Origin of the sequence: Scrofimicrobium canadense (assembly GCF_009696615.1) — a bacterium.
GTDB lineage: Bacteria > Actinomycetota > Actinomycetes > Actinomycetales > Actinomycetaceae > Scrofimicrobium > Scrofimicrobium canadense.
Genome location: NZ_VULO01000007.1, coordinates 1 through 57,671 on the forward strand (window position 1 = coordinate 1; position 57,671 = coordinate 57,671).

At 52.0% G+C, this 57,671-nt stretch carries 49 protein-coding genes and 1 pseudogene (1 of these 50 running past the window's edge); 38 read left to right on the forward strand and 12 right to left on the reverse strand.

The genetic code is table 11. From position 1 onward, the window contains the following. Positions 1–113 precede the first annotated feature (113 nt). Positions 114–302, forward strand: a pseudogene (locus FYJ24_RS06310) (transposase); the annotation flags it as partial. A 252-nt stretch (positions 303–554) separates the two neighbouring features. Here FYJ24_RS06310 and FYJ24_RS06315 read toward each other — a convergent pair. After that, on the reverse strand, positions 555–1,289 hold the full coding sequence (locus tag FYJ24_RS06315; RefSeq protein WP_154544694.1) for an ABC transporter permease: 735 nt from the start codon (positions 1,287–1,289) through the stop codon (positions 555–557). Further along, positions 1,286–2,200: an ABC transporter ATP-binding protein gene (locus FYJ24_RS06320; protein ID WP_154544696.1), complete on the reverse strand. Its 915-nt coding sequence runs from the start codon at positions 2,198–2,200 to the stop codon at positions 1,286–1,288. The genes FYJ24_RS06315 and FYJ24_RS06320 overlap by 4 nt, the downstream gene beginning before the upstream one ends. A 64-nt stretch (positions 2,201–2,264) precedes the next feature. On the opposite strand from FYJ24_RS06320, the gene FYJ24_RS06325 reads away from it, so the two are divergent. From FYJ24_RS06325 to FYJ24_RS06355, 7 genes are all read left to right on the forward strand, one after another. Next, positions 2,265–2,993, forward strand: a complete 729-nt coding sequence (locus FYJ24_RS06325) for a TetR/AcrR family transcriptional regulator (protein ID WP_206192553.1) — start codon at positions 2,265–2,267, stop codon at positions 2,991–2,993. A 111-nt stretch (positions 2,994–3,104) separates the two neighbouring features. After that, the gene (locus tag FYJ24_RS06330) at positions 3,105–5,336 is read left to right on the forward strand and encodes a transglycosylase domain-containing protein (RefSeq protein WP_154544698.1); all 2,232 of its coding nucleotides are present in this window, start codon (positions 3,105–3,107) and stop codon (positions 5,334–5,336) included. Positions 5,337–5,479: 143 nt separating this feature from the next. Next, positions 5,480–6,031, forward strand: coding sequence for a 2-oxoacid:acceptor oxidoreductase family protein (locus FYJ24_RS06335; protein ID WP_154544700.1), 552 nt, complete (start codon positions 5,480–5,482; stop codon positions 6,029–6,031). Continuing rightward, on the forward strand, positions 6,024–7,289 hold the full coding sequence (gene porA / locus FYJ24_RS06340) for a pyruvate ferredoxin oxidoreductase (RefSeq protein WP_154544702.1): 1,266 nt from the start codon (positions 6,024–6,026) through the stop codon (positions 7,287–7,289). Before FYJ24_RS06335 ends, porA begins: the two co-directional genes overlap by 8 nt. Positions 7,290–7,294: 5 nt before the next feature. Further along, positions 7,295–8,515, forward strand: a complete 1,221-nt coding sequence (locus FYJ24_RS06345; protein ID WP_154544704.1) for a thiamine pyrophosphate-dependent enzyme — start codon at positions 7,295–7,297, stop codon at positions 8,513–8,515. Continuing rightward, positions 8,512–10,152 (forward strand): NAD(P)-binding protein, encoded by a 1,641-nt coding sequence (locus FYJ24_RS06350; RefSeq protein WP_154544706.1) that lies wholly within the window; start codon positions 8,512–8,514, stop codon positions 10,150–10,152. Before FYJ24_RS06345 ends, FYJ24_RS06350 begins: the two co-directional genes overlap by 4 nt. A gap of 125 nt (positions 10,153–10,277) precedes the next feature. Then, complete coding sequence (locus FYJ24_RS06355) at positions 10,278–11,435, forward strand: MFS transporter (protein ID WP_154544708.1); 1,158 nt, start codon at positions 10,278–10,280, stop codon at positions 11,433–11,435. Here FYJ24_RS06355 and FYJ24_RS06360 read toward each other — a convergent pair. Beyond that, entirely contained in the window at positions 11,432–11,641 is a 210-nt protein-coding gene (locus FYJ24_RS06360; protein ID WP_154544710.1) for a hypothetical protein, read from the reverse strand. The two genes, FYJ24_RS06355 and FYJ24_RS06360, sit on opposite strands and share 4 nt — an antisense overlap. 1 nt (position 11,642) lies before the next feature. Continuing rightward, a complete protein-coding gene (locus FYJ24_RS06365; RefSeq protein ID WP_154544712.1) occupies positions 11,643–11,801 on the reverse strand; it encodes a hypothetical protein in 159 nt (52 codons plus the stop codon). Between the two features lie 36 nt (positions 11,802–11,837). Between FYJ24_RS06365 and FYJ24_RS06370 the strand changes: the two genes are divergently transcribed. The 13 genes from FYJ24_RS06370 to FYJ24_RS06430 all read left to right on the forward strand — a co-directional run bounded on the left by FYJ24_RS06370 (position 11,838) and on the right by FYJ24_RS06430 (position 27,989). Beyond that, a complete protein-coding gene (locus FYJ24_RS06370) occupies positions 11,838–12,494 on the forward strand; it encodes an HAD-IA family hydrolase (protein WP_154544713.1) in 657 nt (218 codons plus the stop codon). Positions 12,495–12,622: 128 nt separating this feature from the next. Beyond that, positions 12,623–14,017 (forward strand): magnesium transporter, encoded by a 1,395-nt coding sequence (gene mgtE / locus FYJ24_RS06375; protein WP_154544715.1) that lies wholly within the window; start codon positions 12,623–12,625, stop codon positions 14,015–14,017. A gap of 107 nt (positions 14,018–14,124) precedes the next feature. Next, positions 14,125–15,153 carry a LacI family DNA-binding transcriptional regulator gene (locus tag FYJ24_RS06380; RefSeq protein ID WP_206192554.1) on the forward strand — a complete coding sequence of 343 codons (1,029 nt, stop codon included), beginning with the start codon at positions 14,125–14,127 and terminating at the stop codon, positions 15,151–15,153. A 98-nt stretch (positions 15,154–15,251) separates the two neighbouring features. Beyond that, positions 15,252–16,784 (forward strand): sugar ABC transporter ATP-binding protein, encoded by a 1,533-nt coding sequence (locus FYJ24_RS06385; protein WP_154544717.1) that lies wholly within the window; start codon positions 15,252–15,254, stop codon positions 16,782–16,784. Continuing rightward, on the forward strand, positions 16,781–17,818 hold the full coding sequence (locus tag FYJ24_RS06390) for an ABC transporter permease (protein WP_154544719.1): 1,038 nt from the start codon (positions 16,781–16,783) through the stop codon (positions 17,816–17,818). The genes FYJ24_RS06385 and FYJ24_RS06390 overlap by 4 nt, the downstream gene beginning before the upstream one ends. Next, positions 17,815–18,861, forward strand: a complete 1,047-nt coding sequence (locus FYJ24_RS06395; RefSeq protein WP_206192555.1) for an ABC transporter permease — start codon at positions 17,815–17,817, stop codon at positions 18,859–18,861. Before FYJ24_RS06390 ends, FYJ24_RS06395 begins: the two co-directional genes overlap by 4 nt. Positions 18,862–18,929: 68 nt before the next feature. Continuing rightward, positions 18,930–20,006: a rhamnose ABC transporter substrate-binding protein gene (gene rhaS, locus FYJ24_RS06400; protein WP_154544721.1), complete on the forward strand. Its 1,077-nt coding sequence runs from the start codon at positions 18,930–18,932 to the stop codon at positions 20,004–20,006. A gap of 89 nt (positions 20,007–20,095) precedes the next feature. Then, a complete protein-coding gene (rhaI, locus tag FYJ24_RS06405) occupies positions 20,096–21,262 on the forward strand; it encodes an L-rhamnose isomerase (protein WP_154544723.1) in 1,167 nt (388 codons plus the stop codon). Continuing rightward, positions 21,262–21,594 (forward strand): L-rhamnose mutarotase, encoded by a 333-nt coding sequence (locus FYJ24_RS06410; RefSeq protein WP_154544725.1) that lies wholly within the window; start codon positions 21,262–21,264, stop codon positions 21,592–21,594. The genes rhaI and FYJ24_RS06410 overlap by 1 nt, the downstream gene beginning before the upstream one ends. 178 nt (positions 21,595–21,772) lie before the next feature. Then, positions 21,773–23,269, forward strand: coding sequence for a rhamnulokinase (locus tag FYJ24_RS06415; RefSeq protein ID WP_154544727.1), 1,497 nt, complete (start codon positions 21,773–21,775; stop codon positions 23,267–23,269). Next, complete coding sequence (locus tag FYJ24_RS06420; protein ID WP_154544729.1) at positions 23,266–24,423, forward strand: hypothetical protein; 1,158 nt, start codon at positions 23,266–23,268, stop codon at positions 24,421–24,423. The genes FYJ24_RS06415 and FYJ24_RS06420 overlap by 4 nt, the downstream gene beginning before the upstream one ends. Continuing rightward, positions 24,423–26,351 (forward strand): SDR family NAD(P)-dependent oxidoreductase, encoded by a 1,929-nt coding sequence (locus tag FYJ24_RS06425; RefSeq protein WP_154544731.1) that lies wholly within the window; start codon positions 24,423–24,425, stop codon positions 26,349–26,351. Before FYJ24_RS06420 ends, FYJ24_RS06425 begins: the two co-directional genes overlap by 1 nt. Before the next feature lie 15 nt (positions 26,352–26,366). Continuing rightward, positions 26,367–27,989, forward strand: coding sequence for an alcohol dehydrogenase catalytic domain-containing protein (locus FYJ24_RS06430; protein ID WP_154544733.1), 1,623 nt, complete (start codon positions 26,367–26,369; stop codon positions 27,987–27,989). Positions 27,990–28,050: 61 nt separating this feature from the next. Here the strand turns inward: FYJ24_RS06430 and FYJ24_RS06435 are convergent, their stop codons facing one another. Further along, complete coding sequence (locus FYJ24_RS06435; RefSeq protein WP_206192556.1) at positions 28,051–28,437, reverse strand: type II toxin-antitoxin system VapC family toxin; 387 nt, start codon at positions 28,435–28,437, stop codon at positions 28,051–28,053. A gap of 284 nt (positions 28,438–28,721) precedes the next feature. On the opposite strand from FYJ24_RS06435, the gene FYJ24_RS06440 reads away from it, so the two are divergent. The 4 genes from FYJ24_RS06440 to FYJ24_RS06455 are packed head-to-tail and all read left to right on the forward strand — an operon-like array spanning position 28,722 to position 34,717. Next, a complete protein-coding gene (locus tag FYJ24_RS06440; RefSeq protein ID WP_318656568.1) occupies positions 28,722–29,477 on the forward strand; it encodes a DeoR/GlpR family DNA-binding transcription regulator in 756 nt (251 codons plus the stop codon). 18 nt (positions 29,478–29,495) lie between these two features. Next, a complete protein-coding gene (locus FYJ24_RS06445) occupies positions 29,496–30,875 on the forward strand; it encodes a dihydrolipoamide acetyltransferase family protein (RefSeq protein WP_154544735.1) in 1,380 nt (459 codons plus the stop codon). 2 nt (positions 30,876–30,877) lie between these two features. After that, the gene (gene lpdA / locus FYJ24_RS06450) at positions 30,878–32,248 is read left to right on the forward strand and encodes a dihydrolipoyl dehydrogenase (protein ID WP_206192557.1); all 1,371 of its coding nucleotides are present in this window, start codon (positions 30,878–30,880) and stop codon (positions 32,246–32,248) included. Positions 32,249–32,263: 15 nt separating this feature from the next. Continuing rightward, entirely contained in the window at positions 32,264–34,717 is a 2,454-nt protein-coding gene (locus tag FYJ24_RS06455) for an alpha-ketoacid dehydrogenase subunit alpha/beta (RefSeq protein ID WP_154544738.1), read from the forward strand. Positions 34,718–35,008: 291 nt separating this feature from the next. On the opposite strand, the gene FYJ24_RS06460 is transcribed toward FYJ24_RS06455, so the two are convergent. The 4 genes from FYJ24_RS06460 to FYJ24_RS06475 form a co-directional block, all read right to left on the reverse strand. Continuing rightward, a complete protein-coding gene (locus FYJ24_RS06460; protein ID WP_206192558.1) occupies positions 35,009–35,839 on the reverse strand; it encodes a carbohydrate deacetylase in 831 nt (276 codons plus the stop codon). A 5-nt stretch (positions 35,840–35,844) separates the two neighbouring features. After that, on the reverse strand, positions 35,845–37,248 hold the full coding sequence (locus tag FYJ24_RS06465) for an MFS transporter (RefSeq protein WP_154544742.1): 1,404 nt from the start codon (positions 37,246–37,248) through the stop codon (positions 35,845–35,847). Positions 37,249–37,428: 180 nt separating this feature from the next. After that, positions 37,429–38,049 carry a DUF47 domain-containing protein gene (locus FYJ24_RS06470; RefSeq protein ID WP_206192559.1) on the reverse strand — a complete coding sequence of 207 codons (621 nt, stop codon included), beginning with the start codon at positions 38,047–38,049 and terminating at the stop codon, positions 37,429–37,431. A 5-nt stretch (positions 38,050–38,054) separates the two neighbouring features. Beyond that, entirely contained in the window at positions 38,055–38,996 is a 942-nt protein-coding gene (locus tag FYJ24_RS06475; protein WP_154544745.1) for an inorganic phosphate transporter, read from the reverse strand. 320 nt (positions 38,997–39,316) lie between these two features. Between FYJ24_RS06475 and FYJ24_RS06480 the strand changes: the two genes are divergently transcribed. The 9 genes from FYJ24_RS06480 (at position 39,317) to FYJ24_RS06520 (ending at position 50,969) form a co-directional block, all read left to right on the forward strand. Then, positions 39,317–40,531: an ROK family transcriptional regulator gene (locus FYJ24_RS06480; RefSeq protein ID WP_154544747.1), complete on the forward strand. Its 1,215-nt coding sequence runs from the start codon at positions 39,317–39,319 to the stop codon at positions 40,529–40,531. 173 nt (positions 40,532–40,704) lie between these two features. Beyond that, on the forward strand, positions 40,705–41,610 hold the full coding sequence (locus tag FYJ24_RS06485; protein ID WP_154544749.1) for a sugar phosphate isomerase/epimerase family protein: 906 nt from the start codon (positions 40,705–40,707) through the stop codon (positions 41,608–41,610). Further along, positions 41,607–42,764 carry a Gfo/Idh/MocA family protein gene (locus FYJ24_RS06490; RefSeq protein WP_154544751.1) on the forward strand — a complete coding sequence of 386 codons (1,158 nt, stop codon included), beginning with the start codon at positions 41,607–41,609 and terminating at the stop codon, positions 42,762–42,764. Before FYJ24_RS06485 ends, FYJ24_RS06490 begins: the two co-directional genes overlap by 4 nt. Continuing rightward, a complete protein-coding gene (locus FYJ24_RS06495) occupies positions 42,761–44,158 on the forward strand; it encodes an extracellular solute-binding protein (RefSeq protein WP_154544753.1) in 1,398 nt (465 codons plus the stop codon). Before FYJ24_RS06490 ends, FYJ24_RS06495 begins: the two co-directional genes overlap by 4 nt. A gap of 19 nt (positions 44,159–44,177) precedes the next feature. Next, entirely contained in the window at positions 44,178–45,110 is a 933-nt protein-coding gene (locus tag FYJ24_RS06500) for a carbohydrate ABC transporter permease (protein ID WP_154544755.1), read from the forward strand. Next, positions 45,107–45,964, forward strand: a complete 858-nt coding sequence (locus FYJ24_RS06505; RefSeq protein WP_206192560.1) for a carbohydrate ABC transporter permease — start codon at positions 45,107–45,109, stop codon at positions 45,962–45,964. Before FYJ24_RS06500 ends, FYJ24_RS06505 begins: the two co-directional genes overlap by 4 nt. After that, positions 45,964–47,034: an ABC transporter ATP-binding protein gene (locus FYJ24_RS06510; RefSeq protein ID WP_154544757.1), complete on the forward strand. Its 1,071-nt coding sequence runs from the start codon at positions 45,964–45,966 to the stop codon at positions 47,032–47,034. Before FYJ24_RS06505 ends, FYJ24_RS06510 begins: the two co-directional genes overlap by 1 nt. 8 nt (positions 47,035–47,042) lie before the next feature. Further along, positions 47,043–48,296, forward strand: a complete 1,254-nt coding sequence (locus tag FYJ24_RS06515; RefSeq protein ID WP_206192561.1) for a CehA/McbA family metallohydrolase — start codon at positions 47,043–47,045, stop codon at positions 48,294–48,296. Between the two features lie 24 nt (positions 48,297–48,320). Continuing rightward, positions 48,321–50,969 carry a glycoside hydrolase family 38 N-terminal domain-containing protein gene (locus FYJ24_RS06520; RefSeq protein ID WP_154544761.1) on the forward strand — a complete coding sequence of 883 codons (2,649 nt, stop codon included), beginning with the start codon at positions 48,321–48,323 and terminating at the stop codon, positions 50,967–50,969. A gap of 191 nt (positions 50,970–51,160) precedes the next feature. Here FYJ24_RS06520 and nrdF read toward each other — a convergent pair whose 3' ends face one another. The 3 genes from nrdF to FYJ24_RS06535 form a co-directional block, all read right to left on the reverse strand. Continuing rightward, positions 51,161–52,120 carry a class 1b ribonucleoside-diphosphate reductase subunit beta gene (nrdF, locus tag FYJ24_RS06525; RefSeq protein WP_318656569.1) on the reverse strand — a complete coding sequence of 320 codons (960 nt, stop codon included), beginning with the start codon at positions 52,118–52,120 and terminating at the stop codon, positions 51,161–51,163. An 89-nt stretch (positions 52,121–52,209) separates the two neighbouring features. After that, positions 52,210–53,496, reverse strand: a complete 1,287-nt coding sequence (locus tag FYJ24_RS06530; RefSeq protein ID WP_318656570.1) for an alpha/beta fold hydrolase — start codon at positions 53,494–53,496, stop codon at positions 52,210–52,212. 37 nt (positions 53,497–53,533) lie between these two features. Continuing rightward, positions 53,534–53,815, reverse strand: coding sequence for a hypothetical protein (locus tag FYJ24_RS06535; protein ID WP_154544764.1), 282 nt, complete (start codon positions 53,813–53,815; stop codon positions 53,534–53,536). A 788-nt stretch (positions 53,816–54,603) separates the two neighbouring features. Between FYJ24_RS06535 and FYJ24_RS06540 the strand changes: the two genes are divergently transcribed. The 4 genes in view from FYJ24_RS06540 to FYJ24_RS06555 are tightly spaced (each overlapping or abutting the next) and all read left to right on the forward strand, a layout consistent with a single transcriptional unit that may run on beyond the window. Further along, the gene (locus tag FYJ24_RS06540) at positions 54,604–55,956 is read left to right on the forward strand and encodes a PQQ-binding-like beta-propeller repeat protein (protein ID WP_154544766.1); all 1,353 of its coding nucleotides are present in this window, start codon (positions 54,604–54,606) and stop codon (positions 55,954–55,956) included. Further along, positions 55,953–56,831, forward strand: coding sequence for a metal ABC transporter substrate-binding protein (locus FYJ24_RS06545; protein WP_154544768.1), 879 nt, complete (start codon positions 55,953–55,955; stop codon positions 56,829–56,831). The genes FYJ24_RS06540 and FYJ24_RS06545 overlap by 4 nt, the downstream gene beginning before the upstream one ends. Next, positions 56,828–57,499, forward strand: coding sequence for a DUF1684 domain-containing protein (locus FYJ24_RS13395; RefSeq protein WP_154544770.1), 672 nt, complete (start codon positions 56,828–56,830; stop codon positions 57,497–57,499). The genes FYJ24_RS06545 and FYJ24_RS13395 overlap by 4 nt, the downstream gene beginning before the upstream one ends. Continuing rightward, positions 57,496–57,671, forward strand: the start of a protein-coding gene (locus FYJ24_RS06555; RefSeq protein ID WP_318656571.1) for a low molecular weight protein-tyrosine-phosphatase. Its footprint extends 289 nt past the window's final position; the window shows 176 of its 465 coding nt (coding positions 1–176); its start codon is at positions 57,496–57,498; its stop codon lies beyond the right edge, outside the window. The genes FYJ24_RS13395 and FYJ24_RS06555 overlap by 4 nt, the downstream gene beginning before the upstream one ends.

Here is a 57,671-nt window from a genome sequence, read left to right on the forward strand (position 1 = left end):
ACGAGGAGCTAAAGGCAGCCAGCTAACAAAAGCATCTCGTGCCCATCCGGTGGCACCCGGCCCTGGGCAGTATCTAGCACGCCCAAAAACACGCCACCAAAAAACAGAGGTTGACAGCGGGAGTCTGCATCATCCACCTGATCCGCAACACCTTCAAGTTCGCGTCGCGGAAGTACTGGGACCAGATCGCCCGCGACCTGCGGCCCGTCTACACAGCTCCGACCGAGGCCGCCGCGAGGGCGAGGTTCGAGGAGTTCGCGGAGAAATGGTGCACGATGTATCCGGCGATCCGGCAGCTGTGGGTTGAACGGACATAGCGACACCTGACGCCGACATGGATGCAACCAATGCAATTGCCATGACTGCGACAGGTGTGCGATTCACTGCTATGCCCATCTCCAAAACTGAGTATTTGTGCGAAAGTTCTTCTGCGCACACGAGTGCAGTCCTTGAAGACCTAGACGGTGTGCCATAGGCAAGCATAGTGAGAGTCACTCACATTGTCTCTAGGAGATGTGCTACATATCGCGAAAAGGTGCCGATCGAGAGGAGGCCTATTTGCGTTTCGTTAGCACTATAGCCGCTGAGCATACGGAGATTAGACACCATACGGTCAAGACGATCAGTGATCGCGTGGGGGTCTCAAATGTCCGTGAAGCAAGGCCACCTCGGACAACCTGAGCCATGGGTTCGAAGGGCAGCCATTCGTGTGCAGACTGAAGCCAACCCGGCATCCGCTCCGCTGGGAAAGAAACAGGCGAAAAGAGTAAAATCACGAAAACTAGCAACTGGCTGATGAGCATTGCCACCATAGGGGGCAGAAGCGTGGCCAGTCCATATCCAACGCTAGCGGCCGTGAGAGATACTGCCAATAGTCCCAATACCAACCATGGTGCTGGAGAGAGGGTCAGATCGTACTTCCAGACACCCACCAAGACAGCCAAGATCAATCCGGGCAACGCAATCAAAGTCCACATCACAAGGTCAGCTATGAGGAAGACAATCCGTGGCACAGGCAAGGTATGCAGCCAGTCAAGGCTCCCTTCTCGTTTTCCTTCAGCTACCATTTGAGGCGTCATCACTAAACCTACTGTGACAAGTGTGATTGTAGGCGCGCCCGTAGACAGGAAAAGCGCTGCTTCTGGTGTCAATTCCCCCGTGAGGAATCCAAAACCGACAATTGTTCCTACAGCCAACAGTCCCTGAACAATGATAAGTAGTGGGAGGTGATCGATTCCACGACGTAGCTGCCATTGAATCATCAAACCAGTTTGTCGTAGTGCTGTCATGCGTGCGCCTCTTTTCTGTCGACTAGCGCAATGTAGATGTCTTCTAAAGATGTGGGGGTGAGTGAGAAACGTTCGCAGTGGGTTGAGGCCCACTCTGTAATGAAAGCAACCTCGTCGATATCTATATACCCGGTAGTTTCACGAGCGTCTTGAGAGACAACGTGGATACTGTCCGGTATCTTCGAGGTGCAATTGTCTAGCTTCAAGGTGAGTCTGTTACGAGTGGGTGCTGCTAACGAAGCTGGTGTTCCCTCAGCGATGACGCGGCCCTCGTCAAGAATAATGAGATTGTCAACGATATGTTCAGCCTCCATGACGTTGTGGGTGACTAGGAGGACCGCTGTACCCGATTCTTTGAGGACCCGAATTTGCTGCCACAGTAGACGGCGTCGAACAGGATCTACGTCATTTGTAGGCTCGTCCAAAATAACAAGTTTTCCCGGTGCAACTGCTGCCATAGCAAAAGCCGTTAGCCGTGCAACTCCACCGGAGATTTTTTGGGCTGGTTTATTTGACCATTCGTCTAGGTCGAGGGCATTAAGTAGACGTCCTGCCCGCTCAGCAGCGTGGTTCTTAGATAATCCACGTATTCTCCCTACAAGCTCGATGGCTTTACGGGGGGTAAGCCCAGTAATGGGTACGTTCGACTGTGCCTGCACTGAGACTAGACGCCGCGCTGCCGCGGGGTGGGAGACAGCGTCCACTCCTGCGACCGTGATAGTACCCGAATCAGGTTTGAGTATTCCAACAATTTGATTGACAAGGGTTGTCTTACCCGCACCATTATGTCCCAAAACACCAAGAATCTCCCCGGCTCCGACACCGAAACTGACGTCATCAGTTGCATGTGTACCGCGTTTACCACGATAGGTCTTATTGAGGCCACTCACCTCGAGTACTGTATCGAACATACTGATAAGTATGCCCGATACTGTTCAGTATGCAAACTTCGATTTTCCGCGGTATAGTCAAACCATGGCGACCGACTCATCAGGCGTAGCAGCTGCACTCAAAGCTCTTATGGCAGCCACTGCTGATCTATCGAAAGCTGTGACTAAAGATGTGGGTGCCGATGTTGCAGAGCAAGTTGCTTCAGCTTTGCAATCAGCTACCGATTCTATGCAGGCGGCTTCTCGTAAAGCGGGGCGAAATCCTAAAGCAGACACGAGGGCAGAAATCTTGGAAGCAGCGGCCGCGCTCTTTACTGAAAAGGGCTTTGATGCTGCGTCCCTTGATGAAATTGCAAAAAAGGCTGGGAGAACTAAAGGAGCTATTTACGCGCATTTTGAGTCAAAAGACGATCTGATGATGGCTCTTATTCGTGAGATGACTGATCCCAATACCTGTGATCAACAGACGCTTGATGTAGTTGAAGCTTATCGCGATGGAACACTGGCTGAGTATATGGATGAGGCGGTGTGCGAGGCAGATCCTGGTGTCCTTTTGTCTATGGAGATCCTTGCCTATGCATTGAGACGACCTGAGCGCCGCGAGGAGGTAGCGCAGGTCTTTATTCGGCATCGAGACGCACTCAAAGCAGTAATCGCCAAAGAAATCCCCGGTGCCCACCAGGAAGCAGTATTGGCGTTTGCAACCATTGTTAATATGGGTAGTTTATATGCGGGCTTAAGCCCTGAACTTGCCGACGGTGCAGCGATAGCGGAACTTCTAGGCAACGCGGTTGGAGGGAAGACTCACCATTAAAATGCGCGCCGCATAACGTGAGATTGCCATAAACGTGACCAGTTCCCCATGGAACGATAAGAATTCTCCACTACGCTAGGGCCGTACTGTGTAATAGACGTTAGGACGTTTGTGGCTGATACAAACAAGCCGGAATGGAAGTCGGTGGCTGGGGCAAAACCACCAACACGCCGATCTTTGCGTGAAACAGACGCGTCTTCTACAGCAAATGCAGGAGGCTCCTCCAAGTCGGGCGGTAAGAAAGGGAAGAAAAGGACTAGTTGGCCAAAGCGCATTGCTTTGTGGCTGTTTGTTCTATTCCTGACTCTTATCGTGGCGGGGTGCGCGGCTTTCCTGATTCTCTATGCGCGGACCAAAGTGCCGGCACCTGACGAATTCGCGTTAGCGCAGGCATCAACTGTCTATTACAACGACGGGCAAACTGAGTTGGGGACATTTGCCGAGGTGGACCGTACGATTATCGATACGTCGACACTTCCAGCCTATGTGGGCAATGCCATTGTGGCATCGGAAGATCGCACTTTCTACTCGAACTCTGGCATTGACATCAAGGGCATTCTTAGAGCTCTGGTCAATAACGCCACAGGTGGTGCTCGACAAGGGGCATCCACCATTTCTCAGGGGTACGTGGAAAACTACTATTTAGGCGCGGACAAGGAAAAGTCGTATTTCCGCAAACTAGACGAAGCGATTATTGCTCTCAAGCTCAACCGCTCTCAACCCAAAGAAGAAATCTTGGGCAACTACATGAACACCATTTTCTTCGGGCGAGGTGCCTATGGGATTCAAGCGGCAGCTGAGGCCTATTTCAACAAGTCTGCCAAAGATCTGACTCTCTCCGAAGCGGCGTTGCTTGCGGGTATTTTGCCAGCTCCTTCGGCCTGGGATCCAGCCGTCGATGCCGATATGGCTGAGGAGCGTTGGCAACGAGTACTCAACCTCATGGTGGAAGATGGGTGGATTAGCCAGTCTGATGCTGATGCCGCCGTATTCCCTGAGACAATTGAGCCTGGTTCGACGACTCCTGACACCACTGGTGCTAATCCGTACCTCATGCAGCAAGTGCGGGACGAGCTGGTGAGTAAGGGAGCTCTGGACGGCGAAGAAATCGATGCCGGTGGTCTCACAATCATCACGACTCTCGATAAGAGTATGCAAGACGCAGCAATGAATGCTGTAAAGGTCATGCCAGAAGATAAGCCTGCAAATGTTCGTGTTGCCATGTCTGCTATCGACAATGCCACGGGAGAAATTCGTGCCGAATATCCTGGTGCAGATTACGAAAATAACCAGACCAATGCCGTGACGCAGGATATTGTCCAGGCTGGTTCCACATTCAAGCCCTTTGGCTTGTTAGCGTACATGGAACAAGACGGTTCAATCTATGACACATTCAATGGAAATTCTCCGATGGACGTTGATGGTACCGAAGTTGCAAATAATGATGATGCCAGTTTCGGCTATATCAACTTGATTGATGCAACTATGTACTCGGTGAATACGGTTTTTGTTGAACTAAACCAAGAAGTCACTCCCGACAAAACCCTAGACGCTCTGATCAGGGCTGGTATCCCAGAAGATACGCAAGGTCTAGAGAACAACATTCTTAATGTCCTTGGATCAGCAGCCCCCCACAACATTGATCTGGCAACCGCGTATGCAACATTCGCAAATGGTGGTGAAAGAGTATCTCCCCACATCATCCGCGAAGTAAAAAATGCGGCAGGCGAAAGTATCTACACGGCGGATACGTCCAGAACCCGGGAGTTTAGTGCGGAAGTTGTCTCGGGAGCGATGCCCGGCCTGCAGGCAGTGACGTCCGAAGAAGGGACTGGCTCCAAGGTCTCTAGCTTGGGTCGGGATATGGGTGGAAAAACCGGAACGTCGGATGAACAAAAGTCTGCCCAGTTTGTGGGCTTCATTCCTCAGATCACCACGGCAGTGAGTATGTATGCGGTGGGTGAGGATGGCAGCTCTCTTCCTCTTCCCAATATTGGGGGATTGGATCAGTTCCATGGGGGTGATTGGCCGACCGACGTGTGGTTAGCATTTATGGAGCAGGCCACCGTCAATATGGAAAACCAGTCCTTTACTTGGCTGGTTCAGCCAAAACAGCCAACGAAGCCAGCGCCAGCTCCAGACACCAGTGAACAGGAAGAACTGGCCCGGCAGCAGAAAGAACTAGAAGAACAGCAGAGATTAGAACAAGAACGGCTTCAGCGAGAAGAAGAAGCTCGACGGCAGCAGGAGGAAGCAGACAGAAAGAGAGATGAAGAGGAAAACAATAAACCTCCTGTCACCGAACCTCCAATGTCTGGAAGTCTTGACAGTACCAATGATTAGGGACTTACGTCACGAGTTCGTAGTGATATAGTTTTTCTTCATCAAGAACCTTCGCTCAATGGTCGTCGCATTCATACTGATCATACCCCCTAAAGGACTTTAGTCCCCATAGGTCTTTAGGTACATGCTTCTACCGTGGTCTCATGGTAGAAATTCGAATCCATGGTCGAGGAGGACAAGGAGTCGTAACTGCCTCCGACTTGTTAGCGATGGCTGCTTTCAAGGAGGGACATTACGCCCAGGCATTCCCATCTTTCGGCTCAGAGCGCACCGGTGCCCCAGTAGTCAGCTACTGCCGGGTATCCGACGAACCTATTCGCAGTCGCGAACCCGTATTAGATCCAGATATTGTTATCGTCCAAGACCCGACACTGCTGCCGGTAATGGACGTATTTTCGGGGCTGAAACCCGGCGGAGTCGTCTTAATCAACTCTGGAAAAGACCCCTCCGAGCTAGGGGAGCTTCCCGATGCAACAGTATTGACGGTTCCTGCTTCAGAAATCGCACGTGCTCACGTAGGACGACCGCTTCCTAATGCTGCCTTGCTGGGGGCACTGGCTGCGGTCACGGGCCAGTGGAAACTGGAGTCTGTCGAAGAAGCCATCAAACACAAATGGCATGGGCGAGTCGGCAACGGAAACGCTGCAGCTGCGGCCGAAGCATACGAACGGGTGAAAGTGAGAGAACATGCGTGAACAAATTGAAGGTTCCCAAGCAGTCGCACACGCAGTAGCCGCATGTAAACCACAGGTTGTTGCGGCATATCCCATTAGCCCGCAGACCCACATCGTTGAAGAAATGTCTGCGCTAGTAAAGCGTGGCAAACTGCCTGACTGTGAATATCTCAATATGGAGTCAGAATTCGGTGCCATGTCGGCATGCATCGGGTCGTCAGCTGCTGGAGCGCGGACCTATACGGCTACCGCCTCGCAAGGATTACTCTTTATGGCTGAGGCTGTCTATAACGCGTCAGGCTTAGGTCTCCCCATTGTTATGACTGTGGCAAACCGAGCAATCGGCGCCCCAATCAACATTTGGAACGACCAGACTGACACCATGAGTCAACGTGACTCTGGATGGTTGCAGCTCTATGCAGAAGATAACCAGGAAGCAGCCGACCTGCACGTGCAGGCTTTCAGAATTGCAGAAGAGCTTTCGTTGCCCGTCATGGTGTGCATGGACGGCTTCATTCTCACTCATGCCGTGGAAGTAGTGGATGTTCCTGAAGAAGAACAGGTGAACCGTTTCCTTCCCCCCTATGAGCCGCGACAAATACTGGACCCAGACCATCCAGTATCGATTGGTGCAATGGTAGGCCCAGAAGCATTCATGGAAGTGCGCTATTTGGCGCACCATAAGCAAATGCAGGCACTGGACCTCATTCCTCAAGTACAAAAGGAATTTAAAGATGTCTTCGGACGCGATTCGGGCGGACTCATTCGTCCCTACCGGATAGAAGACGCGGACACGGTGGTGATCGCACTAGGCTCCGTTATGGGGACAATCAAGGATGTAATTGACGAGCGTCGAGCCGCTGGAGAAAAGATTGGTGCCCTAGGTATCATCAGTTTCCGTCCCTTCCCTGTCGAGGCGATAAGAGAAGCACTCAAGAACGTCAAACAGTTCATCACGATCGAAAAGGCATTCTCTGTTGGTATTGGAGGGATTGTCTCTAGCCATATCCGTTCCGCCACGCGCGGAATGCACCTACGTAATTGGGAGGTAATTGCCGGACTGGGAGGGCGTCCCATCACTAAGCGTTCATTGCATCGCCTGTTTGACCAAGCTGCGGCCGACGAACTGGAGTTCCTCACCTTCCTAGATCTTGATCGTGAGCTGGTTGATGCAGAGCTGGCTCGCGAAGAACAATCGCGACAATCGGGACCAGCCGCAGAAAACGTAGTCCGACACGCTAAAGAACGTCTTGATCACGCTTTGGCAGGAAAGGAATAGGACTCATGAGTGTTGACTTAGGAATACCTCCAGTGCGACCCACTGAAATTCCTGCACGCGAAAACGTCAAGTTCTATCAAGTGGGATCCTTCGCGGTGGGAAACCGCTTGGCTCAGATGGCAGATCGGTCCGTGCAGTCTGATCCGGACCGCTACAACTCTTTGACTTCAGGTCACCGGGCATGCCAAGGGTGCGGCGAAGCACTAGGAGCACGATATGCGTTAGACACTGCTATGGCCGCATCCGACGGTGACCTAGTCGCCGTCAATGCGACGGGGTGTTTGGAAGTGTTCTCAACGCCCTACCCCGAGTCTGCGTGGACAGTTCCATGGCTGCACTCGCTGTTTGGTAATGCGCCAGCGGTTGCGACAGGCGTTGCCGCAGCATTGCGGGCACGTGGCAAAGACACCAGGGTTGTGGCTCAGGGCGGCGATGGCGGAACCGTTGATATCGGCATGGGCTGCCTTTCTGGGATGTTCGAACGCAATGATGATGTTCTCTACATCTGTTACGACAATGAGGCCTATATGAACACCGGGGTGCAACGGTCAGGGGCAACGCCACCAGCAGCACGTACGGCCACCACACAGCCTGTAGGTCCCAAACCGGGCAACCAGTTCGGACAAGGCAAGGACATGGCTCGCATCGCGATGGCTCACGAAATACCTTACGTAGCAACAGCAACGGTAGCTGACCTGCGTGACTTGGAATACAAGGTATCGAAAGCCATGTCAATGCGGGGAGCCCGGTACATTCACGTGATGGTTCCATGCCCTCTGGGATGGGGGACCGCTTCGAATGAAACTATCAAATTGGCGCGACTTGCCACTCAATCAGGATTCTTCCCTGTGTTCGAGGCAGAAGCGGGTGAGGTTACATCGGTATCGAAGATTCGCAGGCCTGTTCCTGTAGAGGAATTCCTCAAGACGCAGCGCCGCTTCGCGCACCTCTTCAAGCCCGAAGTAGACGTGGAAACAATTGCTCGTATGCAGGCGATATGTGACCGCAACATTCGCCGTTACGGCCTGATTGATGAAGACCAGTTGGATGAGGATGTCCTAGAGCGTGTCTTAACTGCTCCGGACGATCCTGAAGGACGCTACGAGGCCCTACGGCAGGCAACCTCGGAAACTAAACGGGCTCACCTCGAAGGCGAGGCTCATGTTCCAGACGAGGCGTACTCAACAGTCATGCGTCCGGAACCGGAGATGGGAGAACAAAAATGACGATTACTGAACCGCGCCGGGATACGGAACCGTTTGCCATCACACTTGAGGTTGGTTCCTCGCTGACCAATGAAACTGGGTCATGGCGTACAGAACGCCCCATTTATGTTGATTTGCTTCCTCCCTGTAATAAGGCGTGTCCGGCCGGAGAAAATATCCAGCAGTGGTTGTACCGCGCTGAAGAAGGGGACTACGAGGGGGCGTGGCGGCAAATCATGGCGGACAACCCACTTCCCGCGGTCATGGGGCGGGTCTGCTACCACCCGTGTCAGACAGCCTGTAACCGAGGTCAAGTTGATGAGGCTGTGGGTATCAACTCTATCGAGCGCTTCCTCGGTGACAAAGCGATCGCTGAAGGATGGAAGGTCGAGGTGACAGCTCCTCCCTCGGGCAAACAAGTGTTGGTTATCGGTGCGGGACCTTCGGGGCTTTCAGCGGCCTACCATTTGCGGCGTATGGGACACAGAGTTGTGGTTCGTGATGCTGGTCCGATGGCTGGCGGAATGATGAGGTTTGGCATCCCGAAGTATCGGCTCCCTCGTGAAATTCTTGATGCTGAAATCAAACGCATTGAGGATATGGGCGTCATCTTTGAGATGAATCAAAAAGTCGAAAACATCAATGATGTTCGCGATGACTTTGACGCGGTTTTTGTTGCCGTGGGGGCTCACATCGGCAAAAGGGCACACATCCCTGCTGGTGAATCTGCGAAGATTATGGATGCAGTGTCAGTGTTGGCGGATGTGGAAACAGGCGATCAGCCACTTTTGGGCCGCCGAGTTGTGGTTTATGGCGGTGGTAATACGGCTATCGATGCGGCACGAACTGCTAAACGTATGGGTGCTGAAGAAGCTATCATCGTCTATCGCCGCACGCGCGATCGTATGCCAGCGCACGACTCAGAAGTTCAAGAAGCCGAGGAAGAAGGCATCATGATGCGGTGGCTTTCCACGGTTAAGCATGTCGATGGAGGCAGCATCCAGATTGAGAAAATGGAGCTGGATGAGTCGGGATTCCCGCAGCCAACTGGAGAGTTCGAAGAACTTGGAGCAGACTCACTGATTATGGCTCTAGGTCAGGAAGCCGATCTCAGCTTGATTGAAAATGCCGAGGGCATTGACATTGATGACGGTGTTGTCCAGGTTGATACACAAATGATGACTGGTATTCCAGGCGTCTTTGCCGGAGGTGACATGGTTCCTTCTGAACGAACCGTTACTGTGGCGGTGGGGCATGGCAAGAAGGCATCTCGCTATATTGATGCATATTTGCGAGGCGGGGAATACATCCCGGCTCCCAAGCATCCAGAAGCGGTGATATCACGCCTTAATACTTGGTACTACGCCGATGCACCCAGGCAAGTGCGGGAGCGCTTGGAGGGGCCGCGCAGGGCTTCCACCTTTGATGAAGTGGTCAAAGGGTTGGATGAGGAATCCGCGGTCTTTGAAGCCAGACGGTGTATGAGCTGTGGGAACTGCTTTGGCTGTGATAACTGCTTTGGGGTGTGCCCCGACAATGCCATTACCAAAATCAAACCCGGTGAATATGAGTTTAAATACGACTATTGCAAAGGCTGTGGAGTGTGTGCCGAGGAATGTCCATGCGGAGCCATTGATATGGTTCCCGAAGAAGTTTAACCTCCTCCGGCACATTACAGAGGTATAAATGTAAACCAAGGTCCATATATCTCACGGGGTAAGGGATTTTTCCCAGGGGTTTGGACTTATTGCTGAAGTAGGGGCATGGTCGATATTGTGAGACCATGCCCTTACTTGTATACGCAGTGCCTTTCTTGGCGTCAATTGTTTCTGGAGCACTTCTTTTTGCCTTTCCTCTCACTGTCACAGAGGCAACCCACGACACTTTTCTCTCTGGAATTGTCGTCTTAATTTCGGGAATTACTTACATCATTACGACTTTTGTCCTAATGATCACTAAACCGGCGGATCGGCTCTCTTTGATTCTGGTCTACGTTGGCCTTGGGTTGCTGGCCGCTGCAGGGCTCTTTCCCGTCCTATGGATGCCAAACTGGCAATGGGCATATATCTACACCGTGGGGCAGGGGGTGGGCTCTGCTCTGTTCCTGGTATGTTTCCAAATCGTGCTTCAAGCTGTCGCGGCTAGATATTCCATTGCCGTAGCATTTGGAAACTTCATTATGGCGTGGGCTCTGGGATACGCTGTGGGCCCATTTGTTTCAGGGCTCTTTGTGGGCGCCTCCCCATCGCTTCCTTTATGGTTCGCCACGGGCACTGCACTGGTAGCGATTGTATTGATGGTTATTGTTGAACGCATAGACTTATCTGCTCATCGGGCCGAACCCAATCCACTACCTGTGACGGCGGGAGATATTAGGTTTGGGTGGGCTCTGATATTTCTCGGAGGATTTTTTCTCACCACGTATCGAGGGATCTTTCCGGACTTTGGTAGCAGTGTAGGTTTCAGCGCTTCAACCACAGGAACGCTACTACTCATTTTATTTTTGTCTGTTTTTATTTCTGCATATGTGCTGAGGAAAATATACCCCGCTTTTCTCACAAAGCCATGGTTATTATTTCTAAATCTTCTGGCGTATATTGTTGCTTGTGCTCTCTTAGCAACGCAAACACTCACGGCGGCATATGTGGCTGTGGTGGTGCTTGGATTTGGAATTGCGATGGGCTATTTCTTTGCGGGTAGCTACGCCTTGTCAGATATTCCCAATAAAAGCCGCAATGTGAGCATCAATGAGACTGTAGTAGGAGTCGCCGCGATCGGAGGTCCTCTGGTGGGAAGTAGTGTCGCCTCCCAATACGGCTACTCGTGGTTTTTCTTAGCGTCTCTTGTTTTGAGTGCCGTTGTGTTTATTGCAGGATATATTTCCCGAGTGGTTTCTGGCCGAGGTAAAACAGCTGGCACCACGCCGGAAGTTAGCTCTTAACTATCGTCTGACGTCACGTTCTGGGGTTGAATAAAGGTGAAAGTTGATGCGTCCCCCACCACCTCTGGAAGAGCCGCGACTTCTGACACTTCTGCCAACTGCTCATTGTCCTTGTCTCCGATAGTGTCTGGCTCAGTGGGATTGACCATGATCGAGGCCATCAGTTCTTCAAGTGTCTGACTGGGTAGATTGCGGGAAATAGACATATCACTCCTCGAAGTCCTCATGCTGGGCCAGCAAAAGATCAACCCACGTAGGTACGTCTTCTTGAGAAACAAACCGGATTCTCTTGTCCTTATCGGAAAAAGTAGAGAATTCTGGGTGGTTTGCCGCTAGTGATAACCAGTCAACTTGCAATAGACGCACCTTCCTCGCGAACCCAAGCATACATAACATAGAGCCATGCAGATTCTTACCCGCGCACTTCTGTTCGATATGGATGGCACTGCCATCAACTCTAACCCTGTTGTCGAGGCCATGTGGCAGCGGTTTTGCGAACCTCGGGGCATTGACTTGAAGGAGCTTCTGAAATTTTCTCACGGACGCTTAGCCAAGGCGACTCTAGAGAAATATATGCCAGAGGCAACAGAGGAAGAGCTTCTTCACCAAGAACATGAGTTACTTCAGTGGGAGAAGACAGCGAACGAGGGGGTATCTCCTATTCCTGGAGTACCTGAGGTCTTGGCTCGTGTTGAGCAACTGGGGATCCCGTGGGCACTGGTCACTTCGGCAGTGGAGATTCTGGCGCGAACGCGGTTCCAGATCACAGGCCTACCGTGGCCCAAGGTGGCGGTAACAGCTGAAAGAGTAGAGCTAGGCAAGCCTGATCCTGCATGCTATTTGGCTGCCGCAAAAGAACTTAGAATCCCCGCGTCGCAATGCCTTGTTTTCGAGGATGCGGGTCCAGGCGTGGCTGCAGGGTTGGCCGCGGGCGCCCAAGTGGTTGTTGTAGGGCATGACTATTCAGAACCAACTCGTGGATTGCCTCGAATAGAGGACTTTCACCATGTGAGAGTGAATCCTGCCACTCGGCAGGGGTGGTTTGAAATAGACGTGTAGGCTGGAGCCGACCATAGTCATAGTGCAGAGGAGGTGGCCCTATCATGGGAAGTCATAGTACCAACCTAAATCCATGCCACCTCATGCGCCTGTGATTTAGCCGCGGGCGCCTAACAGCTAGGCCTGCTATGTTCCGGAAGACTTTTCACCCACGTTCCATCGAAGGACGTCCTTCAGTTCCTAAGACACTTGTGGAGGCGATCGATGTCTCTACTTCCAAAGCAATTAGTTTATGGCTTGCAGAAACCGGTCATGACCAGCGAGACTATGAGCTGCAGGCGCTGGAACCTGATCAAGCAGAAGCGCTGTCGTATCTCTTAACACCAGAGAGCGCGGAAGAACTGCTGGACACTGTCAGCCCGCATACCGCATGGCGGTTCTTGCAAAAACTTGATCAGGCAAGGGCCGCTGCCCTGTTGGACACCCTAGATTCTGACGATGCCGCGCGCATTATCGAACTGATGGATGAACAGGAAAAACAAGAGGTCCTTTTGGCTATGGAGCATGCGCAATCGGCTTCTGTGCGCGGCCTCTTGGCGTGGCCCGAGGATACTGCAGGTTCGCGTATGCGGCCAGACTTTCTTTATGTTCACCCCGACTCGACCGTGCAAAAGGCCGTTGAAGTTGCACGTGTCGACCCAGATGACTTGGAGCAAGGCGTATTTGTCACAGTCCTTGAAAAAGAGGGACAACGTCTAGTGGGGTGGCTTTCTCCTGCCGCTCTTGTGTTGGGCCGTCGGGACCAGCCGGTGAGCACACTTATGACTCCGGTGTCGAAAGTGAAGCAGTGGGCTTTGGGGCCGTTGGATGATCAAGAGCATGTGGCACGTAAACTGCGCGACCATGATTCTGGCGTTGTCCCGGTCATGGACGGAGATTTCCTCCTTGGTGTCCTCACCGACGACACCGTCAGTGACATCATGAACGAGGAAGCGACTGAAGATGCGGAACGTCAGGGAGGTTCCGCGCCGCTAGATATTCCTTATATGCAGGCGTCGCCGTGGTTGTTGTGGAAGAAACGTGCTCCATGGCTGTTAGTGCTCTTCGTTGCTGAAATGTACACCGGTACCGTAATGAAAGCCTTCGAAGATGAAATCGCTGCGTTGGCTTCTTTGGCATTCTTTATTCCGCTTCTTATTGGAACTGGCGGCAACGTAGGAACACAGATTACGACGACGCTTATCCGGACCATGGCCCAAGATGGCGTTCGCCTGCGGGACATAGGCCGAGTGCTGGGCAAAGAACTAGTAACAGGAATTCTCTTGGCCGGCACTCTAGCAATTGCTGGCGCTATTCGCGCTTGGACACTAGGCGTTATGTGGTACGTGATTCTGACCGTCACATTGTCACTGGCAGCAATCGTATTGTGGTCGACACTCATAGCTTCCGTCCTGCCTCTATTGTTGAAGAAAATAGGACTGGACCCAGCGGTTGTTTCAGGCCCGATGATTGCGACAATCGTCGACGGAACTGGATTGATGATTTACTTCCTCATCGCTAAAGCACTCATACCTATACTTTAAGGCCGCATTATTCTTGGTCCGGCCGGGGTTCATGCTTGCCTCATTGTCTGCGCCATGAGACGATTCAACCAACACTCAGGCATCGGGGCCAAAGATAGGTGGAGGATGTGAAGAAGAAACACGCTGCGGTGAGCATGAAAGATGTCGCCGCATTGGCCGGAGTATCTGTTGGAACTGTTTCCAACGTTCTCAATCAGCCTGACCGCGTATTAGAGTCAACGCGCCAACGCGTGGAAGACGCAATACGAAAGCTGGGATGGATTCGAAATGAGTCCGCCCGCCAACTTCGCGCGGGGAGGTCCGAGTCAGTAGGTATTGTGGTGATGGATGTTGCCAATCCCTACTTTGTTGATCTCTTATTAGCAGCCGAAGAGACGTTCTACGATCGTGGATACACGGTCAATCTGGGCAATTCCGATCAGCATCGTGAACGAGAAGCGCTACTGATGCGCCATTTCATGCGCAGTCGAGTTGATGGGGTTCTCCTAGCTCCTATTGGCAATTCAAGTGGGGTCACCGACGAACTTCTCAGAGCGGGAATTCCCGTAGTTTTGCTTGATCGTGTCAGTGGTACGGGGCTGTGCAGTGTGGGAATGGATGATATCGAAGGCGGTCGTTTGGCCGTGCACCACCTTCTTGAACAGGGACATAAGCGGATTGCTTTTGTAGGTGGGCCACTTGGCCTAGCTCAGGTTCGAGACCGCGCAAGGGGCGCCAGACTTGCGGTTGCTAATAGTGGAGCTCACTTGGATGTAGTCGAAGTCAAGACGCTTGATGTTGAAGAAGGTAGAAAGGCGGCCCAACACATAGCTCGCAGCGATCGCGGCATACGACCGACGGCAGTATTTGCGGCCAACGACTTGATTGCTATCGGGATGCTGCAAGGCTTTGTTGCAGAAGGACTGTCGGTGCCCGATGATGTTGCCATCATTGGCTACGACGACATTGATTTCGCTGCTGCAGCCGCAGTTCCTCTTTCTTCGATTAGGCAGCCCCGATATGAAATGGGTAGGTGTGCTGCTGAACTGCTACTGAAGGAAATAACTGCAGCTGAGTCGGGGGATGAACATCAACATGAGCCCGTGAGTTTTTCCCCAGAGCTTGTTGCTCGTATTTCGACTTTGAGGACCTCGTAATCAACTCGTAACTTTTTCCTATTGACAGGCGTGTGCGTTAACACGTAATCTCTCCATCACAGATAAAAACGTTTCAATCTGCGGCAAGGGAGGCGCGGATGAGCGACAAAGCTCATACACCTACACTGGAGCTGAAAAATGTCTCCAAAAGATTTGGCCCTGTTGTGGCACTTCGAAGAGGTCAAATCACATTGATGCCGGGCTCTATCCATGCGTTAGTTGGCGAAAATGGCGCTGGAAAATCGACGCTGGTAAAAATTATTGCTGGACTGTACGAACGCGATTCTGGCACTTTTACTTTGGAAGGTAAGCCAGTCAACTTCAAGTCAACGGCGGAAGCTAAGGCCGCGGGCATCGCAGTTATCTATCAGGAACCCACGCTATTTCCAGACCTTTCGGTTACAGAAAATGTGTTCATGGGGCGTCAACCTACAGGTGCGATAGGGCGTATAGACAAAGCAAAAATGCGTTCAGAGGTTATCGGACTCATGGAGAGGCTGGGAGTCGACATTGACCCCGATCGTCCAGCAGAAGGACTTTCTATTGCCGATCAACAGATTATTGAAATTGCCAAGGCTGTTTCGTTAGACGCCAAAGCGCTAATTATGGATGAACCGACTGCCGCTCTTTCGGGTGTTGAAGTTGAAAGGCTATTCCAAATAGCGAGGGGTTTGCGTGATGAAGGTAGAGCACTCATGTTCATTTCGCACCGCTTTGACGAGGTGTTCTCCCTTTGCGATACCGTGACTGTGATGCGCGACGGCGCGTATATTGCTACCGAAGAAACTGCGACCACCTCGGAATCTGAAATCATTCGACAGATGGTGGGCCGCGATGTCTCTGACCTGTTCCCGAAAGAAACCGCTGACATAGGTGAGGTCGTTCTCGAAGTCGAAGGTCTAACGTCAACAGGTAACTTTTCTGACATCTCGTTTTCGGTCCGCTCAGGAGAGATCGTTGCGCTAGCGGGACTTGTAGGAGCAGGACGTTCAGAAGTAGCGCGGGCAATCTTTGGTGTAGATGGCTATGAACAAGGCAAAGTCAAAGTAGGTGGCAAGAATCTTCCCAAGGGGAATCCGCGCTCCGCAATGGATGCAGGACTGGCCTTAGTTCCTGAAGATAGACGGAAACAAGGGTTAGTCATGGACGCGTCAGTCGCTCGCAACGCTGCAGATGCGATACGTTCCAAACTCACCAAAGCAGGCTTAATAACAGCTAAAGCAGAGAACAAGTCGGCGCAAATATGGGCACGTAACCTCGAGGTCAAAACTGCTTCGCTCGATGCAGTGGCCGGTACTCTTTCAGGAGGAAATCAACAAAAAGTTGTCTTGGCAAAGTGGTTGGCAGCAGAACCTCAGATTCTCATCATTGACGAACCGACACGGGGAATCGATGTTGGTACCAAATCTGAAGTGCACCGCCGCATGTCTCAGTTAGCCAAAGAAGGTATGGCGATCCTGATGATTTCATCAGAACTGCCCGAGGTGTTGGGTATGGCAGATCGGGTACTTGTTATGCGTGAAGGCCATATCACCGCTGAAATCCCACGCGAGAACGCCTCGCCAGAAACAGTGATGTTTGCGGCAACACACTCAGCTGATGAAGTTCGTCGGGAAGGACAGGATAAATGAGTACTGTCACTGCTACGAAGCCTGCTAGCGCGGCCATGCGTTGGTTCTCTTCAGTCGTGCGATCACGCGAATTCGCTATTGTCCTAGCGTTCTTACTGCTGGTTCTTGCAACAACTCTTAAGAATCCACGATTCATCTTTAGCCCCGACGGTTGGCGAGACCTACTGGTCACACCGTCCATGCTGCTAGTTGTGGCAATCGGTCAAGCAGTGGTCATCATTAGCCGAAATGTCGATCTTTCGGTCGGTTCCGTCATGGGCCTTACTGCCTACTGCATCGGAAGCATTTTTATCGCTGTTCCTGAGATGCCAGTGATTCTGGGATTTGTTATTGGAATTGCTTTCGGTACGCTATTGGGCTGTGTCAACGGTGCTTTAGTGGCGTTTGGAAGAGTGCCTGGCATGGTGATCACCTTGGGAACGCTGTACGTATTCCGAGGAATAAACGTGATGTGGACTGGAAGCAACCGAATCAATGCTTCTGAGCTACCTAAAGGACTGCTAAACCTTGGAACTGAATCAATATTGACCATTCCGATTCTTACCATTATTGCCGTTGCTATTTTGCTGATAGTGGCTTGGTACATGGCCAACACAAGGGGAGGACGAGAATACTATGCTGTGGGCTCCGATCCTGTTGCTGCAGAACTTTATGGATTGCCGTCCGTAAAACGAGTATTCCTATCTTTTGTGATTTCTGGAGCAATGGCCGGACTTGCTGGAGTCATCTTTGCAGCTCGGTATGGAACTATCGATTCTCAAGTTGGATCCGGCTTTGAACTTCAAGCTGTTGGTGCTGCCGTTATCGGCGGAGTTGCGATTGTGGGTGGATCTGGAACAGTGATTGGTGCTGCATTTGGCGCGATCCTACTCACCACAATCAGCCGCTCACTTCCTGTGCTTGGTATTCCGGACTTTTGGCAGCAAGCGGTGGTAGGCGCCCTCATAGTAGGTGCGATCGTCCTGGACCGAATACTTGCACTCAGACAGTCACAGCGCCTGGTAGCGCAGCGATTTGCAGAGGAAAAAGCATGAGCGTAGAAACAATGAAAAGAATCCAGCAAGAAGAGTATTTGGAGTATGGCACTCCCGGATGGAAGCGTCTCATCCTCAGACGTGAAGCAATCATCTTCGCACTTCTAGTCTTGGTCATTATCGCTGCAATCATCACAACGCCAGCATTTGCATCAACGAAGACCGTCACCTACCTGCTTCTCGATACGGCCGCGATCATGATGATGGCCTTCCCGATGACACTGGTGATGATCACGGGGGACATTGATCTGTCAGTGGGATCTATGGTGGGACTAAGCTCCGCGACCCTGGGGCTACTACTGGTCAATGGGATGCCGTTTATCGTTGCTGGCCTTGCGGCGCTCTGTGTTGGTGTGCTTGGGGGGCTATTCAACGGACTGCTGGTCACTCGTGTGGGTTTACCTGCGCTTGCGGTAACAATCGGTACGATGGCGCTCTATCGCGGGATCGGCAAGGGGATGTTGGGGACCTTGGCCGTGACAGAGTTCCCCAAAGAGTGGACTGACCTAGCGAAGGCAACAATAGGTAGCACCGGCATTCCTGTGGTTGTGATTGTGTTACTTGTCATGATGGCGATCTTCATCGTCCTGCTTCATTTCACATCATTTGGTCGAGGCGTATATGCAATCGGATTATCAAAAGAAGCGGCCTTGTTTTCAGGGGTGAGAGTTGAGAGGACGCGTCTGATTCTCTTTGTTATCTCGGGTTTCATTGCAGCGTTGGCTGGTATCTATTTCACCTTGCGATACACCAGTGCCAGGGCTGATACGGGGACTGGACTGGAACTGCAAGTCATTGCGGCCGTTGTATTGGGAGGAGTGTCGGTCTTCGGTGGTGTGGGAGCGATCGCAGGATCGGTTGCCGGTGTCCTTCTGATCGGTGTTTTAGCGCAAACTCTGAGGCTGCACTCCATCACCTCGGACGTCATCAGTATTGTCACAGGCGTCCTTCTGATCTTGTCAGTGACGGTGGGGAGCCTGGCCCTGTGGGTTCAAAAGAAGAGATCACAGACAAAAGCTCGCGCGGAAGCAGCAAAGGGATAAGAAAAGGCTTTGCGTAGTTCCACAACTGTCGTGGAACTACGTAGGGAAACTATAGAAAGGAACCAGTAATGAGGCTAGGAACTAAACGTCTTGCAGCGGTTATTGCCAGTGCAACATTGTCGATTGCGGCATTGGCTGGCTGCTCAAGTAGCGATAAAGCAGCTGAAAGTGGGACCTCCGGGGGTTCGACTAATGAAGAACCGGCCGGCGGTGATGAGGCCAAAGGGAGTGGAAATAATTCCATCACATTCTTGCCTAAGAACTTGGGCAATCCCTATTTTGATGCAAGCTATAAAGGCATCCAGGCAGCTGCAGAATCATTTGGGGCCAGTACGGAAGAAGTAGGCCCGGCAGAAGCGACTGCTGATTCTCAAGTTAGCTACATCAACACTGCAACTCAGCAGGGTGTTGGCTCTCTTATCGTGTCGGCAAATGACAAGGCGGCAATCTGTGATGCTTTGGTTGAGGCCAAAGATGCTGGTGTAAAGGTTGTCACCTTCGACTCTGACACTAATCCAGAATGTCGAGATATTTTCATTAGCCAAGCGGATGCAGAAGGCATTGCCAAAGCGCAAATCGATATCGTCTCTGAAGAAATTGGCGATACTGGACAGATCGCAATACTTTCTGCAGCTGCTAACGCGACAAACCAAAATGAGTGGATCGAGCTCATGAAAAAGGAACTCGAAGCAAACCATCCAAATATTGAGTTGGTGGAAGTAGTCTACGGTGACGATGACGACCAGACCTCTTTCGACAAGACGGCAGGCCTTCTGCAGACCTACCCAGAGCTGAAGGGAATCGTCTCTCCTACGACGGTAGGAATCGCGGCGGCTGCACGCTACCTATCGACGTCGGAATACAAGGGCAAAGTTGCTTTGACTGGACTGGGAACGCCTAACCAAATGCGCGACTACGTCGAAGACGGTACAGTCATCGAGTTCGCTCTATGGAATCCAGAAGAACTCGGATACTTGGCCGCATTTGCTGCGGACGCCCTTATGAACGGCAGTATTACCGGTGCTGAGGGAGATACTTTCTCAGCTGGTGATCTAGGAGACTACGAAGTCGGTAAAGACGGAGTTGTTCTCTTGGGTGATCCCTACCGCTTCAATAAAGACAATATCGGAGACTTCGACTTCTAAGCCGAAGTAGTCTTGGGACCCAATTGATGTATTCAATTGGGTCCCTCAATCTGAAGATTTTTCGCAATACACTCTAGGAAGAAAGAGCAATGACCACCTTCTCCGAAATAACCGATCAGCTGGCCGTACAAGCCATTGAACTTCCATCGTGGGCTTTCGGGAACTCGGGAACCCGTTTCAAAGTATTTGGCTCTCCTGGGTCTCCGCGCAGTGTCGAAGAAAAACTTGCCGATGCAGCCCAGGTAAACAAGTACACGGGTCTGGCCCCAGTGGTCGCACTCCATATTCCTTGGGACAAGCACGAGGACTATGCAGCATTGCGCCGTTACGCTGAGGATCTAGGCATCAAGCTCGGCACGGTGAACTCGAATACCTTCCAGGATGACATTTATAAGTATGGAAGCCTCACCAATGTGGATCCGGCGATTCGGCAACGCGCTATCGACCACCACCTCGAATGTATCGACATTATGCGGGAAACCGGATCGACAGATCTTAAGATTTGGTTGGCAGATGGCACTAACTATCCGGGCCAAGGAAGCATCCGGGGGCGCCAAGATCGTTTAGCGGAGTCACTTCAAGTAATTTATGACGCCCTTGACGAGAACCAGCGTCTAGTCCTGGAATACAAGTTCTTTGAGCCAGCGTTCTACCACACCGACGTGCCGGACTGGGGAACGTCCTACGTTCAGGTGGCAGCCCTTGGTGACAAGGCAATGGTGTGTTTGGATACCGGGCACCATGCGCCTGGGACAAATATTGAGTTTATCGTCATGCAATTGCTGAGACTCGGCAAACTAGGGGCATTCGATTTCAACTCTCGCTTTTATGCAGATGATGATTTGATTGTCGGTGCCGCGGATCCTTTCCAGCTCTTCCGTATTCTTTGTGAAGTGATCGCTGGGGGAGGCTACGGTCCCGACTCGGGAGTGGCCTTCATGCTTGATCAATGCCATAACATCGAAGACAAGATTCCAGGCCAGATTCGCTCGGTTCTCAATGTTCAAGAACAGACGGCCAAAGCACTGATGGTAGATCGTGAAGCATTGGCCCAGGCAGAAGTTGAGGGTGACGTCCTGGGGGCGAATGCGATCCTCATGGACGCTTTCAATACTGATGTGCGCGCTGACCTTGCTGCATGGCGAGAAAGTCGAGGCCTACCTGCAGATCCCATGGCTGCATTCCTTGAATCGGGATACTTGGCAAAGATTGCGGAGGAGCGCAAAGGCGGCAAGCAACTGAGCTGGGGGGCCTGATGCGGCGTTACTGCCTTGTCGGCCAAGTGGATCCGCAGCGCATTGATGTCTATAAGAAGGCACATGAGGCTGTCTGGCCTGAACTGTTGCGCACACTCAAAGAATCTGGGTGGCGCAACTATTCACTCTTCTTGTCACCTGACGGAATGCTGATTGGATACGTCGAGTCCGAAGACCTCGATGAAGCACAAGCGAAAGTGGCTGCAACCGAAATAAACACCAAGTGGCAAAAAGAGATGTCGAAACTCTTCGCAACTGAAGGAGCGCCGGATGAGGCGTGGCGAAGGCTGGAACTGGTATTCAATCTTGAGGATCAGCTAGCGGCTCTCTAACCCTGACCGCACATTACAGAGTCATAATACCTAATCACGTGCAAAAATTCGTACTTGGTTTAGTTTTATGACTCTGTAATGAGTTGTGGGGGTACTGTCCAGACAGTACCTTTGATATACTTATGATCAGCATTCGATTTACTTTCAAATTTGGCGCAGGGGCCAAAGGAGCGTGAGGATGACTGAAGGAATGCAAGGTGCGTACGCCGCTGCTGACTTGGGGGCCTCCAGCGGCAGAGTAATTGTGGGTCGTCTCAGCGAAGGCCGTATGGTTCTCACAGACATCAATCGTTTTGATAATGGGCCAATCGAGCATTCCGATGGGATTCACTGGGATGCAACGCGACTGTTCAGTGAGGTGCAAAGAGGTTTCAATCGTGCAATCGAAGAAACTGAGGGAGCGCTTAAGTCTGTAGGTATCGACACCTGGGGCGTTGACTATGGGCGCCTCGATGGTGACGGTGAGTTACTAGAGCAGCCATTTCACTATCGGGATTCCAGAACAGACAGTGCGGTAGAGGCATATTTCAAGGTGATGCCCTCGCAAAAACTCTATGAACTCACAGGTCTGCAAGTCCAACAGTTCAACACTGTGTTCCAACTGGTGGGAGCCAGCGGCGACCCTCTGTGGAATGACACAGAGACGATACTTTTCACCCCAGACTTGTTTTCTTACTGGCTCACCGGACGAAAGGTCGCTGAGGTTACTATTGCCTCAACCTCAGGGTTACTTGATCCCACGACGCGCTCGTGGTCACTCGAAGTGGTCCAGACTCTCGAAGAAGACTTCTCTATTCCAGCTGGGCGGATTCTTCCCGAATTAGTTGAGCCGGGCACAGTTGTGGCCGACAGTACGCCGGGAGTCCTCGACAAAGAAGTGAAAGTTGTTGCTGTTGGCGGGCATGACACAGCTTCGGCAGTGGTGGCAGTTCCAGCTAGTACGCCAAATTTTGCTTTTATTTCCTCGGGAACATGGTCCCTGGTAGGAATGGAACTGGATCACCCAGTTCTTACGGAGGGGAGTCGGCAAGCAAATCTCACTAACGAGTTGGGGGCGGATGGCACCGTCCGCTACTTGCAGAACATCATGGGGATGTGGGTCTTTAATGAGTGTCGCCGGGTGTGGAAAGAGCAAGGACGCGAAAAGACGCTTCCTGAACTCGATGCCGCCGCGGAGGTACTTCCAGCTTTACAGTATGTCGTCGATATCAACGATCCAAGACTATTCCCTGTATGCGACATGCCAACACGTCTACGGCAGATTGCTGCTGAAACCGGGCAAAATCTTCCAGATGACCAGGGCGTCATTACACGCTGCATCATGGACTCTCTAGCTTTGGCATACCGCAGAGCTATTCGCCAAGAAGAAATGCTGGCCGGACGCAAAGTGGAAGTTCTCCACATTGTCGGGGGCGGATGCAAAAACAAGCTGCTGTGCCAACTTGCTGCTGAGGCCACCGGTTTGCCTGTAGTTGCAGGGCCCACCGAAGGAACCGCATTGGGCAATCTGTTGATCCAAGCCCGCGCATGTGGCGATATTGTGGGTGGTCTAGATGCCCTCCGCGAGGTATCAAGAAATTCGGTAGAGACAATCAACTATCAACCTGGAACCCTCCCTATCCCCGCAGCGCGCTGGGATGAGGCAGAAAAGACAATTCAAGAGAGGCATCAATGACAATCCCCGTGACAAACACCCACGTTCACTTCCCCCCGAACTTTTCGGCCTACGAGACAGTGGATGAGGCAGTCCAGGCTGCTGTGAGTCAAAATGTTGCTGCGATGGGAATCTCGAATTTTTACGACCAAAGTGTCTACCGTGCTTTCACCGAAGCAGCTAAGGGTGCGGGTATCGTGCCGCTGTACGGCCTAGAGTTCATCACTCTTGACCCTGCATTGGAAGCACAAGGAATCCGTGTCAATGATCCGGCAAACCCAGGACGCATGTATCTGTGCGGTAAAGGGATTAGCCCATTCAAAGAAAAAACGGTTGAAGCGGCGCACATAGCTGAATCTATCCGCACAGGAAACGACGCACGGTCTGCCGCTCAAGTTCAGCAACTTGCCGCATGGTTCACCGAATGTGGCATCGACAATGAGTTGAGTGTCGAATCAATCGCACAGGCAGTCGCTCAGCGCGCCGGTGTTCCCGTGGAATGGGTGTCGCTTCAAGAGCGTCACATTGCACGCGCCTGCGAAGAGTCTCTTTCCCATCTCCGTGAAGAGGATAAGCGCGTAGCCCTTGCAAAGCTGTATGGACAGCCATCGACTGTGGATGTGAATGATCCAGTGGCACTGCAGGGAGAAATTCGTTCGCGGCTGTTGAAGGCTGGCACCCCAGGCTTTGCCCCCGAAGTGCCGTTGAGCTTCGAGCAGGCTTACGCGTATATCGTGGCCATGGATGGAATTCCGGTATATCCGACGTTGGCTGATGGGGTAAGCCCAGTGTGTGAATTTGAAGCCGATCCAGACCAACTGGCTAGAGAACTGCTCAAACGCGGCATTTATGCCGCCGAACTTATTCCTATTCGCAACCACGTCGCTGTTGTTGATGAGTATGTGAAAGCCTTCACCGATGCTGGGCTGATCGTCATGGCGGGCACCGAACACAACACTGTCGACAAGATCGCGTTGGACCCGGCGTGCGTTGATGGTCCTACATCGGACTATGCCAAGCAAGCCTTCTGGGAGGCTTCCTGTGTAATAGCAGCCCATCAAGCATTGGTACAACAGGGTAAGCCCGGTTTTGTGGACGAGGGAGGAAACCGCACTGACGTCGGCAAAGAAGATTTGATTGCGTATGGTGAGGCACTGATAGAGGGGGAAGAGTAATGTCTTTTGCGGAGCTCATCGAAGTTGCCAATGCCTACGGTAGGGATGAAACCTACTCACGCGCTGGGGGTGGAAACGCCTCTATCAAAGAAGACGGAATCCTCTATATCAAGCCATCTGGCGTTCCCCTAGCGACACTCACGGAAGAAGACCTAGTACCGCTACGTATGGATGTTCTTCTCGACGCGCTTCACAGTGACGCCCCCGTCGAAGGTGATCCGGTGAGGGTGGCGGCGCAGCGAGCTTTGGTTCGTGACACTGGAAGGCGACCGTCGGTTGAGATTCTCTTCCATGCACTCATTCCCCAAAAACTGGTTTTGCACACACATCCGGTTGTAGCCAATGCCCTCACCTGCAATGAGAATGCAGAAGAGTTGATTGGGGAGCTCCTCGGCGACCAGGCAATTTTTGTTCCCTATACCGACCCGGGTGTTCCGTTGGCTCGCAAGGTGGAGGAAGTGCGCACCGCCTTCGAGAAACGAACTGGCAAACCCTCTCCTGGCATAACTCTGCTGGGTAACCACGGCATCATCATTGCTGGCGACACTGCTGAAGAGATTCATTCCCTATCCCGTACTCTCACCACCGCAGTGCAGACGGCTATCGATGCCGCTCCTGCTGCACAGGTCCCCAGTCTTGACGCCGAAGAATACCGTCGCGTAGTTACGCACGTGTCTCCTGCTTTGCGTGGACTATTGCGAGACGGAAACCGTTTAGCGGTCATCACATCGGACTGTGGTGACCTAGCGCGCCAAGGAATGTTGTTGGCTGAAGGGCCATTGATTCCAGACCAAATTGTCTACGCGGGCTCAATCCCGCTGGTGCTAGAAACAAAAGGCCACGATGATTTGGTGACCTATGCGGAGCAGGCTGTAGCTCAATACCGGGAGAAGTACGGGAAGAATCCCATAATCATCGTCGTGCCCGGTGTTGCTGTGTTGGCAGCCGGTAAAGACCTGACGGCTGCGCGCACGGCTTTACTCACCTACACAGATGCAGTGCGGGTTGCTCGCGATGCCAATCGTCTCGGCGCGGTCCGAGTCATGAATCAACGCGAGCGAGGGTTCATTGAGAACTGGGAAGCTGAATCGTATCGCAAAAAGATTGCTGCCGGACACAGCGGCGGACGCCTCGACGGGAAAGTCGTTGTCGTTACAGGCGCTGCCCAAGGATTCGGGCTAGGCATCGCCCAAGAATTGGCGAAAGAAGGGGCGCACCTGGTTTTGGGCGATCTGAATCTTGCTCAAGCACAAGTCGAAGCTGAAAAGCTCGGTGGCAGGGCGTTAGAAGTTAACGTGTCGGATGAGCACTCCACCAAAGATTTTGTTGCCCAGATCTGCGAAATATACGGTGGGGCGGATGTGTTCATCTCCAACGCGGGAGTGCTACGCGCCGGATCTGTTATGACCCAGCCGGTTGCCGACTTCGACTTGGTAACGGCAGTTAATTACAAAGGATATTTCCTGTGCGTGCAGGCGATTGCCCCCACCATGGCTATCCAGCACCGAACTGCGCCCGACGTGTGGTTTGACATTATCGAAATCAACTCTAAATCTGGTCTTGAAGGGTCAAAACGCAATTTTGCATATGCGGGATCCAAATTTGGCGGTATAGGCCTCACACAGTCCTTCGCACTTGAACTTGTCGAAGACGGTATCAAAGTCAATGCAATCTGCCCAGGGAACTATTTAGACGGCCCTCTGTGGATGGATCCAGAACGTGGCCTCTTCGTTCAATACCTTGAAGCAGGTAAAGTGCCCGGTGCCAAAACTATTGACGACGTGCGCGAATTCTACGAGGCGAAAGTCCCCATGCGTCGCGGATGCGTTCCCGCTGATTTGGCGACCGCCATCTACTACATTGTTGAACAGACATATGAGACAGGCCAGGCAGTCCCCGTGACCGGCGGCCAGAATATGCTCAGCTAAAGGAGAGTCCAGAAAATGACTGAAAAACTGCCTAAAACCCAACATGCCGTCCAGTTTACTGGCGTAAAAGAGGCTGTGGTAAATCCCGAAAAATCGGTTGATCCAGTCGGCCCAACCCAAGTCATGGTGAAAGTAGAAGCATGCGGTATTTGCTTCTCGGACATAAAACTCATCAACGCTTTCGACAAGCATCCTCGCAAAAGTGATGTTATTGGGGGACTGAGCCCCGAACAACTGGCGGCAATCCCCTCATATAAGCCAGGTGATATGCCAGTAGTTCCTGGTCACGAGGCGGTCGGCGAGATTGTCGCGGTAGGTTCTGAGGTGAAGCATCACCAGGTTGGTGAGCGTGTCCTCATTCAAACCGACTACCGGCACCTGCCCACCGCCTCGTCAAACGCAGCTTTCGGATACACCTTTGACGGAGCGTTGGAAGAATATGCTCTCATGGACGAGGCGGTCATTATCGACTCCGAAGGGACCCGCTTTCTTATTCCAGTAAGCGACAAACCCAGTGCATCTGCGGTTGCATTGATTGAGCCCTGGGCTTGTGTCGAGGCAGCCTATGCGTGGGATGAGCGCCAAACTCTACGTGAAGGAGGACGCCTCTTAGTTGTCCTTGACGAGGGGCGGGAAGCCAAGGGCGTCGAAGAACTGACAGCAGAATCGAAGCCCGAATGGGTAACCACCATTGGATCAGCTGACTTAGCGAACGTAGAGGGAGAAAAGTTCGACGACATTATCTACTTCGGTTCCTCCGCCGAGGTTATCGAAGCACTGGAGCATAAACTGGGATGGAACGGCATCCTTGATATTGTTCTGAACGGCGCACACGTCGATCGCAAGGTAAAGGTCGACGTGGGACGCGTCCACTACGACCTGATCCGCTATGTTGGTACTCGCGGTGACTCTGCAGTTGACGGGTATCATCGCATTCCTGCGACTCCGGAGCTGCGTCCGGGTGACATCGTGGGGATAATCGGCGCTGCAGGCCCCATGGGCCTCATGCACACAGTCCGCTCCGTTGTCTCAGGCGTTGAAGACATTACTGTAGATGCTGTTGACGTCGATGATGCTCGCCTGGCGCGGCTAGAAGAAGTCGTTGCGCCACTAGCCATCAAACACCAGGTTGAAACAGCCTTCCAGAATTCGAAAGAAACCCCTCTTGATAAGGGGTACACCTATGTTTCAGTGATGGTACCCGCCGCGCCCCTCGTACAACAAGCTGTTGATGTTGCTGTGCCCGGCGCGATTGTTAACGCGTTTGCTGGCTTTCCTATTGGAACCTCTGTTGAGTTGGACGTCGAAAAGATCGTCGGCGACGGCATCTACATGGTGGGAACTTCTGGTTCACGCATTGACGACATGATTGTCATGAAACAGAAAGTCGATGAGGGTCTGATTGACACCAACGTATCACTGTGGGCAGTGACGGGGATGGCTGGTGTGAAGGACGCGCTTGCGGCTGTTGAGAACCGTACCTCTGGCGGAAAGATCATGGTGTACCCACAACTCCATGACCTTGGCCTCACTACATTGGACCAGTTGCGTGAAGCTTTCCCTGTTGTTGCAGCCGAAATGACGGATGGTCTTTGGAACAGAGCTGCCGAAAAGATGCTTTTACACGAGGCGTCCTGAAGTCTTCCCTGCTGCGCGTTGTTGCCTGAAACGGTGATGGCGCGCAGCCTCTAGGGACATATCAATGACAGTGTGGGGAAGTAGGTCTGGTAGCGGTTTTTTCTCGGGTAAGTAGGGGAATATCGAGAATTGCAGCATGAGCACCGATAAAAAAATCTGGTAAAACCCCGGTGCGGCTGCCGCCGGCTTGCCGATATTGCACGAATGCTTTTCCGGCGAGAAAAAGTGCTTCGCGTGGGGTGTCGATAAGATGCAAACCCCAGTCGTTAAGAAGGTCGTTGATGTCTTCAATACGTGGGTATCCCACGGAAAGTTCTGCAAATACTGTGTCATTAATGATGAGCTGGTGAGTATATGATGCAGATTCGAGTTGCCTCAATGACCAAGGCGACCAGTGAATGTCATCAGTGACGACATCAAGGATAACGTTCGTGTCGACAAAGATCATGACTGTTTTCTATCGGGTGAGCGATAAAATCTCATCGGTGGAAAGCGCTGTCTTTAGGCTCCCCCGGCTGCGCGCAAAACGACTTGTATGTCGCTGCTGACCTGCGGGTCGCAGAACAACTTCTCCTTTTTCGTTGGCTGCAAACTCTACGCTAACACCGGGTCACTTGGTATGGTCCGCAGCGAGGGGCATCGTAAAATGATGATTCCATAGAAGAAATCTTTCGAGTTACTTGTGTTTGCTTCCGAAAAAGCGTAGTATCGAAAGTAACCAAAGGGGGTGCCGTGACGGCCGAACGAAGTGAACGGGAACGCTACATTCTCGACCTGCTTTCACAAGATGGATCACTATCCGTGACTGCTTTGTCCAGGGACTTAGGTGTTTCTGAGGTGACGATTCGTTCACACTTGAGGCAGTTAGAACAGCAAGGTCTTTTGGCACGAACATGGGGTGGGGCCAAGTCTGTTTCGATCCAAAATGTCCTTGACCGCGTCAAGGTGCAGGAAAAAGAAAAGGAACGCATTGCGCAGGCGGCAGCCAACCTCGTCCAAGACGATGATCGCATCATGATTGAGGCTGGTACTACAACCGCTCTCATTGTCCGGTACCTTACGGGCAAGCGAGGCGTGCAAATCGTAACTAATTCACTGCTGGTATTGACTTACGCACGGGCCAACCCTGATTTAGATGTGATACTTACCGGCGGGCAGTTTCACCGCGAGAGCGAGTCGCTAGTGGGGCCTGTGGCCGTGTCCTCTATTCGAAAATTCAACGCTCGACTGGCGTTTGTGGGAACTGATGGGTACACCTCTGACCGGGGGATCACCACTCAGTTTGCTGAAGGGGCCGAGGTAATCGAAGCGATGATGGAGCGAACTGAAGAAATCTGGCTAGTTGCTGACCATACAAAATATGGACGCGCTGGTTTTGTCTCTGTCCTAGAGATGGAACAGCTCTCAGGGGTGATCGCCGATGCGGGCCTCTCCCCAGAGACAACCGAAGTGCTAAAAGCAGTGGCGCCGCGCGCGTTGATTGTATAGAAACGTAAAGGAAAAAATATGTCTGAAGTTGTGGTGATGCCTGCTGCCGGAAACTCGGTAGAGTCATGCCTCCTTAGTGAGTGGATGGTCAAGGCGGGTGACACTGTCGATGAAAACACCATCATCGCTGCGATCGAAACAGATAAGTCCAGTATGGAAGTTCCGGCAGGGGTATCGGGAACCGTTTTGGCGCTATTGGTGGAAGAGGGCGATGACGTACCTGTAAAGGAACCAATCCTTGTCGTGGGTGAGGCTGGGGAAGAAGTTGACCCGTCACTGCTTTCAGGCGCAGCTGATGAACCTTCTGAGGAGGCCCCAACCTCGTCCACACCCTCCTCCTCACATCCAGGTGCTGGTTCTGTGAGTGTCACGGATGACGATGACGCGCATATAAGCGGTACCCGGCAAGAGGGAGGGGACAGTCCAACCTCGCCAAGGGCACGAAATCTGGCAGTTTCTCACGGCATTGCAGCCGACGCACTGGCCGGAAGTGGACCAAAAGGTCGCGTCATTGAACGGGATGTCAGAGCAGCTATTGCCGCCGGTCCCGGACTCACGCGCGCAGCGAGAGCCAGTGCAGAAGGTTTTGTTCCAGGAACTGCTGGAAGCGGGATTGGGGGAAGAGTAACCCGTGCGGATCTGATCGAGGGAGCCTCACAAACAGTCGCCGCGCCAGCAGTCACTCAACCAGGATTCCCAGGCAACTATACGGACCAGCCCCTCAAGGGCGTGCGCAAGGTGATTGCTCAGCGGATGATGAGCTCGCTTGAGAACGCAGCGCAGCTAACCCTCACCGCTACGGCTCCAGCCGATGGATTGTTGGCGTTGCGGAAGAAGCTGAAAAATGCTCCAGAATCTATGGGGCTCAATGCCGTTACTATCGGCGATCTGGTCGGCTACGCTGTCGCAAAAACTCTTACGCGTCACCCGATGGTCAATGCGCATCTGACCGATGGTGTTATTCGTTCTTTCGACAGTGTGCATCTTGGCGTTGCCGTAGACACGCCCCGAGGACTGCTAGTCCCCACTGTTCAGTTTGCCGAGGCGATGACACTCAAGCAATTCTCAGACACTTCGAAGACAGTAGCGCACGCGGCAATCGACGGGTCAATCAGTCCTGACCTACTTGGTGGCGGCACGTTCACGGTATCTAACCTAGGGTCCTTTGGAATCGAGTCCTTCACCCCAGTTCTCAATGAGCCGCAAGCAGGAATCCTTGGGGTTGGCACCATTACACCGCGTGCTAAAGCACTCCCCGATGGCGGTGTTGGGATTGAAAATCGCCTGTGGTTGTCTCTGACCATGGACCACCAAGTCTATGACGGGGCAGATGGGGCGCGCTTCCTCAAAGACCTGGTGGAAGCAATTGCCAATATCGAACTGACAGTGATGGGCTGAAAATGAGCGACTATGACGTCATTATCATCGGTGGCGGCCCAGGAGGATACCTGGCTGCCGAGCGCTTAGGTCATGCGGGTAAAAAAGTGTTACTCGCCGAAAAAGAATCACTTGGCGGAACCTGCCTCAACGTCGGATGCATACCAACGAAGAGCCTCCTCAACTCTGCAAAACTCTACGTTCACGCTAAAGAAGCATCCCAGTTTGGTGTTGATGCTACCGGAGTCAGCTATGACTGGGATCGTGTGCAAGGATGGAAAGCCGACGTAGTGAAGACACTGGTCGGTGGCGTGGGAGCCGCTGAAAAACGCGCGGGTGTTGAGGTAGTGAAAGCTCATGCCAACCTCGTCAAACCCGGTATCGTCGAGGTAGATGGTGCTCAGAAAACTGCGGATCACATCATTATCGCGACCGGATCTGAACCAGTGATGCCCCCGATTCCTGGTGCCAAGGACAACCCGGCGGTGGTTGATTCGACGGGCTTACTCGCAGTGGAAAAAGTGCCTGAGCGTCTGGCCGTCATCGGTGGAGGCGTGATCGGCGTCGAATTCGCTAGCCTCTTTGCAGCCTTTGGCTCACAAGTGGAAGTCATAGAAATGCTTCCAGAAATCGTCCCATTCATGGACGACGACTTGGCAGCGCAGCTACGAAAAGGTATCAAAGGCGTCGATTTCCATCTAGGGTGCAAGGTTACCGCTATCGAGGGTGGAACCGTTATCTATGAAGACCCTCAAGGTACTGTGCAGCGGGCCGAAGCCGATGCGGTCCTCATGGCTGTGGGACGCAGACCCCTTGTCAATGGCTGGGGGGCAGAACAGTCCGGACTTGACTTCACTTCGCGCGGCATCAAGGTCAACGACATTATGCAAACCAACCTTCCGAATGTATGGGCTGTTGGCGACGTGACTGGGCGCAGCCTATTGGCCCATGCCGCCTACCGGATGGCGGACATTGTTGCGGCGCATATCCTCAATCCCGCCGGAGCCTCCTCGTCAGGAGAAATATTCCGCGACAATACCGTCCCGTGGGCGGTCTACTCAATGCCGGAGGCAGCAGGAGTGGGACTCACCGAGGCGAAGGCAAAGGAACAAGGATATGCGGTGGTCACGGCAACTGTTCCTCTTCTGCTTTCAGGCAGGTTTATTGCAGAAAACGGACTCAAAGCTCCTGGGGCGGTCAAGCTAATCGCCGATGCGGACAGCCGCGTTATCCTCGGCATCCACATGTTAGGACCCTACGCGCCCGAGACCATTTGGGGGGCCGCGACCGTCCTCGAATCCGAATTCACAGTGGAAGACCTGCGTCAAGTGGTCTTCCCTCACCCGACAGTATCTGAAGGAATCCGTGAGGCCGCCTGGGCCGTCCGGGACTGAAAAGAGTAAGGAAACATGACTAAAGCACTAAATGTTGATCCCGATGTTGTCCGCCAGGCCAGCGAAATTGTTATTCCACCCATCCCTGTAAATCAATACACCCCAGATTTTGCTGCAGAAAAAGCGCGCTATGGCACCGACGGTTTGGTGGCGATGCTTCACGATATGATCGTTATTCGAACCTTCGAAAACATGTTGAACTCCATCAAAACAACCGGCGGATGGGCCGGGATCGAATACAACCACAAGGGACCAGCCCACCTATCGATGGGGCAAGAAGCTGCAGTTGTCGGACAGGCTGCAGAACTGGATGCTGACGACTACATTTTCGGATCCCACCGCAGCCACGGAGAGATTTTGGCAAAGAGTTTCTCTGCCGCTCGCAAACTGGGGACCGGAAAAGTCACCGAAATCATGAAAGATTTCCTGGGTGGAGACACTCTCCGTTGGGCAGAGACTATCGAACATGATTCGGATGAGTCACTGATTGAAAACTTCATCCTTTTTGGAACGCTGGCAGAAATCTTCGCCCGCAAAGACGGCTTCAACCGCGGTATGGGCGGTTCCATGCACGCATTCTTTACACCATTTGGTTCCATGCCCAACAATGCGATTGTTGGCGGATCCGCTCCTGTCGCGACAGGGTCAGCTCTCTTCAAGAGGATCAACCGCGAACCGGGCATCGTCATCGCCAACATCGGCGATGCCTCTATGGGATGTGGCCCGGTGTGGGAATCCATGATGATGTCCGCAATGGACCAATACCGTAACCTTTGGCGCCCAGAGGACGGTGGCAACCCGCCAATTCTCTATAACTTCTTCAATAACTTCTACGGAATGGGCGGTCAAACCTCAGGTGAGACCATGGGCTATGGGATGCTGGCCCGAGTGGGCGCAGGCGTCAACCCTGAGAATATGCATGCTGAGCGCGTTGACGGATACAACCCCTTGGCCGTGGCAGACGCGACCCGTCGCAAGAAAGAAATACTCCTCGCAGGTGAAGGGCCAGTCCTTCTCGATACCATCACGTATCGTTTCGCGGGCCACTCTCCCTCGGACGCGTCCTCCTACCGTACCCGCGAGGAAATCGAAGCGTGGCAGAACGTTGACTCCATCGACGCATATGCGGAACGACTGGTTAGTGAGGGGGCACTTAGCACTTCAGATGTCGAGGGAATCCGCGCCGCGGTGGAAGAACGCCTCGCCAAGGTCTTGGCGCTTGCGGTTGATGACACCAAACTCTCACGCGTGGACGCCGAATACATCGAGTCAGTTATGCTTTCTAACCAGCATATTGAGGCTTTCAGTGATGCAGAACCTGAACTGCTGGAGCCACTGGAAGACAATGCGCGTGTCAAGGCAATCTCTAAGAAGATCCGCACGGCGACAGTAGATGGCAAACCTGTTTCTAAACTGAAGATGTACCAGTTCCGTGACGGTATTTTCGAGGCGATGGCTCATCGCTTCTCTATTGATCCCACCATGGCTGCATGGGGCGAAGAGAATCGTGACTGGGGTGGCGCCTTCGCTGCCTACCGCGGACTGACAGAACTGCTCCCTTACAGGCGCCTCTTTAATTCGCCTATTTCTGAAGCGGCCATCGTTGGTTCAGGTGTGGGTTACGCGCTTTCCGGAGGCAGGGCAGTAGTGGAGCTGATGTACTGTGACTTCCTGGGTCGCGCTGGTGACGAAGTATTCAACCAGATGGCCAAGTGGCAATCGATGTCTGCAGGTCTGTTGAAGATGCCACTGGTACTGCGTGTTTCTGTGGGTAACAAATACGGAGCCCAGCACAGTCAGGACTGGTCGTCATTAGTTGCGCACATGCCAGGATTAAAGGTCTACTTCCCTGCCACCCCAACTGATGCCAAAGGGATGCTTAATGCGGCTCTTGCAGGTACAGATCCAGTGGTGTTCCTTGAATCGCAAATGCTCTATGACATCGGAGAACAATTCGAAGAGGGTGGCGTGCCGGAAGGGTATTACGAGACTCCCGAAGGGGAACCAGCTATTCGTCGAGAAGGCACTGATGTCACCATTGCAACAGTCGGTGCAACGCTCTACCGCGCTATGGAAGCAGCGGAAAAGCTGGAGAAGGAACACGGAATGAGCGCGGAGGTCATTGATCTGCGCTTCGTGACTCCGCTCAACTATGAAAAGCTCATCGAATCTGTCAAGAAGACAGGGCGGTTGGTGTTGGCATCAGATGCGGTGGAGCGCGCTTCGTTCATGCAGACTGTCGCTAACACGGTGCAAACGCTAGCTTTTGATGCGCTTGATGCCCCTGTGGTTGTTGTGGGTTCGCGTAACCACATCACCCCGGCACCTGAGTTGGAGAGCCTCTTCTTCCCGCAGGCTGATTGGATTATTGATGCCATTCATGAGCGCATCGTTCCGCTAGACGGCTATGTGCCCGGACAGAATTACACCGATGGTGAAACGGTTCGTCGTAACGCTGCCGGTGTGTAGATAGGTTAGTTGCCATTCTTTGGTGAGTGCGTGGTTTTTACCGAAATCTTGCAGAAAAATCCGTAACAACCACACACTCACCGCAGCAAACTTCTATTTGCCAAATTTACTGTGCAAAGCCTATGACTATAGGTGTCAAGTGTGCTTGGCATGGTTCATAGGAGGTTTGACAGTGGATAACAAGCTTGCGCTGATACTTTGCATTGCTCTTGAAAAGAAGTTTGAGGACCTGTCCTATTTCTAGTTTCTAGGCGAGGTGGCCCTGTCACCATAGTAGCTGTTTGGCAAATACTACCAAGCGGCTACTAATTCAATGTCACTGCGATCAAGGGCTTTCTGCCATAGCGGGTCGCGCAAAAGCTGCAGTTCCCATACGCGTTTTTGCCAGGCTGATCCAAATTTTTCACGTGCAATATCACTGTCATAGGCAGGGTGCAAGAACAGCTCTGAGGTCCCTTCTGGAAACTGGTCTAGCATCCGTAGATACGATTCGCGCAGCGACTCATAGTTAGGGATATCCGCAATTGGTCGCTGATTGCTGGCAATTTCTTGCGGCAGCGGTATATGAAGTAGATCAGCAAATGTGATGGCTTGAGAATGAGCTCTCATCAGGTGTTCAGGTACTTGGTCTCCCACAAACATTGCAAGCGACCGGGGAAGCCGAAAGCCCAAGTTGTGGTCAGCGCAAAACTGCAGGGACTCTCCAATGAATGATGGACCGCTTAGCCCGTAGAGTGTTCCGCTGTGAGAGTCCAGTCTATTGGGCGAAAATCCCATGTCTTTTAGGGCCTGCAGCTGTGCCTCCAGTTCAGGCTTTATCTGTTCGCTTGTGGCTGGATCTATCTGTGTAGGATCATCTGGAAAAGTGGGCATAATGCGCCGCATTTCTAAAGAGGACGGCCTCCATGCGGAGTTACCGCGATCAGAACTCAGCACTACATGGAGGCCCGTTTGCGGGGAAAAAGAAATGAGATCGTCGCTGTGCGCTGATAGATGCGGACTTGCAGAAATGACAGTTGTGGCAGTGATGAGGCTATCCCTGAAAAGATCGACGATTGCTTGATCCACTTCAGGGCAATATCCAAAATCATCCGCAGTGATCACTAGTTTTCGAGTGGCCATTGTTGCTATTCCCAATCTGCGTTGGTGATTGCTGAACGGTACGAACCTGTTTCCTCGGTATCTTCCTCCTCCGTATTGCCTTGAGGCAAGGTGATGAAACGAGAAATCATGGTTCCGATGAGAAGTAATGCGCAGGGGTAAATCGCCATGTAAAAACGCCATGCTAGGTCAGGATGTGCACCGGGAGCATCACCGCTGACATATCCGAAGAACCAGCCAAGAGATGCGATAGCGAGTGCAACGAGGAGAGCGTTGAGGCGTCCTAAAACTCCGAATGCTGAAAGAAATAGGCCTTCGCGGTGCACACCAGACTTTCGAGCGTCATCGTCCAAAATGCGAGCAAAAATGAGGTCATTGGTCGCAAGCATTCCCGAATATCCTATTCCGACACATAGGCCAGCGATAATAGCCCCGATAAGATTGGACGCAAAGAATAATGGAATAAAAGAAACAGCGCAGACTGGAAGTGCGATCTTCCATGTCCATGCCGCACCTTTCCGTCGCACCACAGCTGTCCATACTGAAAGAAAGCCGATAGAAGCAAGAATGACAACAACTTGGAGAATCGTTGAGTCAAGCGGAGTTCCCTGCAACGAATACTTAACGTAGAACTGGAGACCTCCTAGTATCAACCCGATGCCGGCTGCGTAGCAGGCACTAACGATTCCTACCGTCCAGAAGTATTTATTTGTAACAATCTGTTGTATTGAACGAAAGAATCTTGGACGCTCCGTCTTATCTATAGCGGGATTTTCGTGAACTCCTAGCGCCATATAGATAATAATTATGGCGCCGGTAATACCATAAATTATTGCAAGTGTAATGTAGCCCTGTTCGGGATTGATGCATCCAGGCTTGCCCTTTTCGCAGCCTAAGACGTTTTGCGCGAGAATAGGCGTTAGGCCTAGGGCGATGATCATTGCGACAAGCTGAAATCCTTGCCGAAGAGAATTCGCAAGCGCGCGGCGTTTTTCTTGCGGAAAGAGTTCAGGAAGTAGAGCGCCGTAGTTTGCGTTGATGAGAGAGTCAGATGCTTCGGAGAGAATTGCAAAGACCGCGAACCATATGACTAAGCCGACACCCTTGGACGCGACTATATTTGCTGGCACCCAAAATAAAGCAATCATGCTGAGCATGAGTACGAGTGCTCCCGTAATCAAATATGGTTTACGTCGCCCCCATCGAGTGCGCGTGCGGTCCGAAACGTATCCAAAGAGTGGATTATCCAGAGCGTCGATAATTCCATATATGGCATAGACAGTCGCATATATTGCGCCGTCAAGCCCTAGAATGTCGACATAGAAATACATCATCGAGCCTTTGATGACGTTGATTGGGATAGATGTTCCAAACATTCCAACTGCGTAACGCGCAGGATGTGTTGCTCGGACAGTCTTAAGTTCTGACATGTGTTCCTCGGATTCTACTCACCGTTGAGATATGGGGTGAAGTATATAACGTGTCGTGTACAAAGCACATTTGCTGGCTGGTATTTTCCCCTTAGTGGTGCGGCGGGATATTTACTGTAGGAAAGGCATTTCATAGTTATAAGAAGTGAAGCCCCATCGCCTTACGTAGAAAACTGCGTATTAGAGATACCTCTTGACCATTCCATCAAGAAGAGCATCTGCCGCTTCTGTGAGACGAGACCCAATTGAATCGATCCGACGAAGAACTTCTCTCTTTTTGAGAGTATCCATGGAGAGCTCCTCCGCGAAAACTCGAGTGAGGCCATCTTGATACCGTTTTCGTAAACGACTTGCGTGGTGTCTAGCGATTAAGCACTGTTCCCTACTTTTTGCAGTATCTGCAGTTGCAATTGCACGACGCAAGGCCCGTAATGAATCACCAGCAGGAGCTAGGGCATTGTTCGACCAGCGCCCGGGTGGCACATCCCATTTAGCCATTTCTCTGACCAAATCGCGAAGATTATCGGTGACGTCGTCGATAGATCGGGATGCTCGGAAGAGGTCTTCTCGTTCCAACGGAACTGTGAACACTAGGTCCATACGGTGTACCAGATTAGCCCGCGCATCATCGCCTTCGTGTTCAATGCTGCGCATGGGTTTCCGAGACTTTTGCGCATCGGCTTCACGAGAACACACCATATTGGCCAGTTCTGTAGCATCAAGAGCCACCATGATCTGTTCAATCAATAAGTCGGCGACGGACGGCCTAGGTCTTTTGCGATGGAGTAGTTTTCGAAACATATTCTTCACTTTCCAAGTAGTGTGCCACCATAAGCTAAAAGTGCTGATACGGGCATTGTCCATAGCCAAGCTATTCCGATGCGGCTGATACTACGCCAATAGATAGCCTTGGTTGATCGTGCAATTCCGGTGCCTAACAGGGCGCCAGTGAGTGATTGTGTCATCGAGAGGGGAATACCCGCCACGGATCCCCCAATTACAGTGGCTGCTGTAGCGGCTTCGGTCCACAACAGTCGTGTGGGCGTGGCGGCCGTGATGCCGTGGCGAACGAAACGTCCAGATCGTCGAAGTCCAGTGAGAGCGCCGAGACAAAAGATTGTTGAAGCGATGAAAAGTAATCCAGCCTGACTAGAGGCTTCTTCCACGGTGTTGCCCATGACAAGAGCTACACAGAAAAGCACTTTTTGACCGTCGTTGAGTGCATATGCAGCCACGAGAGAGGGAAATGTTAGTGTTCGGTAGGCAGCAAGGGTTCGGTGTGTTGCTCCAATATGCGGAAGAGCTGGCGGTACACGTGAGAGCAGCCATCCCAGTAGTGCCGCAATCAGAGGGGCAGCCAACCCCAGACTGATTACTTTGACCAGTAGCGGGGAATCGAGTGGTTGGTTGGTTGCGATGTTTGTTCCCGCAAGCGCCCCAACAAGAGATAGCGTGATCGACGTGGGAATAGATTGCAAAGTTGCGAATCCCACCACCATCAACACCGTGCCAATAACAACCACCGCACCAAAGGCCCCAGTGGATTGCGAAAACATGTGCTGTAGAGAGCCTGCAACTGCCCAAAAACCACAAAAGGGCAGAATCGGTAAGAGGATCCAAAGCAGACTAATGGGAATCCACCAGTAACGACGTAAAGTTTGAAGTGGTACTGCAACCAACGGTGCCCCATCGTTTCTGCCGGAGACAAAGACGAATGCGGCACATACGATCCCTAAGAGTATGTCCACTACGCCCCCTTTGCCTCAGAAAATACACCATCGACTCAATGACTTTATGCGCGTAAGCCGTGCAAGTGAGTCATATCCAGTCAAGCTACTACTTGTACCACACAAATGGGCTCATATGTAACTATCTTGCCCCCAGCAGAGCTCATATATGACCAGTCATTCTGTTGCGAATGTGTATGATTGCACTGTTCCTCGCTAAATACTGCGGATGTCTCATGCAGACATAATTGGGGTAATGAAGTAAAGGAGTTTTCGCCGTGTCAGAGGGTGGATTTCGTTCACGGTCCCGAAGTCTGCGGCTAGGAACGAATATTCCAAGAGTGGGAGATTATAACCAGTTAGTGGTTTTTGACCTGATACGACGTGCAAAAACGGGGATTAGTCGAGCTGAAGCAGTTGCGGAAACAGGGTTGAGCCCGCAAACCGTATCCAATGTCGTCAATCGGCTACTCGAACTTGAATGGGTGAGGGAAGGGCAACGAGTTCATCGATCCGGTCGAGGTAAACCGCGTACACTTTTGCATTCGCAAGCTGACGCTGCGTATGCCGTTGGTGTACATCTCGAGCCGTCCCCGATCATTTCTGCTGTCTTAATGGATGCAAATGGAACAATTCGGCGAAGAGCCAATACCGATTCAATTCCTGATCCAAATGAGGCCGTGATGACAATAGGCCGTTTGTGCGCGGAACTGATTGACGGAATTCCTGTTGAAAGAGTGCTGGGGATTGGCTGCTCGGTGCCAGGTCCGATCGACCTTGATAGAGGTACCTTTATCGACCCGCCAACGTTACCCGGTTGGGACAACTTTCCTTTCTTGCAACAAGTGCACAATGCCACCGGACTGACTGTCTACATGCAGAAGGACTCGATTGCTGCTTTAGCTGGTGAGTTATGGAATCGCGATCGCGGGCTCGATAGGACGACTCTATTTGTCTATGCGGGATTTGGTATTGCATTTGCGGTGGCTCGCGGTAGAGAACTATTTGTTGGAGGCAGCGGCAATGCCGGAGAAGCAGGCCATATCAAAGTGAGTATCGATAGTGCACCTTGTAGCTGTGGGCGCCAAGGTTGCGTTGGTAAAATTATCGAGTTTGAATACGTGGTTGGGCAAGCTGTTGCCCGGGGAATACTGCCTGACCGAGATCGTCAATGGAATCATACTGAGCTGGTTGCAGGAATGGATGCAATTGCGACAATGGCCCGTGATGGAAATGCAGTCGCACAGGATCTATTAGCGGAGTCGGTCGACGCGATAGCTGAGGCTGTTGTGATCACGGCGGACTTTTTAGATGCAACGGACGTGGTGATTGGTGGTACCCATGCCGCTAGGCTTGCCCCGCAGTTGTCTCATGCGGTTGAACGCGAGTTCTCCAGATATTCAGTGCTAGCACCGATTCATTCATTGACGGTTCATGATGCCGATTTTGCAGCCTGGGTCGGCGCTGCCGGTGGGGCAAGTCTAGTTTTCGATGCACAAATGTCACCTACATCAACCGTTCTTACTGGCCGCTCTAGTGTTGGTAAACAGGCCTGAAATACTGCAAACTGCTTGTCCTGGTAAATTAGCCATTTTGAATATGCTGTGATCTATGTCACAGCCTTATATTTAGTCTAAGACTTGGACTATATCGATCTTTTGCCTATTATGAGTTCATCTGGATGGGACAGCGCAGTTGTCTGACACTGTCGAAATGAACGGACAATTCAATGAAGATTGCAAACGCACCGGTCAGTTATGGAGTATTTGGACTGGCACGTGAAGATACGCCATTACCCAATGGAGAAGAGCTGCTTCGCTACGTGGCAGATGCGGGTTACGAGGGCATTGATCTTGGGGCGCCAGGACTATTGGGTAGAAAGGACAATCTTGCTGGTCGCTTACGACAATATGGGTTGGGACTAGCTGGTGGGTGGGTGGATCTGCCTTTCGGCTCAGGGACCGATGAAGAATTTGATTCCGCGTTTGCACAAGCAGAAGCAATAATGCCGCTTTTTGTCGCCGGAGCAGAGGCTGGAAATTTTCCTGTTCCAAAACCCACACTGGCGGACTCAGGTGACGATAGACGTCGAATGAAGCCAGGCGGTAGTCCAGAACTTGAACTTACTGATGAAAAGTGGGAACGTTTTTCTGATCGTCTTGCACGCGTGGCAAAAATGGTGCGGGGGTTCGACCTAGAACCAACATTCCACCATCACGCCAGTACGTATGTTGAAACTCCCTCCGAAATCGATCGATTCTTAGAAATCGGTGATGTGGACTTCACGTTTGACACAGGACATCTCTTAATCGGCGGAGGTGATCCCATCAAAGATCTGCCGCGTTGGTTACCTCGTATCAATCACTTCCACCTCAAGGATGCAGACAGGTCGATTTTGGCGACTGCCATGGGATCAGACAATCCGGTGAGGGACGTCTGGGAAAAGCGAGTGTTCACCCCATTAGGTGAAGGCGACCTTGATGTCGACGGAATCATGGAACTGATTGTTGCGTCAGGATTCGATGAATGGTTAGTCGTAGAGCAAGACGTAGTGCTAAAAGATGCCGCTGACGTTGAGCGTGCAATACAAGACCAAGTTGCCAACCGTGATGCACTGAGGAAGTGGCTACCGTGACAAATAGACACAGGATTGCTCTTATCGGATTGGGAGGAATTAGCCAGAGTGTTCACCTTCCTCTTATAGCTCGACTGCATGATCGAGTACAGCTTGCCGCAGTCGTCGACTTATCTGCGCAGAGAACGGCTGAGATAGCAGATGCGCACGGACGTGGCATAAAGCAGTTTCTCAGTGTTGACCAGTTGCTTTCCTCTGGAGAAAAGATCGATGGTGCGGTAATTGCATCGGGGGGAACTCATGCAGTCGATGCGAAAAAACTCTTAGAGGCGGGAGTCACTGTCCTTGCAGAAAAACCGCTGGGATACTCGCTTGCGGAACATAAAGATTTGGCTAATGCAGTCGATAGTTCCGGCTTACGGGTCGGATACATGAAAGAATATGATCCCGCTTCACGGGAAGCAAAGAAGTTACTCGAAAACCTACACATACGTTCTGTAGAAGTTGAGGTTTTACATCCCGCCGATGCGGCCCAACTCAATTTTGCTCACTTGCGGCCAGCTGCGACAGATGTTGACGAGGCGGTTCTGGCTGCAGCAAGTAAACCAACTAAGACTGCGATCGAGGCCGCAATCGGGGGTGCCCCCGGAAAAGACATCGACCGGTTCTATCCCAACGTCGTTCTTGGCTCAGTTATTCACGATATTGCCCTACTGAGGTATCTCATGGGAGGGATTGGAACTGTAGAGGAAGCCCACCATTATGGCGATGAGTTTCCAGGATCGCTGTTTATGCGTGGACAGCTCAAGAAACACCCAGCACCGTGGACACTGAACTGGCATTTCATTGCAAAGTATCCTGAATATCAAGAAACCGTGACTATCCATCATGATGAGGGAACAGTTCAATTGGTTTTCTCAGTTCCCTATGTACTCAACGGGCCTACTCGTCTCAATGTCGTTCGAGGATTACCTGCCTTGGGAGTCGAGCGAACCACTCAGACATGGCCGCAATGCGAAGCCTTTGAAACTGAATGGAAGGAGTTCCTCGATCTCATTGAGGGTATACCAAACGAAGCCTCCTCACTCGATGAGTCTGCTGCCGACATCGCTGTCGGTCAATGCATGATCAATGCCCTGGCATCTTCTTTAGGTGCACCACTAGGACCAAACACTGAAGCCGTCATAACCGCGAAAGGAAACGACACACTATGAAAAGAACACGACAGACAGTCGCCGTGCTGAGCACAGTTGCTCTAGCTGGCGCATTGGCTGCCTGCGGATCTTCCGATTCGCAGTCAGGTGAAGCTGGCGGAAGCACTGAACTGAAAATCACCACTAATGCTATTGCTGGTGGAAAGAACGCTGCGCAGGCCGAGTGGATAGAGGAATGGGTTATCCCCAACTTTGAAAAGATGAAAGCGGATGCTGGTGCTCCAGTTAAAGTCATCTTCGAAGCTCAAGGCGTAGACGATGAAGACTACAAGACCAAACTGGCCTTAGACCTCCAATCTGGTGGCGGCGCTGACATTATTGGAATCGACGGAATCTGGACCGGAGAATTTGCTGAGGCTCAATACATCAAACCGCTTGAAGAAGTTGCTGCAGATTCAGCCAACTGGGATGGTTGGCAGCAGATTCCTGAGGCAGTTCAGCAGGCGCTTTCCTTTGAAGGTAAGGTTTACGGCGTTCCTCAAGGTGCAGACGGGCGCGTCCTCTATTACAACAAAGACCTTTTTAAGGAAGCCGGACTGCCCGAGGACTGGCAGCCAAAGAGCTGGGATGACGTACTTGACGCCGGCCGGGCACTCAAGGCCCTTGATGGTGTGACCCCAATTCAGCTTAATGCTGGCACTGCAATGGGTGAGGCGACAACCATGCAGGGAGTGCTACCCATGCTTGCTGGAACTGGTGAGCTGATTTGGGAAGACGGACAATGGATGGGGGATACCTCTGGTCTGCGTGATGTTTTGAATCTCTATAAGACGATCTACGTTGACGAAGGACTGGGGGATCCCATTTTGCAGCAAGAGGCTGCAGGTCGGGACAACTCGTTCCAAATGTTTGCTGACAAACAGATTGGGATTTTGTTGGAGGGCGACTATTTTTGGCGCTCGGTGATCAATCCTGAAGAGGGAGTGGGTACTGCTCCTATGGCAGATCGGGATACCGAAGTGGGATACACCCTTATCCCGGCAATGAAGAGCGGTGAGGGAGTCTTCGGACAAGACTACGTTTCGATGTCTGGGGGTGCGGGCCGCGTTCTGAATCCCAATTCGAAGAACCCTGACCTTGCTTGGGAATTACTAGCGTTCATGAATTCTCCCGAGGCAATTGAAGCGCAGGCTGCCGGTACCTTGACAATTTCAGCACGCGATGATGTCAACAAGAAACTATTATCTTCGGATCCGATGTTGACCTGGGTTTCCGAAAACGTCCTCCCAATCACGGCATACCGTCCTGGGTTGGCCGAGTATCCACAGGTCTCAACAGCTCTTCAGCAAGCAACTCTCGATGTTGTCACTGGCGGAGATGTTGAAAGTGCAGCATCGACATACCTCAGTACGCTTGAAGGCGTTGTCGGCGCTGATTCCGTTCGTTCTTCGTGAAATAACGGGTTGAAGACCTATGACACAACTATCGACAACCGCGCCGGGGAAAAGACAGCCCCGGCGCGGGCGCCGCGCCGAAGATGTTGCGGGTCTGGGAAAGGCCCGTGCCAGTCTCTTCGTTGCGCCATCACTCATCCTCATAGGGATGTTTCTCATCTTTCCTGCGATATGGACCGTCTACCTGGGAATGACCGACTATCGCCTTACCGGAACACAAGCCGTCAGCCCACAATTTGTCGGTTTTGACAACTATACTCACGCGTTGGGTGACAGTTCTTTCTGGCATTCGCTACGAATTACTGTCATTTTCGTATTCCTTTCGGGTGTAGTGGGGCAATCTTTACTTGGCTTTGCTTTAGCGTGGAGCATTCGCAATCTCAAAGGGCTATGGAAAGCAATCGTCGAAGGACTGGCATTAGCAGCATGGGTAATCCCTTCGTCAGTGGTGGCATTTCTATGGATTGCTCTTCTTGACCGACGAGGCGGCACTCTGAATACCCTGCTCCACACTGACGGGAAAGCATGGCTCATCGATAACCCATTGATGTGGATTGTCATTTTTAACATTTGGGTGGGTACAGCATTTTCCATGCAGCTGTTTTCTTCGGCGTTGTCTGCGGTACCTCCTTCACAGTTGGAGAGCGCCAAAATGGCTGGCGCGAATGGTTGGCAACAATTACGAGATGTGGTGCTACCCAACATTAAGGGGCACATTCTCACCAACACGTTGCTCATTACTTTGTGGACTTTCAATACGTTCACTCCGTATCTTCTTACTGCCGGAGGACCTGGCAGCTCCACAGAGATTTTGTCTGTCTATATCTACAAGACGGCAATACCTGGTGGGCAGCTTGGACTGGGCGCCGCAATTTCACTCATTATGCTGCTGATCAACTTAGTGGTGGCACTGTTCTACCTGCGCGTCGCCAAAGGAAAGAAGGGGTCATGAGCGAACAAATCTCTAGTAAAGAAATGGGCCGCCAGGGGGCAAGACGATATCTCAGCAGAATTGGATTCGTATTCTTCCTAGTTCTCGTTTCGCTCTTTTTTGCGATTCCTATGCTTTGGCTGGTCCTAGCACCTTTTGATGCAAATCCAACTATGTCAATCGGAATGCCTGATTGGACGCTGAGCAATTTTCAGCGAGTGTTTGAGAATCCTCAAGCGATGAGAGCGATACTTAACTCGTTAATTATTGGTATCGGCACCATGCTCTTGGTTGTCATACTGGGATCAACTGCGTCATATGCGCTCTCTCGTGTGCGTATTCCAGGGCGCGATGCGCTGCTCTACTCATTGTTGCTCCTTAGCTCTATTGTGACCGGAACAGCGGCAATGGTGCCCACATTCCAACTTATCAACCTCTTGGGGCTCATCAATACGCAGATAGCGGTAATTTTGGTTATCACAGGTGGTTTGCTACCGACGGTAATCTTTATCCTCAAAGATTTCATGGATAGTTTGCCAAAATCCTATGAAGAATCTGCCCGTCTCTACGGCGCGAAGCCGTATCAGATCCTCATGCATGTCGTAGCCCCTGTTGCCCGTCCAGGAATTGCATTTGTTGCGATTTGGGCAATTGTGCAGGTGTGGGCGAACTTCCTCGTTCCGTTTATATTGCTGAGAAGTCCAGAACTACAACCAGCGGCAGTCGTCATGCACACCTTCTACACTGAATCTGGCCAAGCAGACCTTCGCTTGATCTCAGCATTTTCACTTCTTTACTCACTTCCGGTAATACTCATCTACTTCTTAGTGAACCGTAGATTTGGTTTCCGATTCCATGGAGGGATCAAGTCCTAATGTCTTCAATAACAATGACAGATTTAGTCAAAGAATACCCAGGTGGGGTTCGCGGCGTTGATGAAGTGGATTTAGAGATCCACGACGGTGAGTTTTTTGCACTCCTTGGTCCCTCCGGCTGCGGAAAGACAACTCTCTTGCGATCGATTGCAGGCCTCGAAGCAATTACAGAAGGAGTGTTGGAAATTGGTGGGACAGATGTAACGAATGCAGAGCCTGGTCAGCGGGGAGTAGCAATGGTTTTCCAAGACTATGCGCTGTTTCCTCATATGGATGTGGCTGACAACATCTCTTACCCATTGCGCCTGAAGAAAGTGGCAAAAGATCAACGACGGGCACGGGCAGAGGAGGTGGCCAATAGTCTTTCCCTTGATGGTCTGCTCGAGCGCCGACCTGGCCAGCTATCGGGCGGCCAGCAACAGCGTGTCGCGTTAGCTCGTGCAGTGGGGATCAAACCGGGCGTCCTTCTTTTAGATGAGCCACTTTCGAACCTCGATGCTCGACTGCGTCTTGAGGCACGCACATTCCTCAAAGAACTTCAAAGGGAACTGGGGATCACCACTGTATTCGTTACGCACGACCAAGCAGAAGCTCTAGCTCTAGCGGATCGTATCGCGGTAATGAAGAAGGGCAAATTGCAGCAAGTTGGCAGTCCTCAGGAGGTATTCCAGCGGCCAGCCAACACTTTTGTCGCAGGCTTTATTGGTTCATATCCGATGAACCTTGAGACGGTTTCAGTGAGAAATGGGAACCTGATTCTTAGCGGCGTGGATGTTAAAGTTCCTGCAAATAGTGACCATCTTCGTGAGGGCGAAGAAGCCATTTGGGGTATTCGGCCTGAGTATTTAGAGTGGTCTTCTGCCGAAGTTGCAGGGGCATTCCCCGTCACAACCGCGATGACAGAGAGTCTTGGGGCAAGTTACCTTGTCACAGTCAACGTCGGTGAGGCAGCTTTGCAGTTGATTGTTGATGAAGACCACGTGCCAAATATTGGGGCCAATGGGTGGGTGAAAGCTCGGGAAGGCAGATCGCTTCTCTTCGACCCACAATCTACCGAGAGGATATTCTAATTGTGTCTGTGATAAGCAAGGTAGTTCATGCCGACCTGCACTTACAGGCACGCGATCGCTATCACAAAGTCCCTTTCTTCGTTCCAGCTGGTACCGAATCATTAGGGGTGCGGATCTCATTTGATTCCACACGCGGCGTTGTTGATTTGGGGTGTGAGGGCCCTGCGGGTTGGCGAGGATGGTCCGGCGGCGCACGTCGAGAGTTCACGATTTCTGCAGATCAAGCGACTCCGGGCTATCTGCCCGGAGTGCTTGAAGAAGGTGAGTGGGCGGTGGTCCTAGGGTTGCATAATCTTCCCAAAGGATCAGTTGATATCGCTATCGAAGTCTCTCTTCCGTCAGCTGTGCAGTTACCTGACGATCCACATGTTCCGCGTCTAGAAGGGATACCGAGAGGTTCCTCGCGTAATCTTCCCGCTCCAGAGGGGTACGCCTGGTATGCAGGAGACTTCCACAATCACACCGTGCATTCTGATGGATCACAGACGATTGCCCAATTGGCACGGTTGGGTGTCGAGATGGGACTGGACTTCCTTGCTGTTACCGACCACAACACGGTGAGTCATCATCCTCATCTTAAGAGCATTGGCCAAGAACAAGGAATCACCCTTATTCCCGGCCAAGAAGTAACCACCAACCAAGGGCATGGGAATGCTTTTGGCGATATTGGATGGATCGACTTTCGTGAACCACTGCAAAACTGGGTTGATGAAACCAAGCACCGCGGCGGAGTTTTTTCCATAAACCATCCAATCGACGCCGATTGCTCGTGGGTGGTTCCTTTGGAAAGGAGACCCGAAGCGGTGGAATTCTGGCACTCCTCGTGGTACCGAGACCTGATTGGCGACGGTATTCTTTCCTGGTATGCCGCTGCAGGAAACCGTGCAACATTGCTTGGCGGGTCAGATTTCCACAACCATGGAGGACTCCAGAGACCAGGGATGCCGGTGACGTGGGTTCTTGCGCGTGACAATACCCCCGAATCCATACTTGATGGAGTCAAAGCGGGACGAACTGCAATCAGTGGGGCTGCGCGCCGCGAAAACGATCATTATGTGCCCATTGTTTTCGACTGCCCAATTATTCTTCGCCTCGACCAGAAAACCATATGGGTGGACAAAGGGAAAGGAAACATTCTGGTCGATTTCGTGGGTAATAGACAAGTGGTTGAGGAACAACAAACCACCGTCAATGCCCCAGCTGAAAACGGCCCGTATTTTTTGACCGCGCCAGACCGAACCATGCTGGCGATTACCGCCTAAATATATCCGGAAGTGACAATCTTTATGACCACCAAACCACAGATCGCCCTGGTACCTCATACTCACTGGGACCGTGAGTGGTATGAGCCGCATGACGTATTCCGTCTGCGCCTCGTGCACATGCTCGACGGGTTGCTTGACACTCTAGAGCGTTACCCGGAGTACCGTTTCACTCTCGACGGACAAGCCGCAGCGATTGATGATTATTTGGAGATGCGACCAGAGTCGCGGCAACGAGTCGAGCGTGCAATCGAGGCTGGTCAGTTGGCTATTGGGCCTTTTCTTATTCTTCTGGATGAGTTCTGCTGTGATGGTGAAACAATAATCCGGAATCTCGAATTGGGAATATCTTCCTCGCGGGACTTGGGGAAAGAAATGCGGGTGGGGTATTTACCCGATATGTTCGGTCATGCCGCGCAGACACCACAAATTCTTCGTGGATTCGGAATTAAAGATGCAACGCTGTGGCGTGGTGTTCCAGCAAGGGTTGAAAACCACGCATTTACGTGGGAGGCCTTAGATGGTTCATCGGTACGTTGCCAGTATCTTTTTGATGGATACGGAAACGGGTTAGCTCTATTTGCCCTGCGTGAACAGCTAGGAGAATTAGGTTCTGCGTATATAGACGCGACAGCATCCTGGTATGAAGGTGATGATGTCCTCGCAATGGTAGGGTCCGATCACACAGCACCCTACCCTGACCTCGTCGAAAGAATCGCCGAGGTGGAAGAAGATGGTCCGGAATTCCGTATCGTTACATTGGAAGACTACATTCGCTCTACCAAGGACAACTTCAAGTTACCGGTGGTGAAGGGGGAGATGAGGTCCCACGCTAGGGGAAATCTCCTTCCGGGTGTCTTTTCCATCCGTACCAATATGAAGGCAGCTATGGCCGAAGCAGAAAGAGCTGTGACGGTAGCCGAGCGGCTTGATGCTTTGTACCCGGCAGCTGATCATGGAAGTTTTCTTGAAACTGCCTGGTACCGGATCGTTGAATCAACTGCTCATGATTCTGTCACTGGCTGCGGGGTGGACTCTACTGCCGAACAGGTAGAGACTCGTCTTCATACAGCGGCACATATTGCCAGAGGCGTTACTGAGACTGCACTTGCAAGTGCGGCACAATCGGTCAGTGCTGACGACTACCTCCTCGTTAACACATCGGCGTATGCGCGCCAAGCTCAGGTGGAGATTACTGTAGGAGGCGTTGCTAGTACACCTCCCCACGCGCAGATTGTCGAGAGTCTACCAACGGTGCTTGGTGATGAGATGATGAGCAGCGCAGACTTAATCAAAATCTTGCGCCGTATTCACGGACGTGAACTCTTTGGCCAGCAGATCAACAGCTATCAATGGGGAGATGGCGAACTTATCTTCAATGTTGCTGAGGTGCCTGTCGGAACATTTGATTTAGCTGCCTTCCGGGCTGAACTAGAACAGCGAGCTGCAAGTGAGAACCGGCTATGGGCGGTTAAAACCATCGCAGATCCACGGCATCGTGCGTTGGTTCAGGTACCGTTGCCAGGGCTCGGTTCTGGGCTTGCCTCATCAGCGCAGGAACCGCACCATGTCACGTCCGCTAGTGCAACATCGCTGGATAACGGGATTGTCAACGTAGTGGTGAACCCAGACGGAACCGTTGACGTCACGGCTGAGGATTATCACGTGCACGGGGCATTCGCCCTTATTGACGAGGGGGATCGCGGTGATTCTTACAACTTCGGACCGCTTGCATCGGACACCGTGATCACCACCCCTAAGGCAGTGCGTGCGGCTGTTCTTGAACAGGGCCCCCTTCGTTCCCGAGTTCAGGTGATGCGTAGTTACCTACTTCCTGCAGCCGTTCGAGAGGCCGACCGTGACCGTCGAACGCAGGACAAAATCGAGCTAGAAGTCGAGACGATTTATGAACTTCGGGCTGGGGAAAGCTTCCTTCGGGTAACTATCGAATTTGTCAACAATGTATGTGATCACCGGCTACGAGTAATTGTCCCAACAGCTGAAACTGCGTCGGAATCTTTTGCGGCGGGCCAGTATGGAACCACGACACGAGGCCTTGAAGGAGAGGGTGGCTGGGGTGAATTCCCTCTCCCCACGTATCCCGCAACGCAGTTTGTTGCTGCCGGCAAATCGACAGTATTACTCAAGAAACTCACAGAGTATGAAGTGGTGGAAGATTCGTTGGCCCTGACGCTAGTTCGATCAGTGGGAATGATGAGCGTCAATGTCCATCCACTCCGCGACGAACCAGCGGGATCCGAAATTCCTGTACCTGGTGCACAGTATTTGGGGCAGCGCGTGAGAACAGAGCTTGCTTTGCTTCCTTCCCCGCATGGGTGGCAGGGGGCCGAGGCCCCGGTCCAAGCAGACCTCTTCCGATTTGATCCGTGTGTGGTTCGGGGACGTGGATCGGTTGGCGAGAAATCGATTCTGCCACAGGCCCACGTTGAGTTACGCAATCACGGGCGTATACCGCTTACCTCTCTGCGTCGCGTGGACGGTCAAGTGGAGGCACGTTTTGTCAACTATCTTTTGGACGAGGCGGCAGTAGATGCCCAGGCTGAAGGAGACTGGCGCCCAACAAGTATGGCTGGTGAATCACTAGCGGATGAGGGGCTACTGTCACAGAAGCCAGTCATTCCTGCCGGAGCCATAAGGACATATCGGCGATAAATGGACGCTGTGTTTTATCGCGTTGTCTGTCGAGGACTGACAAATCGTGATGTGCTTTGCGTAAAAAAGAATATGTAACGGTGTTGCTTCTCGTTTATTAGTCGAGGGATACGTAAAGGCCCGGAACTTATGACTTAATTAGTTCCGGGCCTTACTGTTTACCGCTTGAAGCTAGGTTACTTTTTTCAAAACTAAAAATCCCAGTCCTCATCCTCAGTATCAACGATTTCGCCAATGACGTAGGACGACCCTGACCCTGAGAAAAAGTCGTGATTCTCATCAGCATTGGGTGATAGTGCCGCCAAAATTGCTGGGTTTACATTTGTTTCATCCGCGGGGAAAAGTGCCTCATACCCTAGATTCATGAGTGCCTTGTTGGCGTTGTAACGGAGAAACTTCTTGACATCTTCTGTCAGCCCCAGGGGGTCATACAGGTCTTCGGTGAAGTCTTCCTCATTGTCGTAAAGTTCGTAGAGAAGAGAGAAGGTATAGTCTTTTAGCTCGTCTAAGCGTTCTTGGGATGCACCGCGGTTATTGACCTGATACTTGTAGCCAATGTAGTAGCCGTGAACAGCCTCATCACGGATAATGAGGCGGATCAGGTCAGCCGTATTGGTGAGCTTGGCGTGTGCTGACCAGTACATAGGGGCATAGAAGCCAGAGTAGAAGAGGAAAGACTCAAGCATGACGCTGGCAACTTTGCGCTTTTGCGGGTCGTCTCCCTCGTAGTAGGAGTCGATAATCTGTGCCTTCTTTTGAAGATGGGGATTCTCGCGGCCCCACCGGAAGGACTCATTGATTTCTTCGGTTGAAAGCAGTGTTGAGAAAATTGAGCTATAGGATTTGGCGTGGACTGATTCCATGAATGCAATGTTGGTGTATACGGCCTCTTCATGTTGAGTGAGAGCATCTGGAATCAGGCTGACGGCCCCTACAGTTCCTTGCAAAGTGTCGAGTAATGTCAAACCGGTAAAAACGCGGTTAGTCATTAATTGTTCTTCGGGAGTTAGTGTTGCCCACGAAGGAATGTCATTCGACAGTGGAACCTTCTCAGGCAACCAGAAGTTTCCGGTCAGGCGGTCCCACACTTCCAGATCTTTGTCATCCTCCAGCTTGTTCCAGTTGATGGCTTCAAAGACGCGGTTTTCCACTTCTGCTCCTCAATCAGCCTCATAGTGAGGCATCCGTTCCAGCTTCATCCAAGCCTAGAGGATAGCTGCGACAAGTGGCGGATGCCAGGCTAGTCGTTGATGAGATTCTCCAGATGCTCAAATACTCGCGGACCACTCATACGCAATCCGTCGTGTTGGTATTCACTGGTCACCCAGGTTCTTGTAGCACCCATGAGAGTTGCAGTATCCATTGAAAGTTTACGAGGGACGAACATGTCGTCGTAGTACACGGCGGCGGCAACAGGGACCGTGTTGGAACTGAGCATCGAGAGATCATACACTTGCGGCCAATCAGTGCGCTGAGCTAATACATCGACTGCGCCAAGCAGTGTCGACAGTGCGGGATCTTCCTCTAAGAGTGCGCGGGATACATGTTCGCCAGTGAGATACCAAGGGGTCGACTGGTCAAGGGGGTCTGTGTCGGGGCTAAAGCCCGGCAGACTCTTTGCCAGGCGTTCTGCGGACCACCGGGTTCCTTCAGGTGTTGTTGGGCCGTAGATTGCTTCTTGCAGAACGTAATAGAGAGGACGTCCAGCTTGGCTCAACTGCGCGCCGACGGCAGCTAAAAATGCAGGAGATAGCCGCTTTTCACCTCGAACAGAAATGAAAGGACCTTCAAAAAGATAGTGGAGAGTGTCAAACCCACCGCTCATTCCCAAGTTTTGACCCAGAGAACGAAAACGCTGACTGCTGAGCCGCTCACCTGTGGGAAGGTACTCGACTGTGTCGCTCAGGTGGGCCGCAATATGACGAATTGTGGTTTCATCGCGTGGATAGCGCTTGAAATATTCTTCATTTCTGGCAGCAGTGAGTGAGTAGCTGAGAGTGTAGATCTGGTCGAGGGGCACTAGGCCAGGTAATCCACCCGTGATGAAAGATTGCTCTATAGAATCTGGAAAGAGACTCAGATATGCCAACGTGAGGAAGCCGCCATAGGACTGCCCTAGCGTCGTCCACCTCTTGATGTTCAATGCCTCTCGTAAAGCCTCGGCATCCCGGATAATGTTTTCTTGTAAAAACAGACTCAGATACTCAGCTTTTTCCCCGTCAGAACCCGCAACGTTGCAGGAAAACAGGGGTGATGACTGGCCGGTTCCACGCTGATCCATGAGGATCAAACGATGAGTTTTAAGAGCGGCACCCATCCAGATGTCGCGAAAATTAGCGGGTCGGGGCCCTTCACCACCGGGACCTCCCTGGAGAAAAAGGAGGGGCGGGAAATGCTCGCCGCCAGGAGGTATAACTTCTCTGGCGAAGAGCTCGATACTGCCGCGATTGTGTGCGTAGTCGAGCGGCACGTCGAGGCGATGCTCGCGCACGCTGCACCCGTGTTGTATGTACTCTAGGTCATTCACCAGATCATCTTATCTTTCCGGCACATGCGTCGGATTACTATTGTGCGGCAGTGAGTTCTCGATTCATCTGGAAAGAGTTATTACTGGCATGCCATGACAGCTCTGTGAGCCAGCGTTGCTGAAGGTTATAGGGGTATGGAAGTGGGTTCGTGCAAGGGGGCTTGGAAGGGGTGAGGACCGACTCGTCGAGTTCTTGCCCGCTCAACAGGGACCACAGTAGAGACTCCTGGTATGCAGTGCGCCTTCCCGCTATTAGATAGAGCCAGCACACCATGGCAGAAGGTGGCCCAGTGAGGTCGAGTTCCCCGTTGTCAAGCATCGTCAGAAGAATAGTGCGCCTAGAGTTGGGTCCTCTTCGCGATGAGGTCACACATAGTCCAGCTATCGTTTCAGTTGCTACGCGCGTCAGTTCAAGAGATATACCCCAGTTTTTCAGGATCGAATAGAACTGCTGTAGAGCACTACCCGACCGTGTGAGGGTAGAGGAGAGTTGACCTGTTTGAAACGTTGATGCAGCCGGATGCGTTTCTGGATCAAGGGGTACGAACACCGGTCTTTCCTGGTTCTTTGGCAGGGCTGAACAGGTATGGATCATGCCGCATGTTGATTGTTGTATCGCTGCGTCGCACTCTAGATGTTTGACGAGGCTGTGCAGTGCAGACAGAGGTTTTTGCTTAGTGCAAAGCCAGCGCATTCGCTGGAGTACCAGTAAATATATGTCGCCAAGACTCAAGAATGAAGTGGTAGTGATGCGCTTGGACCAGTAAGTTGAGAGCTCGTTCCCTAGTGAATCGAAAAGAGCTCGTGCATCGAAGTTTCCTGGGTCATGGCTGTATGGTGTCAGCGCCTCTAGCAGCATTGAAAATCTCTTGTGTGAGTTATCTGAAGATTGGGGTAGTTGTGTGGATAGCGAATTCATTGAGGGCCTTTCGAAGCGTGTGTTTACCGTGGAAACTCATCGTGGCAGTCAGATAGGGAAGTAAAAACTCGCCTTCGCGGAATTCGGGGATAACTATCGCTTGGAAGCCTGTGGATATCCGCATACTAATTGCAAATGAGAATCGTTATCTGTTACCCTAAATGCTGTTGCGGGAGAAAGGTATATACATGCGAAAATCTCTGGTGGCTCTAGCCCCATTGGTGTTACTGCTGGCCAGTTGTTCTACCGCTGCGCCAGCTCAGTCAGAGAATACGGGGAGTAGCCACGGCGAGCATGCTGAACATGCGCAAAGTGACAGCAACGCGCAAGAGCAGGCAGCTGCACAAACGCGGCTAGCCATGACATATGACGGCGGAATATTGGTCCTTAACGCTGAAAACTTCGACGTAATCGCAGATATACCGCTTGAAGGATTCAATCGTCTGAACCCCGCAGGGGACGGACGCCATGCAATGGTGTCAACTTCGGAAGGGTTCCAAGTCCTTGATATGGGAACCTGGGCGCAGGCTCATGGTGACCACTTCCACTACTACACTGCAGAACCGAAACTGACAGATGTGGTGTACTCAGCCAGCGAGCCAGGTCACGTTGTCGCAGATGAGGGTATCGCCACGTTATTTTCAGACGGAACCGGGCAAATTCACATTGTTCCAACAGACGATGTTGCAACTATGGCAGGTGCAACCGAACTAAAGGTTGAGGCGCACCACGGAGTTGCTGTGCCTTTTGAAGAGAATTTTTTAGTAACGACTCCTGATCGACAAGGGGTTGCAGTGATGACTCCTCAAGGTGAATCGGTGGCAGAAGGGAAAAACTGTCCTGATGTTCATGGGGAAGCCGTAGTAGACGATACCGTCGTATTTGGTTGTTCCGACGGGGCCCTCCTTTACCACGAGGGGGCCTTCTCTAAGGTGACAAGTCCTGATGAGAATGGCCGTATGGGCACATTGGTAGCGTCACCAGAAAGTGACGTTGTGCTGTCCAACTACACGCCAGGATATGCGGGAGATGCCAACGAAAACGAGATTACACAAGTTGCTTTGATCGATGTGGAATCCAAGCAGGTTAAACCGGTTGATCTAGGTACCGGCTATAGTTTCCGCTCCTTGGCCCGAGGTGACAATGGTGAAGCAATCGTTCTTGGTGCCGACGGCAAATTGCATGTTCTCGATCCAGAATCTGGCAGTGAAATTGCGGCTCACCAGGTAATCGACGCGTGGGAGGTTCCAGCTGAATGGCAGAAGCCTCGGCCAGCAGTGTTCGTGGCTGACGGCACTGCGTATGTGACTGATCCGGCGGAGAAGAAACTCTATGCCGTTGATATCGAAACTGGTGAAGTGTGGCTCGCAGGTGATCTGCCCCAAGAAGTGAATGAACTTACTGGCGTTACGGGCTTTGGAGTCAGCGTTGAAGAGACCGATCATCATGACCACGAAGGCACGATCATGAGGAAGGGCATGACCATGATCACTCAGAAAGTGGTCATGAACATGAGGACGCCCACTAGGCTGACATCATGAAAAAACGACTCTTTCCTGTTGCGGTGGCGGTACTTGCATTAGGACTCACCGGCTGCGCGGGCGCGGGTAGTCAATCAGGTCAATCTAGCGAAGCCGCGGGTGTGAAGGTGGCAGCTTCCTTCTACCCGATGGCCTACCTGGCTGAGGAGATTGGGGGAGACGCGGTTACTGTCACCGACCTCACCCCCCCTGGTGGCGATGCTCATGAACTAGAAATCTCCCCCAAACAGGTAGCTGAACTAGGTAATCAAGACCTTGTGCTCTACTTAGGCTCGGGTTTCCAGCCGGCTGTAGAGGAAGCCGTTGCCATGCAAGAAGTACCAACACTTGATGCGATGGATGCTGTAAAAGAGGACCAGCTGCGAGAGGGGGACGCCCATATTTGGTTGAATCCTATGATCATGGCTGAAATTGGTGACCTCACTGCCGAACGTTTGAGTGAGACCGATCCCAACCATGCTGAGACTTTTGCTCACAACGCCAAGGAGTTCCGCACAAAAATGGAAGCTCTTGACAGTAAATATCGTGAGGAACTGGCAGGATGTGCAGGTGCCACATTGGTTACTTCTCATGAGGCTTTCGGCTACCTCGCTGATGCGTACAGCCTCGAACAAATAGGAATTACCGGAATCAATCCCGAAGCAGAGCCTTCTCCTAAGCGGCTGAGGGAAGTAGAAAAAATCGCTAAAGAGCATGATGCCACCACAATTTTCTTTGAAAGTACTGCCGCACAGACGACTGCAGATCGCCTCGCTGAAGCAGTCGGTGTAAAAACCGCCCAATTGAACCCCATAGAGGGCACTCCCGAGCAGGATTTTGTTACAGTCATGGAGACGAACTTGTCCGCGCTTTCGGGAGGGTTGAACTGTAAGTGAGTGTTGAAGAATGGAAACTTTGGCGGCAAGACCGCAATGAGAAGTTACGGGAGCCATTTGGGTGGCTCTCTCTGGTGAGTCTGGATTGGCTGGGACCTGAACCCCAGACACTCCAGACTTTTCCGGGTACCTGGACTGCACAGGGAAATGTTGTCACGTGGAATGACCAAGAATTCCAGGTTGTTCCCGGTGAGGCGATCTATGTGGAAGCTGATGGAAAGCAAGCTGAGATTGCACTCCGATTCGGCAAGGTTTGCGTGCGCGTAAGGGATCCGCATAGCCCGGTCCGACTGCAGTTTACCGAGACAGACACCTACGATTATTTGGACAGTGCACGCGTAACTGGCACCTATACAGAATTTGCAACTCCGCGCACCATTGAAGTTCCCAGTGCATATCCAGGAGGGGTAGTCTCATTGACAGCGTTGGGAGAAGTAACTCTTCCCGGCGAAAATCCCTTGCTTGTCACTGAAGGCCCCTCTGGTCCACACGTGATTTTCTCGGACCCATCGAACGATCTTTGGCGTAGCGCTCCTGTTGACGGAGACATCGTCGACTTCAACCGATCGACTTTCTTCCCCGCGTCGTTCACGCCCTACGCAACCTGCCCCACCCCTCCCACGCAAAATCGCCTATCCAATCCTGTGTTGGCAGGTGAAAAGAAGTGACCTACAAGGTTCTCATGGTGTGTACCGGAAATATCTGTCGCTCCGCAATGGCCGAGGTGGTGTTAGCCGATGCCGCAGAAAAACTGGGCCTTGATATTGAAGTTGATAGTGCGGGTATCAGTTCAGAAGAAGCTGGTAATCCGATGGACTATCGAGCCGTTCGCACGCTCAA

Coding starts and splice junctions, on each gene's coding strand:
- FYJ24_RS06315 (WP_154544694.1), bottom strand. CDS start 1,289: ATGACAGCACTACGACAAACTGGTTTGATGATTCAATGGCAGCTACGT.
- FYJ24_RS06320 (WP_154544696.1), bottom strand. CDS start 2,200: ATGTTCGATACAGTACTCGAGGTGAGTGGCCTCAATAAGACCTATCGT.
- FYJ24_RS06325 (WP_206192553.1), top strand. CDS start 2,265: ATGGCGACCGACTCATCAGGCGTAGCAGCTGCACTCAAAGCTCTTATG.
- FYJ24_RS06335 (WP_154544700.1), top strand. CDS start 5,480: ATGGTAGAAATTCGAATCCATGGTCGAGGAGGACAAGGAGTCGTAACT.
- porA (WP_154544702.1), top strand. CDS start 6,024: ATGCGTGAACAAATTGAAGGTTCCCAAGCAGTCGCACACGCAGTAGCC.
- FYJ24_RS06345 (WP_154544704.1), top strand. CDS start 7,295: ATGAGTGTTGACTTAGGAATACCTCCAGTGCGACCCACTGAAATTCCT.
- FYJ24_RS06350 (WP_154544706.1), top strand. CDS start 8,512: ATGACGATTACTGAACCGCGCCGGGATACGGAACCGTTTGCCATCACA.
- FYJ24_RS06355 (WP_154544708.1), top strand. CDS start 10,278: ATGCCCTTACTTGTATACGCAGTGCCTTTCTTGGCGTCAATTGTTTCT.
- FYJ24_RS06360 (WP_154544710.1), bottom strand. CDS start 11,641: ATGTCTATTTCCCGCAATCTACCCAGTCAGACACTTGAAGAACTGATG.
- FYJ24_RS06370 (WP_154544713.1), top strand. CDS start 11,838: ATGCAGATTCTTACCCGCGCACTTCTGTTCGATATGGATGGCACTGCC.
- mgtE (WP_154544715.1), top strand. CDS start 12,623: ATGTTCCGGAAGACTTTTCACCCACGTTCCATCGAAGGACGTCCTTCA.
- FYJ24_RS06385 (WP_154544717.1), top strand. CDS start 15,252: ATGAGCGACAAAGCTCATACACCTACACTGGAGCTGAAAAATGTCTCC.
- FYJ24_RS06390 (WP_154544719.1), top strand. CDS start 16,781: ATGAGTACTGTCACTGCTACGAAGCCTGCTAGCGCGGCCATGCGTTGG.
- FYJ24_RS06395 (WP_206192555.1), top strand. CDS start 17,815: ATGAGCGTAGAAACAATGAAAAGAATCCAGCAAGAAGAGTATTTGGAG.
- rhaS (WP_154544721.1), top strand. CDS start 18,930: ATGAGGCTAGGAACTAAACGTCTTGCAGCGGTTATTGCCAGTGCAACA.
- rhaI (WP_154544723.1), top strand. CDS start 20,096: ATGACCACCTTCTCCGAAATAACCGATCAGCTGGCCGTACAAGCCATT.
- FYJ24_RS06410 (WP_154544725.1), top strand. CDS start 21,262: ATGCGGCGTTACTGCCTTGTCGGCCAAGTGGATCCGCAGCGCATTGAT.
- FYJ24_RS06415 (WP_154544727.1), top strand. CDS start 21,773: ATGACTGAAGGAATGCAAGGTGCGTACGCCGCTGCTGACTTGGGGGCC.
- FYJ24_RS06420 (WP_154544729.1), top strand. CDS start 23,266: ATGACAATCCCCGTGACAAACACCCACGTTCACTTCCCCCCGAACTTT.
- FYJ24_RS06425 (WP_154544731.1), top strand. CDS start 24,423: ATGTCTTTTGCGGAGCTCATCGAAGTTGCCAATGCCTACGGTAGGGAT.
- FYJ24_RS06430 (WP_154544733.1), top strand. CDS start 26,367: ATGACTGAAAAACTGCCTAAAACCCAACATGCCGTCCAGTTTACTGGC.
- FYJ24_RS06435 (WP_206192556.1), bottom strand. CDS start 28,437: ATGATCTTTGTCGACACGAACGTTATCCTTGATGTCGTCACTGATGAC.
- FYJ24_RS06445 (WP_154544735.1), top strand. CDS start 29,496: ATGTCTGAAGTTGTGGTGATGCCTGCTGCCGGAAACTCGGTAGAGTCA.
- lpdA (WP_206192557.1), top strand. CDS start 30,878: ATGAGCGACTATGACGTCATTATCATCGGTGGCGGCCCAGGAGGATAC.
- FYJ24_RS06455 (WP_154544738.1), top strand. CDS start 32,264: ATGACTAAAGCACTAAATGTTGATCCCGATGTTGTCCGCCAGGCCAGC.
- FYJ24_RS06460 (WP_206192558.1), bottom strand. CDS start 35,839: ATGGCCACTCGAAAACTAGTGATCACTGCGGATGATTTTGGATATTGC.
- FYJ24_RS06465 (WP_154544742.1), bottom strand. CDS start 37,248: ATGTCAGAACTTAAGACTGTCCGAGCAACACATCCTGCGCGTTACGCA.
- FYJ24_RS06470 (WP_206192559.1), bottom strand. CDS start 38,049: ATGTTTCGAAAACTACTCCATCGCAAAAGACCTAGGCCGTCCGTCGCC.
- FYJ24_RS06485 (WP_154544749.1), top strand. CDS start 40,705: ATGAAGATTGCAAACGCACCGGTCAGTTATGGAGTATTTGGACTGGCA.
- FYJ24_RS06495 (WP_154544753.1), top strand. CDS start 42,761: ATGAAAAGAACACGACAGACAGTCGCCGTGCTGAGCACAGTTGCTCTA.
- FYJ24_RS06500 (WP_154544755.1), top strand. CDS start 44,178: ATGACACAACTATCGACAACCGCGCCGGGGAAAAGACAGCCCCGGCGC.
- FYJ24_RS06505 (WP_206192560.1), top strand. CDS start 45,107: ATGAGCGAACAAATCTCTAGTAAAGAAATGGGCCGCCAGGGGGCAAGA.
- FYJ24_RS06510 (WP_154544757.1), top strand. CDS start 45,964: ATGTCTTCAATAACAATGACAGATTTAGTCAAAGAATACCCAGGTGGG.
- FYJ24_RS06520 (WP_154544761.1), top strand. CDS start 48,321: ATGACCACCAAACCACAGATCGCCCTGGTACCTCATACTCACTGGGAC.
- FYJ24_RS06535 (WP_154544764.1), bottom strand. CDS start 53,815: ATGCTTGACAACGGGGAACTCGACCTCACTGGGCCACCTTCTGCCATG.
- FYJ24_RS06540 (WP_154544766.1), top strand. CDS start 54,604: ATGCGAAAATCTCTGGTGGCTCTAGCCCCATTGGTGTTACTGCTGGCC.
- FYJ24_RS06545 (WP_154544768.1), top strand. CDS start 55,953: ATGAAAAAACGACTCTTTCCTGTTGCGGTGGCGGTACTTGCATTAGGA.